We start from the raw sequence: 57,671 nt of genomic DNA, 5'->3' as shown, positions 1-57,671 counted from the left end.
TTTGGAGGCGTGAAACTGATCGTGCCGCCTCACTGGGATATTCGCACCGAGGTGTCCAACATTGCCGCAGGGTTAGAAGACAAGCGCTTCTTCCGTGATGGGGGAGTCGACACCAGCAAGGTCGTAGTGCTCAAAGGGACGATCCTCTTTGGTGGCTTGGAAATCAAATCCTATTAACGACATTCAAACCAACTGTAAATAACTACCACCTTGCTTTTTAATGCGTTTTCAAACCCGTCCACAGGAAAATGGATCATCCCCGGCGCCGGAGTCATCTGGAGCTTGGGGTGTTTCCTTTTGTTGAAGTACTACGGTGTCGAGGCTGAGATCGCTGGGGTTGATTCCATTGTTTTTGCGTTGGTTTTTTTAGGTGGTGTGTTTGTCGTTGATCGGGTTTTTGGACTGTTTACCCCAAAAGGGAAAAATGGCTGGCTATTGTTTGCCGTACCTTTTTTTCTGAGTTTGATCGGCACATTGGCCCATGGCTACGGGATGGCTTGGTTATATCGCTCTGCGGATCATTATCTGGAGTTTTTGTCTTTCGGCTTTTACCTGCGTTGGGCGATCTTGGCACTTGCGGAGCTCTTGGTAGCTCTGTTGGCTTTGGTCGTGTCCAAGCTGGAGCGACAAGAGGAAATCCAACAGCGAGAAGCGCAGATGCTTCAGTTGTCTAAAGACGCCGAGCTGGCCCAGCTGCGGCAGCAGCTGCAGCCGCACTTTCTTTTTAACAGTCTCAATTCCATCAATGCACTGGTCGGCTCTCAACCGCAGAAAGCACGTGAGATGGTGTTGCAGCTATCGGAGTTCTTGAGAGGAACCATCCGCAAGGATTCTCAAAGTTGGATTTCGCTTAAGGAGGAGCTAAACTATCTGAAATTGTACCTTGAGATCGAGCGGGTAAGGTTCGGACATCGGCTAGTAGTAGATTTTGAAGTCGAGCCAAGCCTGGAAGATTCCAAGATTCCACAGTTGCTGATTCAGCCTTTGGTAGAAAATGCCATCAAGCACGGACTGTATGGGGTGACGGGAGCGGTGAAAATTGACCTGAAATGCAGAAAAGAAGGTAATTATTTAATTTTGGAAGTCAGCAATCCTTTTGATCCGGAGTCCGCGGCACCGGAAGGAACTGGTTTCGGTTTGAGTTCGGTGGGACGACGATTGTATTTGTTGTTTGGACGAAAAGATCTACTGAATACGGAGTCGATGTCCGGTGTTTTCCGGGTCGAGTTAAAAATACCGCAGTACCAATGATTAAAACACTGATAATAGACGACGAGCCGCTGGCAGCGGGAATAGTTCAGGAATATCTGCGGGACTTTCCGCAGTTTGAAGTAATGGAACTCTGTGCCGACGGATTCCAAGGCATGAAAGCCATTCAACAACACAAGCCGGACTTAATCTTCCTGGATGTGCAGATGCCCAAGATTACCGGGTTTGAGATGCTGGAGCTCCTGGATGAACCGCCTGCGGTGATTTTTACGACGGCATTTGACCAATATGCGCTGAAGGCTTTTGACGCCAAGGCGCTGGATTATCTTTTGAAACCCTTTTCGCAGGCTCGCTTTCGGCAGGCGATCGAGCGGTTTTTGGAAAATCAGGAAACGGGCAACCGGGAGGAATCCGCCGATCAGGAGCTCAACCAATTGGCCGAGAAAAGCAATCGGTTGGTAGTACGCGTCAAAAATGACATCAAAATCATTCCTGTTCAAGATGTTAATTTCTTCGAGGCAGAGGATGACTACGTGGCTATCCATACTTCAGTGGGTAAATACCTTAAAAAAATGACGATGAAATCGCTGGAGGAAAGTCTGGATGCCGGTAAGTTCGCGCGAGTGCATCGATCTTTTATCATCAATCTGAATGGTATCACCGGGATCGAGCCTTATGAGCGAGAAACCTATTTACTTAGATTGCGGGGCGGAGAGCAGATTCCCGTGAGCAAGACTGGGTACGCGAGACTAAGGCAGGTGCTGGGCTTGTGAGTAGGCCCAACCCTTCATGGGTGTTGAACCCTTGGAGAGTTTCTTAAAACTAAAAAAGTCCCGCAGCTGCGGGACTTTCGATTTTAGTATTCGTCCTCGTTGAAGAAGAAATCATCCTTAGTAGGATAATCAGGCCAGATCTCCTCGATGGTCTCATAGGGCTCGCCGTCATCTTCAAGCTCTTGGAGGTTTTCAACTACTTCCAATGGAGCGCCGGAGCGGATAGCATAGTCAATAAGCTCATCCTTGGTCGCTGGCCAGGGGGCATCCTCCAAATAGGAAGCTAATTCAAGTGTCCAGTACATAGTATTTATTTTAAAAGGTGTTCCGGAATTTTTAAAGGTGCAAGATTAGTGAATTTTCAGATAAGTAGGTTGTACTCAAACGCGAGGAGAAAGTTGTTTTAAAATATAGTTTTTTACGTCTACTTTTCTTTTTAGGCCTGATAGCTTTTTTCGCATCATCATCTCGAAATCGGGCGTCTGCACACGAAAGTTTTCCGAGTTGTTTTGCATGGTGTCCAGTTCGCTTTGATCGCGGTGGAGTAAGTCCTTGAGAATGCCGGACTTAATCTGGTTTTGCTCCGGTAAAGGCATGGTGTCAAATCCGGAATGTTTGCCATGGGCTAGTTTTTCCAGAAAAGCTTTCTCGAAAATGATATCCATGAAAAACTGGTAAGACCTGGAGGGTAGAGTGGCTTCTTTCGGTTTGTGTGCCGGAAGTTTTTTCCACTCTTCCTGAATCGCCTTTGCTCTGGTAGTGACACCATAGCCGGTAGGCAGGTGCGCCATTTTCTTCAACTCGTCGACCATCGTCTCGATTTTCCGCATGACTTCACGCGGATGCATGCTTGGACCAGGGTTGAGTGTGCGCTTGTACCGGGAAAAAATCCGGTTGTTCAGTTTGGAAAACTCATCCCAAAGCGGCTGACGTTTTTCCGCAGGCACCTTGCCGGCTTCTTTCCATTCTTTTTGAATACGCTTGCTGATCTCAAAAGCCATCTTGGCATCGGGGAGGTCGTGGGCATCTCTTGCCTGGAGGACAAGCGCTTCATAGACTTTGATGTTTTCCTCTGCCTGAAGGGCCATTCCTTCGTAGAAATGCCGTCGGTTTTCGAAGAAGGTCTGGATCGAGTCGTTGAATTCGGCTTCGAGTTCCTCGTGGATCTCTTTTTCCACCGGACCGGTTTTGATCCAGCGCATCTTCAGTTCTTTGAAAAACTCTGCTGTCGGTTTCCAGTCGGTGTCGTCCCTCATTGCCTCTGCTTCCAGAATCAGGGCTTTTTTTACCTCCAGATTTTTGGATCGATTGACCTGAATGATTTCATTCAAAAAGGTCTCTTGTTCATTCAGTGTATTAATCAGCGGGAGGAAGTCTCCCAAGGCGTCTGTTTCGTAGAGAGAATCGCGCAAATGAATCAGTTTCATGAGAAACGATCCCTTGTTTTGATTTTCTTCAATATCTGATTTGAGTTTGGCAACTTTGTCCTTGATTTGCTCAAAACGGGCTTCAAAATAGCTGATCGTGGAGGCTTCATCTTCCTTTACTTCGCCGATTTCACGGTCATCTCGACCAAGAAATCCCTTCAAATAGACTTTGCTGTCCCTGATATATCCATAAGGATGCTCCATTTCAATGCAATAGGTTATAGGTGGTTGTTTTCAATTTTTCGCAAAATAATCATTTAGCCCTCACTTATCCTAAGAATGGTATATTTTTGCCATCTTACTCTATTCAGTTTCTAAACGGTTAAAATATAAGTATGAGTGCAGAAAAAATTATCTTTTCCATGGCCGGAGTGTCCAAAGTCTACCCTCCCCAGAAAAAAGTTCTCAAGGATATTTATCTCTCATTTTTTTACGGCGCCAAGATCGGCGTACTGGGTCTTAACGGTTCCGGAAAGTCCTCTTTGCTGAAAATCATCGCAGGATTGGACAAAGAATTTTTGGGAGAAGTCGTCTGGTCTCCGGGCTATACAGTCGGAATGCTGGAGCAGGAACCGAAGTTGGATCCGACCAAGACGGTGAAAGAAGTCGTCGAAGAAGCCGTGGCGGATACGGTGAATCTTCTCAAGGAATTTGACGCAATCAACGAGCAATTCATGGATCCTGAAGTAATGGAAGATCCAAACGCAATGGACAAGCTCATCATGCGACAGGGAGAAGTGCAAGAAAAACTCGATGCGCTGAACGCCTGGGAACTCGACGTGATGCTGGACAAAGCCATGGACGCACTACGCCTGCCACCGGCGGATGCCAATGTCGCCCACCTCTCCGGAGGGGAAAAAAGGCGCGTTGCACTGTGTCGATTGCTCCTGCAGGAACCGGATGTCCTGCTGCTCGATGAACCTACCAACCACCTCGACGCCGAGTCTGTACTTTGGCTCGAGCAACACTTGCAAAATTACAAGGGCACCGTCATCGCCGTGACGCACGATAGATACTTCCTGGACAATGTCGCCGGATGGATTCTCGAGCTGGATCGTGGCGAAGGGATTCCTTGGAAAGGGAACTACTCCTCTTGGTTGGATCAAAAGCAAAACCGCCTGAAGCAAGAAGAAAAGACCGAATCCAAGCGTCAGAAGACCTTGGAGCGCGAGCTCGAATGGATTCGAATGTCTCCCAAAGCCCGCCAGTCCAAGGGCAAGGCGCGTCTGAGCGCCTATGATAAGCTGGTCGGCGAGGAAGCAAAAGAGAAGGAGGCGAAGCTAGAACTCTTTATCCCTCCTGGACCGCGTTTGGGTGCCAAAGTCATCGAGGTAAATGGGGTTTCCAAGGCTTATGGGGACAAGCTACTGTTTGAAAACCTCAGCTTCTCGCTTCCGCAGGGCGGTATTGTGGGAATTATTGGGCCAAACGGTGCCGGTAAATCCACACTCTTCAAACTGATCACCGGCCAGGAAAAGCCGGACTCTGGTAATTTCGAAGTGGGCGAGACCGTACAGCTATCCTACGTGGATCAGGAGCACGGCGGACTCGATCCCAACAAATCGGTCTATCAGATCATCTCCGATGGCAACGAGCTGATGAAGCTGGGCAATAAGGAAGTGAACGCAAGAGCGTACGTCTCAAAGTTCAACTTTGCGGGTGCAGATCAGGAAAAGAAAGTCGGCGTACTATCCGGCGGAGAGCGCAATCGAGTTCACTTGGCCATGATGCTCAAGGAAGGCGGCAATTTGCTCCTCCTCGATGAGCCGACCAACGACCTCGATATCAATACGCTTCGAGCATTGGAAGAAGCGCTGGAAAACTTTGGCGGTTGCGCTGTGGTGATTTCTCACGACAGATGGTTCTTGGACAGAATCTGTACGCATATACTCGCTTTTGAAGGCGATTCGCAAGTGGTCTGGTTTGAGGGCAACTTCTCCGACTACGAGGAAAACAAAAAGAAACGACTGGGCGATGTGACTCCGAAGCGGATTCGGTATAAGAATCTAAAATAGAGGGACGGTCCTGAACTTGAAATCAGAAACCTCCGGAGTCGACAGACTTCGGAGGTTTTTTGTTTTTTTTGGTATAAAAGCAGAAGTGGAGAAAAGGAATCCTCCCCATCCCAAAAAATCTTTGGATGGCTGTTGCCTCTATTTCCAAACAGGCGTCACCGCTATCCTACCGAGCTCATCTTCCTGATTCCTAGTTAATAAGACTCCGTTCCCTACGACTGTTTCGGAGAGAGCTGCCTGTAGTCCCCGGATCGCCAGTGGGGAAGGATTATAGAATTTTGTAGCAGCACTTAGCAAGGCGAGGCGGACGTTTATTTATAAGTATTTTTCAAAAAGTCTGACACCTTCATTTCAAAGCGGTAATAGAATGGGAAAATTGTATTGATAAAACCTATCAAACCGGATACAAAAATGTTGGGACAACATGCGTCTACCCTGATTTCGTCTTTATGTACTGTGATCTGCGCTCCAACGGTCGCAGACTTTCGCACGATGATGCTTCTTTGGGGCTTCGATTCAAAAGGGTAGATGCTGCAATCCGAGAATTGACCTTTTAGCGCAGCAAGGACTTCATCGAATGTGGGTGATTGAACTGCCTGGACGATCATAGTTTTTTCCGTTTCCTGAAAATTTAAGATACGAGTCAATGAGGAAACACCCAAGTTGCTGTTTCTTTGGTCGATGCTATTTCTTTTTCAACTCCAACACCGTAATCTCCGGCCAGATACCCACGCGTCCCGGAAAGGCCAGGAATCCAAAGCCCCGGTTTACATGCAGGTACCGTCCTAGTTCCTCGTATAGCCCGGCCCACTTGGGGTACCGAAGGGAGACGGGACTCCATTTGATCAAACCGGGGATTTCGATCCCAAACTGCATTCCATGGGTATGTCCGCTTAGTGTAAGGTGAATAAATTGGGAAAAGGACTTCACCTCTTCGTCAAAGTGTGAGGGATCGTGGCTCAACAGGATCTTAAAACTATGTCCACTCAGGTTTGCCGCCGCCTTGGCCAAGTCCCCGTATTGTGCAAATCCTTTTCCCCAGTTCTCAACGCCGATCAGGTCTATGCTTGCTTCCTCTCCTTCGACTCCGCTTAGGGCAGGCTTTTGGAGTTGGACGTTTTCATTGCGAAGAAGCTTGAAACCCAGTTCTTCCTGGATTTCGAGTAGGCGATTTAGGTTTGCCGCTTTGGCTGCTTGGTTCGGCCAAGCCATGTAGTCTCCGTAGTCATGATTGCCTAAGATGGAATATTTGCCCATGGGAGCTTTAAGCTTTTTGAACGTATCGATCCAAGGTTCCATCTCCCGGGATTGGTTGTTGACCAAATCTCCCGTAAAGAGGATGATATCTGATGCTTGCTGATTGATTAGTTCCACGCCGTATTCCACCTTTTTTTTGTCGTCAAAACTTCCTGAGTGGATGTCTGAGATCTGGGTGATGGTAAAGCCATCAAATTCTTTCGGAAGATCGTCAAATTCGAGGATGTGTTTGACTACCCGGTAGCGGTATTTGCCGATCAGGACTCCATGAAAAATTCCCAAAAAGGGGATGGCAGCGAGTGCGAGCGCTGTTTGGCTGACAAATTTTCTCCGCTCAGGCAAAAAATCTCCCTCTCGGGTTCCTGCTAGAGATTGAAATATTCCAACAAGAAAGCGGAGTATGTCTTCCCCGAAAAGGAATCCCAGAATGATAAGCTTAGGAATCATGGACAGCACAAGCAGGGAGACCATTCTGCCAAAGTTTGGGCTAATTTCTCCCCGGCTAAAAGTCAGAAAACCGAAAGCAACAAACAGGTAGACGATGATCGAAAAGGTCCAAAACACGAGTTTTATCCATATTTGGGAAGGAAAGAGTGTTTTGAACGCTTGGTAGGAATACCAGTCAATCAGAGTAATAAACAGCAGGAAGAAGAGAATTCGGAAAAGGATAATTACCACTGGAGGAGGGCAAATAGGGAATTGGAGAAGTGAATGCGCTTTGGACTCGTATTTAATTTACCTGAACGGGCAAGATAACAGCAAGTTGGGAATTCAACGAGCTAAAATAGGTATTCTAAAAAAGGTAGAGCTTTGAGGTCTTGGATTCTCGAAAGTCAGGTTTTATGGAATTTAAAACCCAGCGTCGATTAGTTCCTTATTACAGGCCGCCCCAGCCATGGTACCTGAGGACACGGCAAATGCCACCGAGCGGAACATATTCGTAGAGTCTCCGCAGGCAAATACTCCCGCTATCGGAGTTTTCTGCATCAAGTCAACTTCCAAGTAGCCGTTTTTGCCAAGCGTGCAACCTAGAGCGGTGGGGATATCAGAGCTTTGGACAAAATCGGGTTTTGCATACAGTGCTTCTAAGGAGACTTTTGAGCCGTCTTCCATCACGAGGCGACTGATTTTCCCATCGGTATGTTCAATTCCTGTGATTTTGGTTTCAATGATATTTACTCCTTTTGTAATCAGTTTCTGCGCTTGTTCGGCTGTCAGCGTTGATTTTCCATTGGTGAAAAGTGTCAGCTCTTTTGTCCAATTGGTGATCATTTTGGCATACTCAAAGGCGAAGTCCCCGTTTGCCAGAATCCCCGTTTTTTCATTTCTGACTTCGTAGCCGTGGCAATACGGGCAGTGGATTACCGATATGCCCCAGCATGCGGCAAAGCCTGGAATATCCGGCATGATGTCAGTTAGCCCGGTGGCGAAAATCAGCTTTTTACCTTCGAAAACTTGACCTGTATCAGTGGTGATTTCAAATCCGAGCTCAACCTTTTTTCCCGCTACTACGGTACCTGACTGGAAAGTCACCATATCGTATTGTGCCACTTGTTCGCGGGCGATGGACAATATCTCGGCGGGTGTTTTTCCGTCTTGGGTCAAAAAGTTGTGCGAATGGGGCGTTTGTCGGTTGCAGGGTTTTCCGGCGTCGATGATCAGCACCTTTCGCAGCGAACGTCCCAAAGTCATGGCTGCCGAAAGTCCAGCGAAGCTGCCTCCGATTATAATCGCGTCAAATTTGTACTGATTCATCATTGAGTTAATTAGGATAGCAAAGCTACAAAAGATAATAATACATGCAATAATGTTGCATATGTGTTTTCAGTTGATCTGGATATCTCTTGCAAAAAGCGGATGAATAAATTTATTAGGGCGATTGCCTTAATTTTGAAAATATTAGGGGCATATTGCCTATGTTTGAAAAATTACGATTCTTTGGTGGCGTATAGGTCGGATAAAGTAAGCATCGCATTTTTCCAGCTATTCCACCGAGTGCGTCAATAATCTCTATCCCGTTATCAATGAAAGCATCTCTGATTTTTGTCCTGGCGACAGTTGGATTTATTAATACAGCTTGCCAAAATTCAACTCCTCTCCAAAGCGCCAAACCAAATATCGTCATCATCTATGCCGATGACATGGGCTATGGAGATCTGGCTATTCAAAACCCGGAATCGAAAATCCCGACTCCTTTTCTCGACCAAATGGCCAGAGAGGGAATGCGCTTTACGGATGCGCACAGCTCCTCGGGCATTTGTTCGCCGAGTCGCTATGCGCTGCTGACCGGAACCTATCATTGGAGAAGACAACATGATATTGTGAATTCTTTTGGGAAACCTTTTTTTGCCGAAGGCGACATCTCCATTGGCGATGTACTCCGAACCAGTGGCTATCAGACTGCTGCCATCGGAAAATGGCATTTGGGGTGGGATTGGGAGCTGAAGGGTGCGCCAACGGGTGAAGTAACGAGCGGTACCAAGACCGTAAAAGTGGTCGGCCCAAATGACATCGATTGGAGCCAGCCGATCAAAGGCGGGCCGACAGCTCGAGGATTCGACACCTATTTTGGAGACGGGACGATCAATTTTCCGCCCTATGTCTGGGTAGAAAATGACCGGGTCACAGAAGTGCCTACTGAGTTGATGACCTATGACAACATCGGTTTTGAGACTAAAGAGGGTGAGTGGGAATTCAGACCCGGGCCAAAAGTGAAAGGCTGGAATCCGTATGAGGTGCTGCCAACGCTGACCAAAAAGGCGGTATCCTATATCAAGGATCAAACTGCTGATCAACCCTTTTTCCTCTATTTCGCTTTGCCCTCACCGCATGCACCGATTATTCCAAGTGAGGAATTTGACGGAAAGTCGCAGGCAGGGGCATACGGAGACTTCATGGTGCAGACCGATTGGGTTGCCGGGCAGGTACTTCAGGCTTTGAAAGATCAAGGCTTGGAAGAAAACACCATCGTGATTTTCACTGCTGACAACGGGACAGAAGCCTACGCCTGGCCAAGAGCGCTGAAATATGGGCACTTCAGCATGGGCGATTTCCGAGGACTCAAAAGAGATGTGTGGGAAGGTGGCCACCATATTCCGTTTATTGTCAAGTGGCCGGGACAGATCCCTGCGGGTTCAGTTTCAGATCAATTGCTTTCGCAAATAGATATCATGGCTACGGTGGCGGCTTTGTCTGGATCTGAAATGCCGGAAAAAGCAGCGCCAGACAGCTATGATTTTAGCCAAGTGTGGCTCGGACAGCCGTCCGATAAACCCGTACGCGAGGCTTTGGTGCATAATACCAACGCAAAAATCTGGGGAATTAGAAAGGGCGATTGGTTGTACATTAATGACTCCACAGGAGGACTTCGCAAGATTCCTGCAGACTTCAACGAGTTGAGAGGCTACACTGATTTTGACACGCCGGGGTTACTGTTCAATATAAAGGAGGATTCTGGACAGAGACAGAACCTCTATACTTCTGATTCTGAAAAAGTAAGTGAATTGGCGGAGCTGCTGGAAAAATACAGAAGCGGGATGTCTACGGCGAAATAGTATTTCCGAATTTCCTAAAAAACCTCAATTGGGCGACCGATTGAGGTTTTTTAGGTTTTGGTGTTGTAATTGACCTATACCAAGTATACGCGTGGCGGACTTCATAAACCACTTCCAGGCTGGCACGACGGGAATTTCCTCGATTGGATCTTCTTGATCCCGAGTAACCAAAACTTCAGAATACTATCCGGCTTCCTTCATAGCAGTTTGGATTCCTCGGATTTCTCGAGGAGGCGTATCAGGGTTGGGTGAAAAGTTCCAAAACAGCCTTTTGGCGGATTGCATCGGGGTATTCCGGGGTTTTGACTGGATAAAGGTATAGAAATTCAACCCTGCCTATTGGGAAACTTTTGACTTCTTTCCGCGCAGACTCCAGTAAGGAGCCGGCAACAAAAACTGGCATTTCTGGAATCTCCTCCTAGAAATGCCGAAGCAGCTGGATCAAATTGTGCAATTCTTGGATTTCGCCCAGAAAAAAAGTACTGGAAAGATCGGCGGTTAAAAGATTCTTGCTAGCCATGATTGCTTCAAGGATAACGTTGACATCATCGAAGTCTTCGAAAAAGAATCGGTCATTCTTTTTCTCCAATTTTAATAAAATCGTATTGGGGGAAGGTTTTGGCAAATTGATTCACCAAGTAGTCTTGCCTACCTGTCTGGCTTCTCTGATGATGATTGGCCTCTTTCCCGAGTTTGATTCCGGGATTCTAGGTTTTTGAATAGCTGTCGATTAAAGCTCAATTTGGACGGTGTTTGTCACAGAGTGAGGGCTTTTTTCTCTATTCTTGTAACAAAGCCAGGGCAAATCCAATTTTCTCCCATTTCTCCTGCCAAATCATCTTCCATTTTTTCAGAGACTCAGAGCGCTTTCTTTTGGCTTTTCCTTTTCTTTGCAGTGGAATTTTTTCCAAACCTATTGATCTATGAGACAGCTACTACTTAGACCCGGAGCTGAAGAACTGAATTACGAAATTCGTGGCATTGTAAAAAAAGCCCGGCAGATTGAAGCTCTGGGTTACTCCATGACTTGGGAAAACATCGGTGATCCAATCCAGAAGAGCAATCATGTGCCCGAGTGGATGAAGGCAATCATCGCTGACTTGCTCAAAGACGACAAAACTTACGGGTATGCAGATTCGAAAGGCATGCTTGAAACACGAAAATTTCTCGCTGAGCTAAACAACCAAAAAGAAGGGTCGCAGATTAGCGCTGAGGATATCCTGTTCTTCAATGGTCTGGGCGATGCGATTGCCAAGTTGTATCAGTTTCTGATTCCGACAGCCAGAATCATTGGGCCATCGCCTGCCTACTCAACTCACAGTTCAGCCGAAGCTGCTCACGCCAATACTGCCCCGATTACCTACAAGCTGGATCCGGATAACCAATGGCTACCCGACATGGAGGATCTCTACATGAAGGTGAAATACAATCCGTCGATTGTAGGGATCCTGATCATTAATCCGGATAATCCTACCGGGATGGTTTACCCTCGGGAGGTTTTGGAAGGCTTCGTCAAGATCGCCGAAGAATTTAACCTTCTGCTGATTGCCGATGAGATCTATCAGAACATCACCTACAACGGGATCAAAGCCGTAGCGCTGTCCGAGGTTATCGGCAACCGACCTGCGATTTCGCTGAAGGGGATCTCCAAGGAATTTCCCTGGCCAGGCTCGCGATGCGGATGGATGGAGTTTTATAACCGGGATGCATCCAAGGAATTTGCCAAGCTTTGTCAGACGCTGGAAAATGCGAAGATGATCGAGGTGTGCTCAACGATACTTCCGCAGCTGGCGATCCCGAGAATTATGAAGCATCCCGAATATCAGGCCTACCGCGAGTTGGCGAATGCTCAAATCGGCAAAAGGTCAGATTGGATGCGTGAAATTCTTGGCGATATCCCCGGGATCAAATTCAATCCGACACAAGGTGCGTTTTACAATACCATCGTCTTTGATGAAAGCTTGCTTTCTGCTGAGCAAACCCTTCCGATCTCGGATCCAAAACTTCAGTCTTTATTGGATGTATGGTTGGCTGAGTTCGATATGCCCTTAGACAAGCGCTTTGTGTACTACTTGCTTGCGGCTGAGAGGATTTGTGTCGTTCCGATTTCATCTTTCTGCTCAGATTTGAGAGGATTCCGAGTGACACTTTTGGAGGAGAACGAAGCAGTATTTAAAGACACCTTTAGGCGATTGGGCAAAGCAATTGGCAGCTATCTGAATTCAGTGTCCCAACTGACGGAAACCAGTTCCAAGTGATTTTTTGGCCTTGTGTTCCTAGGGCGCAAGAAGAGCCTGAGCAATCCTCGTAAAGGTTGAATTTCTCAATTACAAAAAGAAAAGGCTGTCCGCGTAATTTGGATGGCCTTTTCGTTGGAATGAGATAATGGCAATACTTTCTGTATGCGTCTGGTCTTTTGACCATCCATCCCGGATGCAAAGGAGGGAGTGGACTCACGTCGTTGATTTTGATGAGGTCATTTTCCGTGGAAAGAGTCAATGATTGCCTAGAGTTATGGAAGTGTCTTGGCTCCGATGATCTTGCTTGCGACTCCCGGCTGCAGGCGTACCCAAGCCATTTGAGCGACGGTGACGTCATGTACTGCGCTGATTTTTTCCATCACTTCCACCGGATTGTAGGCCTGCACTTTGTCAATCGGAAGGAAATCAAAAGTAGTCCGCCTGGAACCTTCCGCAGGATGGGTTTGATAAACATTGCTGTCGCTATCGACAAGATTTCTGCCAATGATAGAAGTGACCGAGATTAAATATTCTGCCATTCTGCGACCGATCAAATTCTACTGATTATCATGAGTCCTGACCTTAATTTTTGGGTTAGGTGTTGTTTTTTCATCCTCCTCCGAAAGTGCCTTATCCAACAAAGTCAGGTCCGGCTGCCCCGCATTGATCCATGCGGTGTACCAGAAGTCAGCGATCATCTTGATTGATTTTCGCATCTGCCTTTCTATTTGATGGTCAAGCGCAATGGAAAAGGCTTCAGTGAATTCTCTGGAATAAACTCTGCCAGTCAGTCCATTTCTTTCTTCGTAACTATATTTCTGATCCTCGGGAAACCCTCCCGTCAAACGCTTTTCTATCGTAAGCACGCTATCCATTTGGGAGTGAGCATTTGTGACCGCATTCCAAATTGCCATTTGCGGCTTTTCCACGTACTCTGCCTTTCCCACCCAAAGCGAAAAGTCTTTTGCGAGAAGTTCTGGTACCCGACTTTCCCAAAACCCATGGATTCCTTCCTGACCCGTCAGCTGTCCATTATAATTTTTGGTGGTGTGAAGCGGGACATTGAGATCCCCAAGGTAATGGCCGAGATCTGCGGAAAGTCTGAGAATTGCATTGGCATTTTTTTGTTCGAAGGCTTTGGTCAGGCTGAGCATTGTCTGGTAAGCGGACCAAGGTCCGATTCCATTTTTTCTCAGTGAATCTTCTGAAAATTTCTCGATGGCTTCCGGCCAGTATTTTGGCAAAACATAAAGCGCACTGTCGCCATAATTGTCCAAATCGATAAAATGCTTTTCGGCTTCACCTTCGACCGCATACCTTCGTTTGTCTGGGTTAACTGCTTTCTCTGTAATGAACTCAATATTAGACTTGTAAAAGCCGACCATCTCTGGGGGCAAAGAAAATACCGCATGCCGATTGATCAGCGAGTGTGCATAGAATCCCCAAAAAATGGGACTCTGAGCTAAAAAAAGAAAGCCAAAAGTGACGATAGTAAAAAACTTCATTCTTGAAAATACTCAAAACAACACCCTTAATATCGTAGAAAAAGGCTATATTTGCACTCTGGTTTATCTAATAATCCAAATTTTATGATTTGGAAAAAGTTAAGACAGGGAGGAATGTTTTAAATTCCTTTGGCATAATTAATTATTTACAATAACTTTGCACTCCAATTCGGAATAGGGGAACGTAAAGAATTTATTTAAAAACAGATATGGCAAATCACAAATCAGCTCTTAAGAGAATTCGTGCCAACGAATCGAAGCGTTTGAGAAACAGATATCAAGCTAAAACCACGAGAACTTTCATCAAAAAATTGAAAGCTGCAACGGACAAAGTAGAAGCGATGGAGCTTTACAAGAAGGTTGTTTCTATGCTGGATAAATTGGCGAAGAAGAATGTAATTCACAAGAACAACGCAAGTAACAAGAAATCTAGATTGGCCAAGTTCGTAAGCGCAATGGCTTAATCTTTACAAGACTTTCTATCTAAGAACCCTGCCCAAAAGCAGGGTTTTTTTATTACTCATTTCTAAGTAGTTTTAGTTACACTTTTTTAAGAACTGCTTATGAGTCAGACTAATTCGATCAAGATATCCGAGCTGGCGGAGGAAGACCGTCCTCGGGAGAAATTGTTACTCAAAGGTAAATCTTCGCTTTCCGACGCTGAGTTGATCGCAATTTTGATTGGCTCGGGTACGCCGACGGTCAGCGCCGTTGATCTGTCGAGGATGATCTTGCGGGATGCCAGTCATGATTTGGCCGTATTGGCTAGAATGTCTGTGAGGGATCTGATGAAATTCAAGGGCATCGGCGAGGCAAAGGCCATTTCCATTGTGGCTGCAATGGAGCTTGGGCGTCGTAGAAAAGAGCAAGAGCCTCAGACCCGAAGCAAAATCACCTGTTCCAAGGATATTTATGACATCATGAGGCCGGACCTCTATGACGAGATCGTGGAGCATTTTTACTTGATTCTATTATCCCGATCCAATTATGTCATCAAAAAGCAACTCCTCAGCCTGGGCGGTACCGCGGGTACAGTCGTCGACGCCAAGATCGTTTTTAAGATTGCTTTGGAGAATATGGCGCAGTCGGTGATCCTCGTCCACAATCATCCAAGTGGCAACACCGGCCCGTCTGAGCAGGACAAGAAATTGACGGCTAGATTGGTCAAAATCGGGCGCGAACTGGATTTGCCAATCCTAGATCATGTGATTTTTGCGGATCGTGGCTACTTTAGCTTCGCCGATGAAGGCATACTCTAAATTCATGAAATGCCCATGAAAGAAGGTTTCCATTCATGGGAGTGATGAACAAGGGTATTCCAGCTGCCTGACGTCAGTCAGTTGTAGCCGTTATAAAACAAATTATTGTCGCATGAAAGCAAGTCAGGTAATTTTAGTCGCCATCGGGGTTGTGGTGTTGGCCGCTGTGGGATACATGTTTACAGCTGCCGAAAGTCCAGAAGCCTATCTCGATAAAATAGAAAAAGAGCGTGATCGCCAGTTCAAGTACATCCGATACAACATCGAATCACCATTGACCGAGGAGCAGAAGCGGAATTTTAAAACCCTGGATTTTTACGAAATCGACCCGACCTATAAAGTTAAAGCTAGATTGATTCCCATCGAAGACAAAAAAGTGAGAGAAGTGCCACTGACAGATGGTTCGGTGCAGCGGTACATTGAACATTCCTATGCGGAATTTGAGTTGGGAGGAAAAACGAACAAGTTGCTCCTGCTGCAATCCAAAGAGGAGACAGACATGCGTAATTTTTTCTTGGCTTTTGCCGACGAGACCAGCGCACGGGAAACCTATGGCGGCGGCCGCTACATCAATGTTCGTCAGGATGGAAAAAACAGTATTACGATCGACTTTAACCTAGCTTACAACCCATACTGCGCCTACAATCCCGACTATGCCTGTCCGATTCCTCCTAAAGAAAACTTGATGGACATTGCCATCCTGGCTGGAGAGAAAAATTATTCCAAATAGGCCACCCCTCCTTCAATTCTTCTAAATTTGCACATTATTTTCGAAGGGTGCCTGTGCACCTTTTTTGTTAACCATCGGATGATCCCGAAAAGAAAAGTTTATGAAAATCTCGATTAATCGACTTAAGCAATATATAGAATTAGTAGAAAGTCCAGAGGAGATCGGTGCCTTGCTGACCCGCTCTGGATTGGAAGTTGAAGGTATCGATGATTTTGTTTCTGTTCCAGGTGGTCTCGACGGGGTGGTAATCGGGGAGGTTCTTTCTTGTGAAAAACATCCTGATGCCGATAAGTTGAGTTTGACAACCGTGGATACCGGATCTGCTATCGTACAGATTGTTTGCGGTGCTCCGAATGTCGCAAAAGGCCAAAAAGTCGTGGTCGCCACAGTGGGAGCCAAGCTGTATCCATCAGAAGGTGAGCCTTTCGAGATCAAAAAAGCCAAGATCCGTGGACAAGTCTCCGAAGGGATGATCTGTGCCGAGGATGAAATAGGATTGGGCTCGTCCCATGCAGGGATCATGGTCTTGACAGTCGATCTGCCAAACGGAACTCCTGCATCGGAATATTTTGAAGTAGAAACCGATGCCATTCTTGAGATTGGTTTGACTCCAAACAGGGCTGACGCAGCCTCCCACTTGGGTGTGGCGCGGGATCTCCAGGCACTTTTGGGTAAAAAGATCACGTTGCCTGAAGAATCTCCTTTGGCGGTAGAGCAGCCAGGTCCGGCCATCTCAGTAGAAGTTCAGGATGTGGCGGACTGCCCAAGATATGCGGGAGTTGTGTTGACTGATCTCAAAGTTGCTCCGTCTCCGCAGTGGCTTCAAAATTTTCTCCGCTCGCTGGATCTCGAGCCGATCAACAATGTGGTCGATATCACCAATTTTATCCTTCATGATCTAGGTCAACCGCTTCATGCCTTTGATGCGGACAAGATTTTCGAAGGTAAAATCATCGTCGGCAAGCTGCCAAAAGGAACTCCTTTTGTCACTTTGGACGGAAAGGAAAGAAAGCTCTCCGGCGAGGAGTTGATGATCAATGACTCAAAAGGCGGGATGTGTATCGCGGGGGTTTTCGGAGGAAATCATTCAGGAGTGAGCGATGAGACGACTTCCATCTTCTTGGAGTCGGCGTATTTCTCCCCAGATGTGATCCGAAAAGGATCGCAGGTTCATGGTCTGAAAACAGACGCTTCGTTCCGCTTCGAGCGGGGAACCGATCCCAATATGCCAGTCTATGCTTTGAAAAAAGCGGTCGCTCTGCTTCAGGAGATTGCTGGCGCAAAAGTGAGTTCGGAGATCATCGATCTCTATCCGGTGCCGGTTCAGGATTTTGAGATCCAAGTGAGCTACGGGCATATCAACCGATTGATCGGAAAAGTAATCGATCCCACGGAGGTGAAGACTATTTTGGAAAGTTTGGAGATCAAAGTGATCAATGAAACGCCGGAAGGATTCACTGCGATTGCAAAGCCGTATCGCGTCGATGTGACTCGCGAATCGGACATCATCGAGGAGGTTTTAAGAATTCACGGATTTCATCAGGTCGAGCTGTCGGAAAACCTCCGAACGGACTTTCTCGCAGAGCATCCTGTCAAAGATCAAAACAAGTTGCAGTACCGGGTGACGGAAATGTTGGCAGGTCAAGGCTACTTTGAATTGATCACGAATAGCTTGACCAAGCCGGTCTACGCGGAGAAATCAGGCTATTTGGATTCTGCCCTGAATGTGGAAATCTACAACAAGCTGAGCGAGGATTTGGGCGTGATGCGGCAGACCTTGCTCTTCAGCGGATTGGAAGTTTTGGCTCACAATATCAACCGGCGCCAGACCGATCTCAAGTGTTTCGAGTTTGGGACAATCTATCAAAAGGCCGAGGAAGGCTACAAAGAAGGTCGCCGACTGGCAATTTTCCATTCTGGAAATCGTTCTTCTGAGAGCTGGATTGAGAAGGAGAAGCCGTTTGGTTTTTCTGATATCTATGCGACTGTCGAACGCATCCTGGAGCGACTCAATATTGAGCCGAGCCAGGTTTCTATTCTAGAGTCAGCGCCTTTCGCTTATGCATTGGTGTTGAAGTTGGGAGAGAAAGTGCTGGGCTCCATTGGTTTGGTTGACGAGAAGATTCTGAAGCTCGCCGAAGTTCGCCAAGAGGTTTGGTTTGCAGAGTTGGATTGGGATCTGTTGTTCAAGAAAACTTCGAGCTTGAAGAAATATGCTGAAATTTCCAAGTTTCCGGAAGTTCGCAGAGATCTCTCCTTGGTGATTGACAAGGCAGTAACCTATGATCAGGTCAAAGCGGTAGCGCAAAAGGCTGGTGGAAAGCTCGTTCAGAAGATCGGTGTGTTCGATGTGTATCAGGGCGAAAAGATCGAAGCTGGCAAGAAAGCTTATGCCTTGAGCTTCCACCTACAGGATCAGGAAAATACCCTGACCGATAGGGAAATTGAGAAAACTATGAGTAAATTGATTCGGGCCTTCCAGGATCAGGTAGGTGCCATCATTAGAAGCTAAAAATGATTCACGAGGAACTGCAAAAACTGGAGAAGCTGGCCGTACAAGCCGGTAAAAAAATGGAGTCTATTAGTGCTGATAATGAGCAGTTAAAAGCTCGATTGGCACTTCTTGAGCTGGAAATCCAGGAAAGAGAGCAGGAAATCCATCATTTTAAAAATAAGATTAAAATTAGTAACATTGTGGACAACCGACCGGTGAATCCAGAGGATGCCACCGAAATGAGTGACTTAATCAATAATTATATACAAGAAATCGATCATTTGATCACATACCTTTCCGAATAGAAATGGAGACGCTGGCCATCAGAGTGAAAATCGGAGAAAGGGAATACCCTATGCGTGTCAAGCCTGAAGACGAGGGCAAAATCAGACATGCGGGGAAACTGATTAATGAAAAATTGAGGAAATACAAAGCCGAGTTTGGTCTGGATGACGTTCAGGATTTGCTCGCCATGGTCGCCTTTGACTGCATGGTGGAGTCCTTGGAAACCAACGAGGTCAATGCTGAAGACAGCGAACATATCCGCAAGAGCATTTCCCATATTTCAGCCTTGTTGACCAAGGCAGTTTGATTATTGATGTCCACTTATTTCTGGGATTTTTGGAGCTGGAAGGGAGTTTAACTATATAAACACCTATGTCAGACGTACTATTTATCATCCTTGCAGCCCTGGCTGGGCTCGGTGGGGGTGCCGCTTTGGCGGGATTTTTCATCAAAAATAAAAATGCAAAGCTGGAAGAAGAGACCAAACTAAAGGTTAGTTCCATGCTGAGGGAAGCAGAACTCAACGCCGAGTCGATTAAGAAAGACCGAATGCTTGAGGCCAAAGAGAAGTTTTTGAAGTTGAAGTCGGAGTTTGATGAGGAAACTAGCAACAAGAAGAACATCATCATCACCAACGAAAACAAGGTCAAGCAACTGCAGCAACAAGTAGCCAAGGAGCAGGAAGCAGTGAAGCGCAAAGAAGCCGAGCTGGACAGCAAAAAGGAGAATTTGAACGCTCAACTGCATTCAGTTCAGGTCAAGAAAGAAGAACTGGAAAGAGTGACCAATCAGCGAATTGCCGATCTGGAGAAAGTAGCCGGATTGACCCGCGAAGAAGCGAGAGATCAAATCGTGACTATGTTAACCGAAGAGGCGCAAACCAAAGCATCTTCCCAGATCAAAGACATCTTAGACGAGGCAAAACTTACCGCTACAAAGCAGGCTAAAAAGATCGTCTTGGATACCATCCAGCGTACTGCTACCGAGCATGCGGTGGAAAACTGCGTGTCGGTATTCAACATCGAAAGCGACGACATCAAAGGTAAGATCATCGGTCGTGAAGGTCGGAATATCCGCGCCCTCGAAGCGGCGACCGGTGTGGAAATTGTCGTGGATGACACGCCTGAAGCGATCATCATTTCCGGATTTGATCCGGTGAGAAGAGAGATTGCCAGACTTTCGCTTCACAGATTGGTGCAGGATGGACGTATCCACCCTGCCCGAATTGAGGAAGTAGTAGCCAAAACAGAAAAAAACATCGAAGAGGAAATCGTCGAGATCGGCGAAAGAACCTGTATCGACCTGGGAATCCATGGGCTTCATCCCGAGTTGATCCGGATGGTCGGTCGTATGAGATTCCGATCTTCTTATGGACAAAATCTCCTCCAGCACTCCAGAGAAGTCGCCAAGCTTGCGGCTACGATGGCTGCTGAAATGGGCTTGAATGCCAAGCTTGCCAAGCGTGCAGGTTTGCTTCACGACATCGGGAAAGTATGGCCTGAGGAACAGGAATTGCCCCATGCGATCCTCGGTATGGAGCTCGCGAAGCGATACAAAGAAAATCCTGAAATCTGCAATGCCATCGGTGCCCACCACGATGAGATCGAGATGACTTCAATGATTTCTCCGATTGTCCAGGCTTCGGATGCGATCTCTGGCTCTAGGCCAGGTGCCCGTCGCGAGATCATGGACAGCTACGTCAAGCGATTGAAGGAGCTGGAAGAGTTGGCGCTTGGATTTGACGGTGTTAACAAATGCTTTGCAATGCAGGCGGGCCGTGAGCTACGAATCTTGGTGGACGCGGACAATGTCGACGATCAAAGAGCGGGACAACTTTCTTTCGATATTTCTCAGAAAATTGAAAAAGAAATGCAATATCCGGGACAGATCAAAGTAACAGTGATTCGCGAAATGCGCTCGGTAAGCTACGCGAGATAATATCGATATTTGTCTAGGATAGAAATGGCAACTACTTTAGGTGGTTGCCATTTTGTTTTCACTCCCACTTGATCTATCGCGGACTATTTTCAGGCTTTTTGGAAAGCCTTTACCTGATTTTTGACAGAAAGAAAATCAGCTCGGCTGAGCGGGTATTTTTGGAAACCTACTTTCCCTATTTCAGGAGATTGCCGGCTCCGCACAAACGCGAATTTGTGCATAAACTTGAGCAGGTTTTGACCCTGAAGAAATTTGTCGGCAGGGGAGAGCTCAGACAGGTGACCGACGAAATGAAATTACTCATTGGCGCGACGCTGGTGATGGTCACTTTTGGGTGGAAGAATTTTCGACTCAGCTATTTCCATACCTTTTTGATCTACCCCGATGACTACTATAGCACGATCAATCAGACCTACCATCGCGGCGAAGTCAATCCGAGGCATGGCTTGATCGTGCTTTCTTGGAAAAGCTTCGTCTGCGGCTTGACAAGGGAAGACGATGGGATCAACTTGGGAATCCACGAAATGGCACATGCGCTGAAGTTGGTCCATTTCATCTTGGAAAGTGGTGAAAGGGGATTCGATCCCGAGTCTTGGCGATTATATTGTGAAGTTCGCGCTGGGGAAATGGCTAAACTATCCGCCGCTGAAAATTCATTTTTCCGGAGCAGAGCTGCGGCGGATGAACACGAGTTCTTTGCGGTGATGTTGGAAAATTTCTTCGAGAGGCCTCATGAGTTTTTTCTCCATCATGAGGAACTGTATCTGATCGCTTTCAAGCTGATGAGACAGGATCCCAGGGTTTGGCTCGTTCATAGAGTGCTCAGAGGTTGACGGTCGATTTTCGAATAAGCAGAGGATGCATTCGCTTACTTCGAAGAATCCCGGATGATCAGCTCCGGCTTAATGATGGTTTTTTTGGAGATTAGTTCTGCGCCCTTGTTGTTGAGTATTTCAAAAAACATCTCCGCAGTGATCTTTCCCATGGATATACTGCGTTGATCTACGGTGGTGATGGTAGGGTCGGAAAAGGAAGTGAAGGGCTCGTTGCCGAATCCGACAAGTTTCACCTGACCTGGTACAGCGATGCCGTTCTCTTTGAGGACTTGCAAAGCACCCATTGCGGCATAGTCAGAAGATGAGAAGATTCCGTCGAAATGGACTTTGTTTTGGAGTGTTTCTTCGGTCAGTCTTCTGCCATCCTCCAGTTGCATATTACTATATAGGATCAAAGCAGGATCGACTTCCAACCCATTTGCTTTGAGCGCATCTTCGTAGCCTCGTTTTCTTTCTCTGTAGATGTTGATCCGTTGTGCGCTGGTGAAGTGGACAATCCTTCTACAGCCGTTTTTGATCAAATGATCCACCGCTTGATAGGCGCCTAAATGGTCATCCAAAATTACGTGACTCACGTCCAGCACATCGGCCGTCCGGTCAAATAGTACCAAAGGGATACCTTTGTCGAGGACTTTGTGAAAGTGATCAAAATTCTCTGTCATCTTGCCAAGGGAGGCGATAATTCCATCCACTCGTGCATTGATCAATGCCTCGGTGTTGAGCACTTCCTTCGCATACTCGTCATAGGATTGAGAAATAATAATCTTGTAGTTGAGGATGTTTGCATGATCCTCGATGCCCCTGATGACTGAGGAAAAGAAGTTTCTGTTGGCCGTGGGGACGATTACTCCGATCAGTCTGCTCTTGCCACTTCGCAAAGCGGAGGCAATGTGATTGGGTTGGTAATTGATCTGCTTGGCAACTTTCAGCACCTTTTTTTTCGTCTCGTCCGAGATTCTCGGATTGTCGTTCAAAGCCCTTGAGACCGTGCTTGCCGTGATGTTTAGCTTTGCTGCGATGTCATGGATGGTGGCTTTGTTGCTTTTCATTTCAGATGGGGTGGGTCTATTGTTGGTGCAAAGAACGTGTTGGCTTATTCCCCGGCGGGTTTTCCGATGGTGGCGAGGATTCCCCCGTCCACATAGAGGATTTGGCCGTTGACAAAGTCGCTGGCAGCACTGGCAAGAAATACTACGGCGCCTCCGAGATCCTCGGGATTTCCCCATCGGGCAGCAGGAGTTCGATTGATTATAAACTCATTGAATGGATGTCCATCTACCCTGATTGGAGCCGTCTGCTCTGTAGCAAAGTATCCCGGGCCGATTCCATTGACCTGAATATTGTACTTCGCCCATTCGGTGGCAAGATTTCGGGTCAGCATTTTCAGCCCGCCCTTGGCGGCGGCATAGGCGCTGACGGTATTTCGTCCCAGCTCACTCATCATAGAGCAGATGTTGATGATTTTACCGCCAGTTTTGCGATTTATCATGGATTGTGCAACCCGCTGTGACATGATAAAAGGTGAGACCAGGTCCACGTCGAGTACTTTGCGGAAGTCCGCAGGATCCATCTCGATGGCCGGAGTCCGCTGGATCATTCCGGCGTTGTTGACCAGGATGTCTATGGGGCCAAGTTCCTGCTCGATTTGGCCGATGGCTGTGTTCACGGTGACTACATCGGTAACATTGAACAAGTATGGATGCGCGTCGATTCCGGCTTTGGTATACTCAGCCAGGGCAGCCTCCATCTTGGAAGGGGTGTGGCCAACGACCACCAATGTTGCTCCTTGGCTTGCCAGTGCCTTGGCCATAGCCATTCCCAGTCCATGGGTAGCGCCGGTCACCAAGGCGACCTTGCCGTTTAAGTCAAAATTAGGTTTCATCATTAGCGTAGTTCGGTGACTTTGACTGCATCCATATCACTATAATCCAGGTTTTCTCCCGCCATTCCCCAGATGAACGTATAGTTGGAAGTCCCCGATCCGCTATGAATTGACCAAGGAGGGGAGATGACTGCCTGATGGTTTTTCATCCAGACCACTCGGGTTTCATCCGGCTGTCCCATGAAGTGGGCGACGGCGTTTTGTTCGTTGAGGTCAAAATAGAAATAGGCTTCCATCCTGCGGTCATGCGTGTGGCTAGGCATGGTGTTCCAGACCGATCCCGGTTTGAGCTCGGTCATTCCCATCTGCAGCTGGCAGGTTTCCAGTACCGAGTTGACCAAAAGCTTATAGATGGTCCGGTGGTTGGAGTTTTCCAGACTTCCCAGCGTAACCACTTCCGCTTCACGGGTGGAGATTTTTTTGGTGGGATAGGCTTGGTGTGCCGGAGCAGAATTGAAATACAAATAAGTGGGCCCCGTTTGGCTAGGGTGAAAGACTACATCCTGGACACCCTTTCCTATATATAATGCTTCTTTGTGCCCCAGTTCGTATTGAACTCCGTCAGCGGTGATCTGTGTGGGGGCACCCACGTTGACGATTCCAATCTCCCTGCGCTCGAGGAAGAACTCTGCTTTATTCTGTTCGATAGCGCGTAAGACGACTGGCTGGTCTACCGGATGGATTCCTCCTACGATCAGGCGGTCTTCCATCGAGTACACCCCGGTCAGTTGATTGGGTTGGAAAATATCCTCGATCAGAAATTTCTCTCGGATTTCGCTGGTGGAATATTTTTTAAAATCTCCAGGATGGGAGGAATAACGTGTAGAAACAGGGTTTTTCATTTCAAGTTCGATGTAATCGTTTGCGCAATATAGTATTTTATTGGAAAATGCATCCACTAGGATCTTTTCATTTTCTATCACCAACTCATTTTTATATTGTATAAAAGCCCGAATTCAATAGTTTTAGGAGATTTTAGAAAGTATTGCCTCTCTAGTGTTTTTTTATTGATCAATAATATTTAATATGCAATCGATTGCTCAAACGCTTTGATTTTTGGAGTCAATGATCAATCGGAGGCAATTTGTTGATGGATTTAACTTCTTAAAATACAGCAATTTAATGAGATTTTTGCCCAAGATTTCCCCAGCCCTTATCAGAGCCTTTAGCGCTTGTTCGCTGATTGTTGCGCTGCCTTTTGCCTGTGCGCCTGCCAAGGAGACAAAAAATCCAGAACAGCTTCAAATTACCCTCGAAAATACCCTTGCCCAGTCTCGTTCACAAGTTTTGGTACATCTTTCACCGGCGGAGTTGGCAGCTCATATTGCGGCAGACCAACTTGCAAAGCTGATGGTGATGGATGGAGAAAAGGAGATTCCTTCTCAATGGAATGCCAAAGGGCCGGATCAAGGCCTGGTGTTTGTTCTTCCGGAGATCGGTGCGGGTGAAGAAATTGCATTGGAGCTAAAACCCGCGGATGGAGACAAAGCAGAATACCCAAAGCTTACCCAAGCCGAAATTTCTCATAAAGTTGATGGTCACTTCGAAGACCGGGAATATATTGGTGGTCGTTTTATCAACGTGGATTCTTTGCACGTTCCGGCAGAGCATACCGACCATTCCTGGTTTATCCGATACGAAGGGCCCGGCTGGGAGTCCGACTTGGTGGGCTATCGTTTCTACTTGGATTGGAGAAATGGCATCGACGTTTTTGGCAAAAAAGTGCATACCCTGGTGCTTCAGGATGTTGGGCAGGATGGATTCGATTCCTATCATGAGCCCGCGGATTGGGGCATGGACGTGCTGAAAGTGGGCAAAACCCTCGGGCTGGGAAGTATCGCAACTTGGGAGAATGGCGCCGCTCGGCGTGTGGATGTTACCGATCACCTCTTTGCGGAGATCACTTCCAATGGGCCGGTTTATTCCTCTGTTTTCACCAAATATTCCGGTTGGGATTTGCCCTCCGGTAAGACCGACATCCTGTCGTCGATCTCTATCCATTGCGGTACTCGCATGTCACGAATGGATCTGGTATCGAGCAATGCGATCGACAATTTTGCCACCGGCCTGATCAAAGATCCCAAAGCGGAATTGATCCAAAGCGGCAAAGACCAGGCTTTCGCCTACCTCGCTACTTATGGCAAGCAAAGTCTCAACGATGACAATCTCGGAATCGCGGTCATCTATCCCACAGCCCAACTTCGAGAAGTCACGGAGGACGAACTTTCCCATGTGCTCGTGTTTGACGGCGGATCCAAGAAACTAAGCTACTATTTCCTCGCAGCCTGGGAACTGGAGCCGGGAGGGATCACCACCAAGGAGGAATTTGTAAAATCTCTCGACCAGGCGATACTTGAACTTTCCAATCCATTGAAAGTCACCATCAAATAGAAAATCTCACAAAACAATATACCCAACAGTAAAACCCATGTTGAAGCTCCTTAAACCCAGTTTAGCCGCCGTAGCGCTAGGCGTATGCCTGGCAGGATGTGCCGGCAAGTCCACCGAGCAGTCGGAATCCGCCGAAGCCGCTGTCGAAACCAAGCCCTACTCCATCTGGATGGCCGACTCTGAGATCGTCCGCAATCCAGAGGGTTGGACGATTGATTTCAACCCAAAGCCGAAATGGGAATACACCCACGGGCTTATCATGAGCTCCATGCAGGCAGTGAGCAAGCAATATGGCGAGCCCCGTTTCTTCGACTATACCAAGAAGTTTGCGGACTTCATGGTCGACTCGGCGGGAAATATCCTGACCTATAAAAAGACCGACTACAACATCGACCGGGTGAATGGAGGGAAGTTCCTGATTAATCTTTACCAAGAGACGGGCGAGGAAAAATATAAGTTGGCCGTGGACATGCTTCGTGACCAGATGCGCGAGCATCCGCGTAATTCAGAGGGTGGATTTTGGCACAAAAAGGTCTATCCGCATCAGATGTGGCTCGATGGCCTCTACATGGGTTCGCCGTTTTTGGCGCAATACGGAGCCGCTTTCGACGAGCCTGCACTCTTTGACGACGTGGCCAACCAAATCCTGACCATGGACAAGTATGGCTATAGCGAGGAAACAGGCCTTTATCACCATGCCTATGATGAAAGCAAATCCCAAAAATGGGCCGATCCAGTCACTGGACTTTCAACCAATTATTGGGGCAGAAGCATAGGTTGGTACGCGATGGCGCTGGTAGACGTGCTGGATTTCCTTCCGGCAGATCATCCAAAGCGGGGCGAAATCATCGCAATCGCCCAAAAACTGGCCAAAGGAATCGCCCGCTATCAGACTCCTGAGGGCGTGTGGTACCAAGTCGTCGACCAAGGAACGCGAGAGGGCAATTACCTGGAAGCTTCGGCTTCATCAATGTTTGCCTACTTCCTCCTGAAAGGATCCGCCAAAGGTTATTTGGATCAGGAGGACTTGCAAAATGGAAAAAAGGCCTACGAAGGCATGCTCAAGGAATTTATCGTGGAGAACGCTGACGGAAGCATCACCATCACGAAAGTCTGTGGGGTAGCGGGCTTGGGCGGCACTCCGTATCGCGACGGCAGCTATGAGTATTATGTCGGAGAGGTGATCCGCGAAAATGACCCCAAGGGCGTCGGCCCCTTCATCCTTGCTTCCCTTCAATACGAGGCAATCAACAAGTAAACCATGAAACGATTTGCGTTTGTACTGACTTTGTGCCTGCTTTCTATGCTGGCGCAAAGTCAGGATTTTGATTTTACGGTGGCCGCTGATGGTTCGGGAGATTTCGTGACCATTCAGGAAGCCTTTGACGCGGTGCCGGACTTTCGAAAAAACGAAACCCGCATCCATCTCAAGCCTGGAGTCTACAAGGAGAAATTGGTCTTGGCCAATTCCAAGACCAACGTCGTGCTGATCGGGGAAGATCCGAAGACCACTGTTGTGACTTTCGATGACTTTGCCCAAAAGAAAAACAAATTTGGCGAGGAGATGGGTACCACCGGCTCCAGCAGCTTCTTCGTCTTCGGAGATGGTTTTTTTGCAAAAAATATCACCTTCGAAAACTCCGCCGGTCCAGTTGGGCAGGCAGTTACCGTTCGCGTGACGGGCGACAAAGTCATCTTCGAAAACTGCCGATTCCTGGGCTTTCAGGATACACTTTACCCCCAGGGAGACCGAAGTCGACAATACTATAAAGACTGCTACATCGAGGGTACGGTGGACTTCATCTTCGGTTGGTCGACGGCTGTCTTCGAAAACTGCGAGATCTTCTCCAAAGCTCCCAGCGGCTACGTGACCGCCGCGTCCACCAACGAAGGCACTCCTTTCGGCTTCGTCTTTTTGGACTGCAAGCTAACTAGCGATGCACCCGAAGCCTCCGTGTACCTCGGTCGGCCTTGGCGGGATTTTGCACAGACTGTCTTCATCCGAACTGAGATGGGCAAGCACATCAAGCCCGAAGGCTGGCACAACTGGAGCAAGCCGAACGCAGAAAAAACAGCCTTCTATGCCGAGTTTGGGTCCAAAGGACCGGGCTCTTCTCCGGCCACTCGGGTAGCTTGGTCGCATCAGCTATCCTCCGAGGAAGCAGGAAAATACACTATTCAAAATGTTTTGGCCGGTGCGGATCAGTGGGATCCTCTGGCTACTATCGAAAAATACAAAAAGTAAAAAGTGAAGTTCATTACCATCCGATACGCAGCATTGATTGGTTTGGCGGCGGCTTTTTCGCCTCAAACTTTTGCGCAGCAAAACCAAACCGTCTCCCAAGTCTGGGTAGCCGACCAAGGCGACGGCACCTATATCAATCCGATTTTGCATGCGGACTACTCCGATCCGGATGTGGTCAGAGTCGGCGCTGATTATTACATGACGGCTTCCAGCTTCAATGCGGTGCCGGGTCTTCCAATCTTGCATTCGAGGGATCTCGTCAACTGGACGCTGGTAAACTATGCGCTGCCGAGGCAGGTTCCAGTGGATCATTTCTCCAAGCCCCAGCATGGAAACGGCGTTTGGGCTCCATCTATCCGCTTTCACGAGGGACATTACTACATCTATTGGGGTGATCCGGATTTTGGGATTTACATGGTGAAGACCAAAAATCCGCTTGGCGACTGGGACGAACCCGTGCTCGTGGAGGCCGGAAAGGGCCTGATTGATCCCTGTCCGCTTTGGGATGAAGATGGCAAAGCCTATCTCTCCCATGCCTTTGCAGGCAGTCGCGCCGGGATCAAAAGCGTGCTTGTGGTGAAGCCGATGAACTGGGAAGGCACTAAGACGACTGGTGCCGGAAAGATGGTTTTCGATGGTCACGATGCCCATCCGACAGTGGAGGGGACGAAATTTTACAAGCGCAATGGCTACTATTACATCTTTGCGCCAGCGGGCGGAGTTGCTACTGGCTGGCAGCTGATCTTACGTTCGAAAAGCCCTTTTGGCCCTTACGAGGAGCATATCTCTTTAGCCCAAGGTGATACGCCGATCAACGGCCCGCACCAGGGCGCCTGGATCGATACCGATCAGGGCGAGGATTGGTTTGTGCATTTTCAGGATGTGGAGGCCTATGGGCGGATTACGCATTTGCAGCCGATGGCCTGGAAAAACGACTGGCCGACCATGGGCGAGGATCCTGATGGAGATGGGACGGGTCAGCCGGTTTTGAAATACAAAAAACCGAAAGTGGCTGCGAAAACAGAAATAGCCACTCCAGCTGATACGGATGAATTTGACGGAGATGACATCGGTCTGCAATGGCAGTGGCAGGCTAATCCTGAGGCGACTTGGGCATTTGCCAATCCAGCGGAGGGAAAGCTGAGGCTCTTCACGGCAAAGCTTCCTGACGGTGCCAAAAATCTCTGGGATGCGCCAAATCTCCTGCTTCAGAAGTTTCCTGCGGAGGAATTCGTCACGAGCACTTTGTTGAAGTTTACTCCAAATCCAAAGCTAAAAGGCGAGCAAGTCGGCTTGGTCGTGATGGGCATGAGTTATGCTTATCTGGCCTTGGAGAGTGGGGAGGATGGGATTTATCTCAACTACGTCTCTTGTCTGGATGCTGAGCACGGCAAGGCAGAATCCAAAAAGCAGATCACGAAATTGGACGGAGATGAAATCCAGCTTCGGGTGGAGGTGGAAAAGGGTGGTATCTGCTCGTTTTCCTATTCCGAGGATGGAAAGAAATTTACCAAGATTGAAGAGACCTTCACTGCCGTCCCGGGCAAGTGGATCGGTGCCAAAGTCGGCCTTTTCGCCACGCGTACGACCCAGACCAACGACAGTGGCTTCGCTGATGTGGATTGGTTTAGGGTGGGGAAGAAGTAGGAGGTTTGGCAGTCGGGAGGTGTCACCCTGAGCACGTGAGCGAGGAGAGTCTAATTCGAAGGGTAGTGTCTCGTAGTCTCAAGTGATATGGCTTCGACTCCGCTCAGCCTGACAGTACAGACGAAGGAAAGTAGATAGTTAATACCGAACATCGAATGATGAACGCCGAATAAAGAAGGTTGTGGCCGATACGACTTCGTTCTTACGCCTTCGGTCTTCTGTCCAAGACATTTAAGTGACTAAACTGATTTAGTCAGCAATTGAAATATTACTAGAGATTACAAACCAAGCGTACCCAAAATATGAGACTACAAAATTTGAAGATGGTTTTTGCGCTGCTACTGGCAGTGATGACCGCGCCGGCTTTTGCCCAATTGACTTTGGAGCAGGTCTACGAAGGAATCGAATTTGATATGCCCAAGGTCAAGGAGACCAGCTTTCCGGCTTTCTCCAAAAGCATCGCCGAATACGGTGCAGTGGGCGACGGATTGACAAAAAACAGCGCGGCTTTTAAGGCCGCCATCGAAGAAGTAAACCAAAAAGGCGGTGGCCAGGTGATTGTGCCGCGCGGCATCTGGCTGACTGGACCGATCACCCTGCTCAGCAACGTGAATCTGCACCTGGAGGACGGTTCCCTGATCATCTTTTCCCGTGACAAAGACGACTATCCGCTAGTCGAGACCAGCTTTGAAGGGCTGAATACGATTCGTTGCCAGTCTCCGATCAATGCCTATCAGGTGGAAAACATTGCCATCACCGGCAAGGGCACCATCGACGGCAGCGGCGATGCTTGGAGAGCGGTGAAGAAAGGCAAGATGACCGAGGAGCAATGGAAGAAACTCGTTAAGTCCGGCGGGATCGTCGAGGGCTCGAATTGGTACCCTTCTCAGTCTTTTCTCGACGGCTACAAAGCCAGCTCCTCCTTCAATGTGCCTGACACCAAAGACCGTGCGGACTTGGAGAAGATGAAGGATTTCCTCCGTCCTGTGATGGTGAGCATCCGCAAGAGCAAAAGAATCCTGCTCGATGGCCCGACTTTCCAAAATTCACCGGCGTGGAATATCCATCCGCTGATGAGCGAAGATGTGATCATCCGCAATCTGAATGTGAGAAACCCTTGGTATTCCCAAAATGGCGATGGCCTCGATCTCGAATCTTGCAAGAACGCCTTGATATACAATAATACCTTTGACGTGGGTGACGATGCGATCTGCATCAAGTCCGGGAAGGATAAGGACGGGCGTGACCGCGCCATCCCCACCGAAAATGTGGTGATCAAAAACAATGTCGTATATCATGGTCACGGTGGAGTGACGGTCGGGAGCGAGATGTCCAGCGGCGTGCGCAACATGCACGTGTCGGCTTGTACGTTCATTGGAACCGATATCGGATTGCGTTTCAAAAGCACCCGAGGCCGCGGCGGCATCGTCGAAAACATCTGGATCTCCGACATCGATATGATCAACATCCCGACCGAGGCGATTGGATTTAACATGTTCTACACGGGCAACAGTCCCGTGATCGAAGAAGATCAAAGCGCCGACGACGAAGCCAGACAGGAAAATCTAGTCCCTGTGACGGAGGAAACGCCGATCTTCAGAAACATCTGGATGAAAAATATCACGGTGACTGCTTCAGAGATTTCCGCTTCCTTCATGGGCTTGCCCGAGATGAAGTTGGAGAATGTGGTGCTGGAAAACTCCGTCCTGCAGGCCAAGAAAGGAATTACCGTCATCGATGCAGACGGATTGCAGCTCATCAATGTGAAGGTGATGTCTGAAGACACGCCGCTCACCCTCTACAACAGCCAGAATGTGACGGTCGAGAAATTCACTTTCGGAGAAAATGAAAACCCCGCCGTGAAGGTTCTAGGCAAGTCGTCCAATGTGCAGTTGGATAAGAAAGACTATGCCGATCCTGCTAAGGTTTCGATTGGCAAAGGTTTGGATAAGGAAGTAAAACTGAAGTAATATGAAGGTCTTTTTGCTGAGTTTGATGGCTTCGGCGATGCTGCTTTTCTGGAAGACTACCGGAGAGGAAATCACCGTTTTCCTGGTGGGTGACTCCACCATGGCGGACAAGCCGTATGCAGGCAGCAATCCCGAAAAAGGCTGGGGGCAGGTTTTTTCGCTCTATTTCAAAGAAGGAATCCGCTTTGAAAACCATGCGATGAACGGACGAAGCACCAAGAGCTTCCGGGCCGAAGGACGTTGGGACACGGTGATGGAGCGGCTCAAGGCGGGCGATTATGTCATCATCGAGTTTGGGCACAACGACCAAAAGATCAATTCAGAGGACCGTTATGCTTTTGCGGACTCGACGTATCGCGATAACCTGATTCGTTTCGTGGAGGAGGTTCGGGCCAAGGGAGGAAAGCCGGTCTTAACTACGCCGATTTCCCGCAGGAGCTTTGATGAAAATGGGATTTTGACTGACACTCACGGACGCTATTCTGTGGTGGTGCGCGAAGTCGCGGCACAGTTGGATGTGCCACTTTTTGATCTCCACACCAAGACCGTGGAGGTCATCGAGCAGCTTGGAGTGGAAAAGTCCAAGGAGCTTTTCCTGCACTACAAGCCGGGGGATTATGACAAATTTCCAAAGGGAGTCGAAGACAACACGCACCTGAGTCCAACTGGCGCCTTCAAGGTCGCCGACTTGGCCATTGTGGAGCTACGCCGCGAACTACCTGAGCTGGTTACTTTTCTCAAACCCTAAGTAACGAGGATATGAATACAACCCGAACTACACTCCTGACCTTTGCCGCCTTGCTGCTGCTTTCGGCTGGGCTGATGTCTTTTGCTTTTACCCAAAAAGTCACCAAGATCTACCTCATCGGCGACTCCACGATGGCGGACTACTCCACGTACGAGGGAGAGGACTATATGAACAAGCGCTACCCGCTGATGGGCTGGGGGCAGGTTTTTCAGGAGCTTTTCGACGAAAAAGCCATCGCCTCGCTTGGGCATCTGATCTCGACCGATTCGGTGCTGGTGGATGATCGGGCTAGGGGAGGGCGCAGCACGCGCACCTTTTTTGAGGAGGGGCGCTGGTCGGCCGTGTATCGGGATCTGCATCCTGGCGACTTGGTGTTGATGCAGTTTGGGCACAATGATGCTGCGAAAGAAAAGACGGAGCGCTATGTGGCCACCGAAGGATATAGGGAATACATCCGGCTTTTTGTGACGCAGACGCGCGAAAAAGGCGGCATTCCCATCGTTCTCACTCCGGTCAACCGAAACTATCCCTGGAAAGAGGGCAAGCTCGAAAATGTCCACGGCGAGTACTATCAAGCTGCTGTGGAAGTTGCGGGAGAGCTCGGCGTTCACTTGATCGATCTGACTCAGCGTTCGATGGATGCCTTTACCGAAAAGGGCGAAGCGTATGTCACGGCCCATTATTTTATGAATTTCGAGCCGGGAGTCTATCCCAACTATCCCGAAGGGAGCAAAGACAACACGCATTTTCAGCCTGAGGGAGCCAAAGCGGTGGCCGAATTGGTGCTGGAAGGGATGGTTGAGTTGAAACGTTGACCAAGTTTTCCGGTAATCCTGCTGTTTTGAGTGCTTAGGGATGATACTTGGTCGGAAGTCCGAAGACCGAAGACGGGAGAGTTTGTCGAAGCTAAAATCCAGCTCGCTTGCAAACTTTCTATAAATTGATGGCGATGAAAATTACCCTGAAAAACCTCCTGACTTTTGCCGCCTTGCTGCTGCTTTTGGCTGGTTTGATGTCTTTTGCTTTTACCCAAAAAGTTACCAAGATCTACCTGATCGGCGACTCCACGATGATGGATTACGATAAGTATCGAGAGGACTATCTGACCTCCATGTATCCGCTATCGGGTTGGGGACAATATTTTCAGGAATTGTTTGATGCGGAGACGATCGCGTCCTTGGGAGCTTTGATCAAATCCGATTCGGTGCTGGTGGACAACCGCGCCATCGGCGGTCGTAGCACCCGCTCCTTTTTCGAAGAAGGAAGATGGGCCAAAGTGTACCAGGACCTACAGCCTGGAGATCTGGTGATGATCCAGTTTGGGCACAACGACGCCACGCTGGAGCGGCCTTTGCGCTATGTCACGCCTGAAGCCTATAAGGAATTCATCCGCCTCTATGTCACCCAAACTCGGGAAAAGGGTGCCATTCCGATTGTGATTACGCCTGTTTCAAGAAATGAACCCTGGAAGGATGGAAAGCTGGGAAATCTCCACGGGGACTATTACACGGCAGCGGTCGAAGTGTCGAAGGAGTTGGAGGTGCGAATGATCGACCTGACTATGCGCTCCATGGCGTTTTTTGAGGAAAAAGGCGAGGAGTATGTCACCCAAAACTACTTCATGAACATGGAGCCCGGTCAGTATCCCAACTATCCCGACGGAAAGACGGACAATACACACTTTGTGACCGAGGGAGCAAAAGAAGTCGCGAAACTCGTGCTGGAAGGAATGAGGGAATTGGAATGAAAAAAAGACGGAAGACAGGAGACCGAAGACGGAAGAAATGCTAAATCGGATGAGGAAACTGGGTGGGGCCGACTCCCCCTTTTTCAAAGGGGGCAGGGGGATTTGTTCCAAAAATTAATCTGATCCTTTTAATCGCAGTGTTAATTTCTTTTTGATGAACAATATATGAAACCCATTTTCCTCCATTTGTTCTTATTGACTCTGTTGACATTTTCAGCGGGGTTTTCTTTTGCGCAGCAAAACCCCATCGAGGCACTGGATGCGGAGAAACTGAAAGGGAAAGTCGAGCATGATCTGGTCGTCGCCCAAGACGGAAGCGGGCATTTTCGGACGATCTCGGAAGCTGTAAAAGCCATCCGAGTTTACCTTCCCAAGCCGATTACTGTCTATATCAAGGCTGGGATTTATGAGGAGAAAGTTCGGATAGACGGCACCCTGACCCATGTGACCTTCGAGGGGGAAAGTCCGGAGACGACCGTCATTTCCTATGGCGACTTTGCTGCCAAAGACAACATGGGCACCTTCGAAACCTATACCCTGCAAGTGCTGGGCAGCGACTTGATTTTCAAAAATCTCACTATCCAAAACACCGCAGGCCCGGTCGGGCAGGCCGTTGCACTACATGCCGAAGGGGACCGATTGGTCTTCGAAAACTGCCGCTTTTTGGGAAATCAGGACACGATGTTTGCCTCGGGCGAGGGGTCTAGGCAGCTTTATAAAAACTGCTATATCGAGGGTACGACCGATTTTATCTTCGGTTCGGCGACTGCCTTTTTCGAAAACTGCACCATCCACTCCAAGGCCGATTCTTACATCACCGCGGCGTCCACGCCTGCTTGGGTACAGCATGGTTATGTCTTCATGAATTGCAAACTGACCGCAGCAGAAGGTGTAAGCAAAGTCTATCTCGGTCGACCATGGAGGGATTACGCCAAGACTGTTTTTGTCAATACCGAAATGGGGGCGCACATCCTTCCGGCAGGTTGGCAGGATTGGGGGCGCGAGTCAGCGAGAGCCACGGTTTTTTACGCAGAGATGAACTGTCGCGGTGCGGGTGCAAATACCGAACGTCGAGCAGATTGGACACATGTGCTTGACCCAAAAGAGCTGGAAAAATACCAAAAGCCAGCGGTTCTTTCCGGATTTGGCCGGGATGCTGACTTCTACGGAAACCGCTGGTTTGGCTACGAAAAAGACTCCTCATTCAATCTGGAAGCGTCTTTTCTAAAGGATCAAAAGAATTTTCCCCAGATCAAGGCGGTGCAGTTGAGCGCGGGGCCGGAGTTGGAAGTTTTTGAAAATCAGGTGTACCGGAAACTTGGCTCGAGAGAATTGAAGTTGGATGTCTTCAAACCCAAAGACCCAAAAGAGCCTTTGCCCGGAATTCTCCTGGTGCATGGCGGAGGTTGGAGATCCGGCGACAAGATCGTCCAGCGGTCCTTGGCGATCCGCTTGGCTGAGCTGGGATTTGTCGCGGTGCCGGTGGAGTATCGCCTTTCCCCCGAAGCGCACTATCCCGCAGCCGTGCAGGACGTGAAGGAGGCGATCCGCTGGATCAAAACCCATGCGGCAGAGTTTGGATTGGATAGCAGTCGGGTGGCGATTTCCGGCAGTTCGGCCGGAGCCCAACTGGCGACTTTGGTAGGCATGTCGGACTTGCCCGTACATGAGGGAAGAACGGAGCTGAAGGCCAGTTCCGACGTGCAGGCGATTGTCAACATGGACGGGGTTTTGGCCTTTCACCATCCCGAATCAGCAGAGGGAAAAGTTGCCGCGGATTGGCTCGGCGGATATTACGAACAAATACCCGAAATCTGGGACGAGGCTTCACCAGCATACCTTGCTTCGCCCAGACTGGTGCCGATGTTTTTCATCAACAGTCAGTATCCGAGATTTCATGCCGGGCGGGAAATACTGGAGGCCAAACTTCAGGCTGCCGATATCCCATTTCGAGTTCACACTTTCCCGAAAACTCCTCATCCGTTTTGGTTGTATGATCCTTGGTTTGAAAAGACTATCGAGCTGCTTACCGGGTTTTTGAATGACATTTTTTGAATTTTTTTTTAATGTCAATGTGTAATCGATTGTGCTATATTTTTTTGATGAGCGGTTAAAAAGTTCTATTTGTCATCTGTTTTGAGATTATTACCCCTTATCTGAAATACCTTAAATTCTGTCAGAATTCATTTTTCTTAAAAAATGACGATTTTTTTTGAGAAGTTGAACGATCCTTTGTATAATGCAATCGATTGCCTAAACTACAATTTGATTTTTTGGTTTGGCGATGATTAAACTTTAAACCCAAAAAGCAATGTCTGTACACCAAACCTATCTCCAGAGGTACGTCGATCCTCCCCCGGATCTCATAACTCGCTGTCCGATGCGGACAATTCCAGATTGAACATCGATTAATAACTATAACCCTTAAAAATTTGCAATGAATTTTACCAAACTCATTTTGGGGCTCCTGCTCGTAATGGGAATTTCGGTAGGTTGGGCAGAAGCTCAGCAGCTGAAAGTAACCGGAGTAGTGACCAGTGAAGAGGGCGAAGTATTGCCAGGTGCATACGTTTTGCTCAAAGGAACCACGATCGGCACTGTGACCGACCTCGATGGTGGCTATACGCTCACGATCAGTGATGCGAATGGTACTTTGGTCTATTCCATGATCGGAATGGTGACTCAGGAAATCCCTGTTGCGGGACTGACAAAAATCGACGTCGAGCTGAAGCTGGACATCTCTCAGCTGGAGACAGTTGAGGTTGTTGATTTCGGATACGGCACGGTGAAACGGACGGATTTGACAGGTTCGGTAGCGTCCATGTCGGGACGTGAACTTGCCAAGATCCCGGTAGCCAGTGCTGCTGCGGCGATCACAGGTAGACTTCCCGGTGTCAATGTCATGACTACTGACGGTTCGCCTGATGCTGAAGTCGTGATCCGGGTACGGGGTGGTGGATCCATCACCCAAGACAATGCGCCTTTATATGTAGTGGATGGATTTATTGTCAGCAGTATCCGTGATATTCCGCCAACTGATATCGAAAGCATTTCGGTATTGAAAGATGCTGCCGCCACGGCCATCTACGGTGCGCAAGCTTCTAACGGCGTAATCGTCGTGACTACCAAAACGCCGGTAGCAGGACGTGCTACCGTTTCTTACAACAATTTCTTCCAGTTCAAAAGCCTTCCCAAAAACAGAAAGTACGAGGTCTTGGACTCCTATGAGTATGTGATGGCCAACTATGAGTATGCCAAACTGCGCTCTGAATCGGATGTAAGAAATTTCGAACGGTATTTTGGCGTGTACGACGACTTAGAACTCTATCAGCAAAAGCCGACCACTGACTGGCAAGAAGAGCTTTTCGGAGATCCGAAGTTTTCTCAATATCATAACCTATCGGTATCTGGTGGAACGGACAAAACGAAAATCATGCTCTCCCTGACCAATAACTCGGACGAGGGTTTGATGCTGAATTCAGCTTACACCCGTAACGTGATCAACTTCAAATTGAACCAGCAGCTGTCCAAGTCACTGAGTTTTGATGCCGGTGCGAGAATCACCAAAACTGTCGTGGACGGTGCGGGTACCTCGGGCAATGCGCAGATCAATATCAAAGATGCGGTTCAAACGCGTCCGACCAACGGAATTGCGGATGAATTGGATATCGATCTCACGCAGGTGAATTCGGAAGACGATTTCCAATCTTTCCTCCTGAGTTTGGTCAGCCCGGTAGAGCTTGCTGAGCAGGATTGGAGAAAAAGAACAGACAACGACTACGTGTTCAATGTCGGTCTGACCTGGAAAATCAGAAAAGGTGTGGACTTTAAGTCGACGTTCAATACTTCTCAGACGTTTCGCGAGGAATTGAGATATTACGGCCCATTGACTGGCGAATCCTTCAACAACGGTGGAAGCTTGCCTGTCGGAGTGAAAACAAACAGAAACTCGGATAATTTCCGCTGGTTGAACAGCGTAACCTGGAACGTGGACGGATTGGGCAAAGATCATAGCCTCGACTTCCTTGTCGGCCAGGAAGTGTATTCTTCCGGAGGAAATTACCAGATGGTTCGTTCCGAGGATTTCCGTCTTTCCATCACTCCTGAGGAGCTTTTTGCAAACATGACTTTTGGTCGTGTGGATCGCTTCGAAACCTTTGAAGAAACCGATGTCAATCGTTTTTCATTGTTTGGCAGAGCCAATTATCAGTTTAAAAATCGCTACCTGATCACAGCGACAGTTAGATCCGATGCGTCTTCAAAATTTTCCGAAGAAAATCGTGTGGGTGTTTTCCCGGCAGTTGCTGTGGGATGGAAGATCTCTGAAGAGAATTTCCTACAAAGCTCCAGTTTCATTGACGAGTTGAAACTTCGAGCCAGTATCGGTGAGACGGGCAATGACCGAGTCGATGCCTCTGCGACCCAATTTCTTTTCCAAGGCTCTACAAACAGAGGCCCGGGCTTTGGCAATGTGGACAACGTGTATTACACTCCGAGCAGCTCGGTGCTTTACAATCCTAACCTGGTGTGGGAAACGACTGTGAACCGAAACATCGGTTTGGACTTCACGCTTTGGAAAGCCAAACTCTCCGGTAGCTTCGATGCCTATTACAATACGACTCGTGATCTATTGCTCCAGTCAGCAATCCCTGCCAACACCGGCTTTAGCACGCAGTGGGATAATATCGGTAGCACTTCCAACCGTGGGGTGGAATTGGGCTTGACGGGTTACCTGATCGATAAAGGAGATTTCTCGGTGTCAATCAATTTCAACACCGGTATCAATGTTGCCAAGATCGAAGAGCTCGACGGAACGAACGACCGTTTTTTCCAGTCCAACTGGGCGAGCACGGATTTGAATAATATCAATGACTACTACCTGCAAGTAGGAGGCAAGTTGGGTGATATCTATGGCTACGTGTCGGACGGATTTTATACCACAGATGACTTTCAGTCCTACAATGCAATCACCGGTACTTATGAGTTGAAGGAGGGTGTGCCAAATTCCGGTGCATCTGTCGGTAACACCAACATCCGTCCGGGCTACTGGAAACTGAAAGATCTGAACGGAGACGGCGTCATCAATGCTGACGATCGAAAAGTGATCGGCAATGCCCTTCCTAAAAATCAAGGTGGCTTTGGCGTAAATGCCCAATTCAAAGGATTTGACGCACAAGTGTTCTTCAATTACCAGTTTGGTAACGACGTGTACAACACCGGTAAAATCCAATACAACCAGTTTAGAAGGGTGACTTATGGCAACTTGCTGACCACGATGAGTTCTGACAATCGCTTCACCTACATCGATGTGGACGGAAGCTATACCGGCACTCCAGGTGAAGTGGTGACGGACTTGCAGCAATTGGACGAGATGAACGAGGGCAAAACCCAATGGTCTCACAACAGCTTTGGCATTGCCGGTGCGGTGATTTCCGACTGGGCCGTCGAGGACGGATCTTTCATCCGACTCAATGTGCTCACGCTTGGTTATTCTTTTCCGAAGGATCTTATCTCCAAAATCGGACTTTCGCAGCTGAGAATCTACGGTACCGGCAACAACCTGGCAATCTGGACGGACTATTCCGGCTATGACCCTGAGGTGAGTACTTCCAGAAGCAGCTCGTATGCTTCCCTGACTCCCGGAGTGGATTACTCTTCTTTCCCAAGAAGCCGCTCTTATACTGTAGGATTAAATGTCACATTCTAAGGAACTACAAAATGAAATCAACCTCATATAAATCAATTCTATTTGCGGCTGCCTCCATGTTAGCGATGTCCTGTAGTGACTTCCTGGAGCCAGAATCGCTTTCCACATTTGATGCGAATTACATCTATTCCAATGTGGACGATGCCCGCAAAGGCGTCAATGCAGTTTACAGTCACTTCGGACAGGATGCTTTCCGAAGCCGACTTTCCAACAACTTTGCCGGAAATACCGACATCGAGCACCAAAGCGGATGGACCAGTACTGGGGATCGCTACCAGATCTGGGATCTTGAGGCGCTGGAAAGCAACCGGGATCTGGAGATCGTCTGGACCTATGCCTATCGGGCAATCCGGGACGCGAACATCTCTATCGAAGGACTGAAAGCCAGCGGAAAGCTGGAGTCCGAAGACCCGGTGGAGGCACGCACCATGAACCATCTGCTGGGCGAGGCGGTGACCCTGAAAGCTTACTGGTTTAGCATCCTGACTTTCTACTGGGGAGATGTTCCCTTTGTAGACTTTGCTCCGGTGGCTGGGGGAGATTTTCTCCTTCCAAAGGCTGACCGCAATCTCATCCTCACTGAGGTGATCAATGACATGATCGAGGTGGAGGAGAAGATGATGTGGGCTGACGAGACTCCATTCGGGATCGAGCAAGTGACTCGTGAGTATACCCTCGGTATGATCGCACGCCTTTCTTTGCAGCGCGGGGGATACTATCTCAAAGAAGACTTGACCATGCAGCGTTCACCGGACTACCTGGAGTACTATCAGATTGCCAGAGATTATACTGCCAAACTGATCGCCTTGAAGGACCGCGAGCTGCCTAGAGATTACCGTCAGGTGTTTCTCAACCAATCCAAATTCATCTCTCCGGTCAATGCGGATGTTTTGTTTGAGGTGCCTTTTGCTTTGGGTAATGGAGACGTAGCCTGGAATATTGGGATCACAGTCGAAGGTGGCCCTACTGCGGCGCATACCTTTGGGTCTGGCAATAACTACATGGCTATCCCGCCGACCTATTATTTTTCCTTCGATACGCTTGACGTACGTCGGGACGTGACCTGTGCGCTCTACAAAGTCAACAGCAGCTTTCAGGAGGAATTTGTAAACAACCGAACCAACATCGCTCAGGGCAAGTGGAGCCGTCACTTCCTGGAAAACCCTCCGGGGGCATCCTCTGCAAAAGGAACCGGTATCAACTGGCCAATGCTGCGCTATTCGGATGTGTTGCTCATGTTTGCTGAAGCCGAAAATGAACTCAATGGCCCGAGTGCAGCCGCACAGGAGCAGTTGAAGCGTGTGAGAAGAAGAGCCTTTGACGAGTCTGTTTGGGGCGAAAGAGTAGATACGTATGTTTCTACTGTCTCTGCCGACAAGGAAAGCTTCTTTGAAGCAATAGTGGACGAAAGAGCTTGGGAGTTTGGTGGTGAGATGATCCGTAAGTACGAGCTGATCCGTTGGGGCAACTATGCTGAAAAGATGGAAGAAACTGTGGAAGGGCTGAAGCAAATGGCAGACGATGCCTACAATGGTACCGGCAATCTGCCAGACTACATGTACTGGAAGCTGGATGCGAAAGGTGACTTCACCATTCTCAATCCAAATACCAAAGTAGTCGCTCCACCGGATGATAGCTGGACGCAGGTTCCGTTCCTGCTGAGCATGCACGATGAAGTCAAGACCTATGCTGACTGGATCACCAAGGACTGGAACAACTATTACAATGGACCAAAGCCAGGTATCGCAAGGTATATTTTCCCGATTCCTGCCAGCGCTGTTGCCAACAGCCAAGGAACGTTGGACAATTCCGGGTACGGATTTTAATTCCTAAAGCCAAAAAAAATCAAGAAGATGAAAATATCAAAATTGAATATTCCTACCCTTCTGTTTTGGGCGACAGTGGGGATAATCGGACTCACAGCCTGCAAGGAGGAAGAAACTATCTATGAGCAAACCCGGCTTTTCAGACCGGTGCTCAATGAGGAGCTGACCTCCGAAGCGAACACGATCATCGTGAACATGGGCAGTCTCAAAGAGGCAGTTTCTTATACTGTTGAGGTCAGTCGTGACACATTTAACACAGTTGATTACTTGATCGAAACTGACACGAGCTACGTCGTGGTGGACAAAGCCCTCGTAGGAGAAGACCTCTTCTGGAACACCCTGTATCAGGTGCGTGCCACTGCCCGTGCCACCGATCCGGTGTACGACAGCAAGGTGGCTGATCTGGGAAATGTACGTACGCAGCGCTTTCCCAGTATCATCAACGAGCCGTCCAGCTATGACGTGATCGACATCGCGGCGCGGGTATCTTGGGTCAAAGCAGGCGCGGCCGTTACCGGCACCAAGGTATTTGCCGGAGATGATCTCAAGCTGACCACGCCGCTGCTTCCAGAGCAGCCGGTCACTGCTGAGGAAGAAATAGAAGGTGCGTCGATTGTCAACGGACTGGAGCCTGAGACTGCCTATCAGATTGCGATCTATAGTGGTGAGGTGTTGAGAGGCTGGGTACCTTATACCACGCTGACAGCTGATGTCGACCCAACCGCTCCAGGAGTGATCGATGTGAGAGACAATACAAGTCCTTCTGCCGTAGCAGATGCGGTGGCCGGAGCACCGGATGGCGCGCTTGTTTTAGTAAAAAGAGGCATGACCTATGATTTGCCTTCTGATGCGCTCGACAAGTCAATTACGATCCAGGCCGCTTACGGTTTCGGTGAGCAAAAGGCAAAACTGTACACAGAAGGTAACTGGAACATTGCCGAAGGCGCTCAGATCGACCACATCCGCTTTGTGGATTTGGAGATCAGAGGGGCCGATTATACCGGAGACTACGTGTTCAATCCGAACACGAGCGGAGTTCGGGTGGGTGAGTTATCCTTCGAAAACTGCGAAATCGGAACCTTCCGGGGTATCCTCAGAATCCGAGGCACGGTGGAGATCGACCAATACATTATCCGAAATTCCCTCGTGGACAGCATCGGCGGATATGGCTTGCTGACTACAGATACCGACCCGAAACCAGCGGCTCCTACAGCCAGAGTGAATCGCATTTTGTTCGAAAACTCAACCTTCAACAAAACTCAAGGAGCGATCACTTCCCGTAACAACACTACTTCGATCACCATCGAGTCCTGCACCTTTGGCAACTATGTCAATAGCAGCAACTTTCTCTTCCGCTACCGTGGAGGTGACGGCAACAATAATGTAGCAGAAGGGATCAAGATCCGTAACAGCATCTTTGGTCACGGATGGGATGAGGCAGGCGCTGATGCATTTGCTATAAAAGGAATGGAAGGACTTGGCTCGACTGTGTTTGACATTGTCAACGTATTCAGTACTTCAGATTTTTCCTTTGCTTCAGGTGAGATTCCAGGATTCCCGGTGGGGAATTATACCAAAGGACAAAATGACCTCTGGGTCAATCCGGCGGTGAATAATTTCAACTTCAAAGACAGCGGATTTGCCGGTAAGTACGACACCGGAGATCCTAGATGGAGAGTAAAACTTTAATTTATAGCATTGGTTTATTGATGATAAAGGGTGGGGCAATTGCCTCACCTTTTTCTTGATGGCCTTTTTTAAATTTCATGAAAAATATAGGTTTGTCAATGGTCCTCCTGCTCGGTTTGCTTTCTTGCTCCGAGGGAGATGCAGTTCGAGTGCCCGACAAGGCGATCGACGAAGAAATTGTAATCCCACCCTACACCGGGCCTGTGTATGCATTTCCCGGAGCAGAAGGCTTCGGACGTGAGGCGACCGGTGGCCGCGGGGGTAAAGTAATCTATGTCACCAGCCTGGAAGACGACGGCAGCTCGGGTACACTCCGTCATGCGCTCAGTCAGTCCGGCAGGCGGACGGTAGTCTTTGCCGTAGGCGGAAATATCCGGCTCAAGTCCAAGCTAAACATCACCCAAGGTGACCTGACCATCGCAGGCCAAAGCGCCCCCGGCGGTGGGATTACCATCCGGGATTTTCCCGTGGTGATCAGCGCGAGCAATGTGATCATCCGCTACCTGCGGTTTCGAATGGGTGATATCGGAGCGCAGCAGGCCGATGCTTTGGAAGCCAGATTTCAGAAAAACATCATCGTAGATCACTGCTCGTTGAGCTGGTCTACTGACGAAACGGCGACGTTTTATGCGAATGAAAACTTTACCCTTCAGTGGAGTATCATTTCTGAAAGCTTGAAAGCCTCGGTCCACGAAAAAGGCTCGCATGGCTACGGAGGAATCTGGGGCGGAAAGAATGCTTCTTTTCACCACAACCTATTGGCTCATCATGACAGCCGAAATCCACGACTAGGCGAAGAGGCAGGCAAAGCTTTTGCACTCACCGACAAAGTGGACATGCGAAATAACGTGATCTACAACTGGGCCGGAAACAGCACCTACGGCGGCGAAGCGATGAATGTCAATATCGTCAACAATTACTATAAGCCGGGGCCAGCGACTCCGGGCGGAAGCAAAAGAAATCGGATCATTTCCATTGACAAAAACAAAGTGGCCGGTACCGAGGTGTTTGGGATTTGGGGCAAGTTCTACATCGATGGCAATGCCGTCGAAGGCAATCCGCAAGTCCTCGCAGACAACTGGACTCATGGCGTTTTGAATCAGTTTCATACCAGTTACGGCACAATACCGCCGTCTGAACTGACGGCTTTGCGTCAGACCACAGCCCATTCCATCGACCAAAATGTGACTACACATTCGGCTGCCGAAGCCTTGGATTTGGTGCTGGCACATGCTGGTCACTCACTCGTTCGGGATGCGGTCGACCTGCGTATCTTAGCCAATGTCAAGTCGAATACCTACGATTTCGAAGGCTCCCTCGGCAGTACCAAGGGTATCATCGACTCTCAAGCCGATGTCGGAGGTTGGCCGGACTTGGCGGCTGGCACGCCTCTTTTGGATTCGGATCAGGATGGAATCCCGGATGCCTGGGAGACCGCCAACGAACTTGATCCAAAGAACGCCAGCGACGGTGCGAACCTAAAACCGGGAACTCCTTATACTTACCTAGAAGTGTATCTTAACGGTCTGATCTCTGGGTTTCCATTAAAATAACAATCCTTAATAAATCCGAAATGCTATGAAATTCGAACATTTTGCTCTCAATGTCCCCAACCCCAAAGCTATGTCCCACTGGTATGAGGAGCACCTTGGACTGAGTGTCCGCAAAAAGATGGCGGATGCGCCGCACATGACTTTCCTGGCCGACGACAGCGGCACGGTGATGCTGGAACTCTATTCCAATCCAAAAGGAGAAACGCTGGACTTCGCTAAACTTCACCCGCTGGCGGTTCATCTGGCCTTGGTTTCGGAAGATCCTGTGGCGGACAAAGCTCGACTTTGTGCTGCCGGAGCGGTCGAGATCAGCGATGATTTCCTGCCCGACGGCTCGCACTTGGTGATGCTGCGAGATCCTTGGGGCCTGTGTTTGCAGCTGTGCAAAAGGGCCAATCCCATGTTGGATCCGATGTAGTTGTCAACTGTCGACGGACGACAATTTCGATGCGGTCTAAACGGTTCTTTTGGGGCATCCGCGAGGTAGAGTCCTCCATCGTTCTAGTTTTAAATTAACTGCGAAATGACCTTTCGACTTCGCCTAAGTTGACACCGCGTTGTCAGGTCGAGCGGAGTCGAGACCATGCTTAGACGACAAATTATACTTAACACTATTAAAAAAACTGCATATATGGAATTCTGCCAGTAAGCGAATTTCCTTGGTCAATGTGGCTGGAGGAACGATGCTTCGGCTACGTTCAGCACAGGCGTCCGATGTTGCGTCTCGGTATCGTTGAGAGCTCCTAATACTAGTTTAAGGTGAGCTACTGACAAAATAGCGTATATCCAAATAAAAAATCAGAATAGTCAACCATGAAACTTTTCCCAACCCTTTTACTCTTCTTTCAATTTGCCTTCCTGTGCGGAGCCTTTGCCCAAGATCAGATTCCGCAAAAATTGGCTTTTCCCGGAGCAGAGGGATTTGGGAAATACACGACCGGAGGCAGGGGTGGGAAAGTATTCGTGGTGACGAGTCTGGCAGATGACGGACCGGGAACTCTCAGGAAAGCCATTCAGAAAAAGGAGCCCAGGATCATCGTGTTTGCGGTTTCCGGAACTATTGACTTGGAGTCTTCGCTGGACATCAACTATGGTGATTTGACCATCGCCGGGCAATCTGCGCCGGGCGGAGGGATTACTTTGAAGAATTTTCCCCTCAAAATAAAAGCAAATAATGTCATCATCCGCTACATCCGAAGTCGGATGGGAGACCTGCATCAGGTGCAGGACGATGCGATCAGCGCGATTCGCACCAAGGACGTGATCATAGACCACTGCTCGCTCAGCTGGGCGACAGACGAATGCGGTTCCTTCTACGACAATGAGAATTTCACCCTACAAAACAGCATCCTTTCGGAAAGCCTCAACCGCTCAGTTCACGAGAAAGGCGAACACGGTTATGGTGGAATCTGGGGCGGGATGAAAGCCTCCTTTCTCTACAATCTTCTCTCAGATCACAACAGCCGAAATCCAAGATTTAATGGAGCCAGATACCACAAAATGCCCAAAAAAGAGCTGGGCGATTTTCGCAATAATGTAATCTACAACTGGTCAGGAAATAGCTCCTACGCCGGTGAAGAGGGTAATTACAACATGGTGAACAACTACTATAAACCCGGTCCAGCCACTCCGGAAAAGCACGTTTGGATCCTGGAACCCTATGCACCTTATGGCCGATTCTTTATCAGCGGCAATGTCGTGGAAGGCTTTTCGGAAATGTCTCAAAACAATTCGTTGGGTGTCGTCCATACCAAGGAAGGCTGGAGTTTGCTGGATGAGGAATTGGAAAATGCCGCTGCCAAGACGTTCTCCGCTGACGAGGCGCTGGAGTTTGTTTTGGAAAATGCCGGTGCAAGGCTGTCTCGTGATGCAGTGGATTTGCGGGTAATTGACGAGATCAAAAGCGGCAAAGAAACCTTTGGCCAAAGTGGTATCATCGATACTCAAGAGCAAGTGGGAGGTTGGCCAATATTGGATCAGAAAGAAGCTCCTATAGACTCTGATCAAGACGGCATGCCCGACGACTGGGAAAAAGGCAGGGAGCTCAATCCGCAATCGGCTTTGGATGCCGCTCAGTTTGACTTGGACAGCAACTACACCAACGTCGAGATCTATCTCAATGGCTTGATCGCGGGAAATTAAAAATAGAATTGTGGAATTGACCCGAGGCAAGTATCTTGGGTTGCGTAGCCCAACCCGCCATGTCTGATCTTCTGATTCCATTTTCCGAGCTCAAAAAAAGCCTTCAAAAGGGGCTGGAAAGCGTTGGTTTTTCCGAATCAAAAGCCTCACAATGCGCTGAACTTTTTGCTACGACAGATCTGGATGGCGTCCGTTCGCACGGGATCGAGCGCTTCGATCGGCTTCTTCAATACATCCGAGCAGGAGTTGTTTTACCTGACAAAAGCCCCGTTTTGCTTTCGAAAGCCGGTTTTTTCGAGCGATGGGATGGGCAACTCGGCCCCGGCAATCTCAATGCCCAACAGTCGATGAACCGGGCGATGGAACTTGCCTCCGAAAACGGAATCGGCTGCGTTGCTTTGGCCAATACCAATCACTGGATGCGCGGCGGAAGCTACGGATGGCAGGCGGTAGAGCAGGGAAAGATCGGGATTTGCTTTACCAACACGATGCCCAATATGCCCGCCTGGGATGCCAAGGAGCCGAGACTGGGCAACAATCCGCTGGTCATCGGCATTCCCCGAGAAGGGGGGCATCTGGTTCTCGACATGGCAATGTCACAATTTGCCTATGGCAAGCTGAGCCGTCTGGCAGAGGCAGGAGAGCAAGCCGCTTTTCCCGCAGGGCTTGATGAAAAAGGAAACCTGACCCATGATCCGAAGATCGTCATGCAAAAGCAGTCCGCGCTGCCGGTTGGGCTATGGAAAGGTGCCGGTTTGTCGCTGATGATTGATTTGTTGGCGGCTTTGCTTTCCGGAGGAAACAGTACCAAGGATATCGGAAAGGCAAGCTTGGAAACCGGGCTTTCGCAGGTTTTTATCGCTTTGGATCCGAAGGTGCTGGGCCTGGAGGCTTGGTTTGAGGAAAAGGCGGAGGCGATTGTCGAGGATTATCTGGGGGCTGAAGCTTTTGCGGGCAAGTCCGTTTTTTACCCCGGTCAGCAAACCATGAAGACCAGACAGCGAAATCTGGAGCATGGCATTCCTGTCGCGAAGAAAACTTGGGAGAAACTACTAAACGAATTGAAATGAGCAATAGAAAATCAAGCATGAGAGAAAACCTCACTTACTGGGAGGATTGTCAATCATGCGAGATTCCATGTGGCCGTTAAAAAACAAATTGTAAACACATGAAAGGAATAGGAATCGTAGGCACGGGTGCCATCGCCATCAAGCACGCACAGGCAATCGCCGAGCTGGAAGGCGGGCGTTTGATCGGACTTTTTAACCCCAACCCCAAAAGCGCCGAAGCTGCGCGGGAGAAGTTTTCTGCACCCGTTTTTTCGGACATCGCGGACTTTCTCGCAGTGGAGGGCTTGGACATCGTCTGCATCTGCACACCGAGCGGCATGCACCTGGAGCCGGGTTTGGCTGCCATCGAGGCTGACAAACACCTGATGGTGGAGAAGCCGATCGAGATCAACCCTTCCCGCGCGGATCAATTGATCGATGCTGCGGATAAAAAAGGTGTCAAACTCGCGGTGATCTTCCAAAACCGCTTTTCCCCAGATTATATAAAACTGAAGGAGGCTGTCGATGCGGGTGTTTTTGGACGGCTGATCATGGGCAATGCCTACGTGAATTGGTTTAGAAACGATGCCTATTACTCGAGTAGTGTCTGGAAAGGAACCCTCAAAGCAGACGGAGGCGGAGCCTTGATCAACCAGGGTATTCATACCATCGACCTGCTGCTCAACCTGATGGGCGATGTGAAAAATGTCTATGGCCAGGTGCAGACCACGCTTTATCCCATCGAGGGAGAAGACTTGGGAGCTGCGCTGGTGAACTTTAAAAATGGCGCTTTGGGAAACATCACCTCAGCGACGGCGCTTTACCCCGGCTACCCGGAGCGGATCGAGATCTTTGGCACAGAAGGAAGTGCGATCCTCGAAGGCGGGAAGCTAACGGCTTGGAATGTGAAAGGTCAGCCTCCCTTGGAACCGAATACTGAAGCGGCCGGCGGCAGCGGCTCATCCGATCCAAATGCCATCGGGATTCAACTTCACTTGGATCAATGGAAATTGTTTTTGGAAACTATGGATACCGATCAGGCTGTGGTGGTGGACGGAAGGACGGCCCGAAAGTCCGTGGAGCTGATCTGCGCGATCTACGAATCCTCCAAGCTCGGCAAGGTCCTAAGCCTCTGAGATGGACCGGGTCGAGACGCATCCCTTTGAGCCATTTTGTCCGGCAGGATCCGAGACGCTGATCCTGGGGAGTTTTCCCTGTTTCAACGGCCTGGACTATGGGCCTTGGTTTTATTGCGGAAGTGGCAAGAATGAGTTTTGGAGGCTTTTGTCCGACACATTCGGCATGTCGGTGGATACCTTGGAGCAGAAGAGGGAGCTTTGCCTGCAAAATGGACTGGCACTTTCTGACGTGGCTTACCGGATCATCCGAACGAAGGACAACTGCAGCGATGCCAATCTGAAGATCGTCGAGCACAACAAAAACGGGATCCTGAAATGTCTCACACCGAAGATTTTTAGGGTACTTTTCACCAGCAGATTTGTCGAAAAAGAATTTAACAAGATATTTCCCGATTTTAGACTCCCCACCGCAGTTTTGCTTTCACCCTCTCCGGCCGCAAATACCTACATCGCGGGTTTGGCTGATTACAAGATGAAGCAAGCAAGTGGAGAAATCCGATCAATCTATGAATATCGTCTGTCAGACTATCGCGCGAAATTTGGTTCCGAAACCCACCCAATTAATCCATCGCGAGAGGCGATGGGACAGGAGAAAAGTTTGACTTGAGCGATTTTAAATCGATTCCGTAATTTCTCCGCGCCTTAAAAATTGAAAGAGTGATATTGTTACCCCAAGTCTGCAAAACGAAACCCATGAATAAATACCTGCTCCTCTTCTCTTTGATTTTGACCTCCTGCCTGCTCAACTCCTGTTCGGATCAGCTCGGTGTCAAAGTCATCAAACTCGGCCACGCACAGGTCGTAAACCATCCGGTGCATGAGGCGATGCTCTATATGGGCAAGAAAATCGAAGAAAAATCCGGTGGCAAAATTAAAGTCTCGGTCTATCCCAACCAACAACTCGGTTCGGAAAGAGAGCTTGTCGAACTCCTTCAAATCGGAAGTTTGGGTATGACCAAAGTATCCGCTGCGGCGCTGGAAGGCTTTGCTCCTACGATGCAAGTGTATGGGATGCCTTACCTTTTCCGAGACGACAAACACCAAAAGGACGTGTTGACCGGGCCGATTGGAAAGCAACTTTTGCTGGACGGGGAGGAGTTTTGGCTTCGTGGATTGTGCTACTATGACGCTGGAAAAAGAAGCTTTTACACCAAAGACAAGCCGGTCAACACACCGGAAGATCTGAAAGGGCTTAAAGTCAGAGTGATGGAAAGCCCGACTGCATCTAACATGGTCAAGGCTATGGGCAGTTCGCCGACTCCAGTTTCCTATGGAGAATTATACACCGCACTTCAGCAGGGCATCGTGGATGCTGCGGAAAACAACGCGCCAAGTCTCTATACCTCCAAGCATTACGAAGTCTGCAAATATTACAGCTTGGACGAACATACCGCGATCCCGGATGTCGTCATCATCAGCACCAAAGTGTGGAACTCACTTTCTCCAGAGGAGCAGGAGTGGGTGCAGTCGGCTGCCGACGAATCTGCTGAATACGAATACGAATTGTGGGCAGAGTCAACAGCTGAGTCGATGCGTGAGCTGGAAGCAGCTGGCGTGACCATCGTTCGGCCTGACAAAGAGCCTTTCCGCAAGGCAGTGGAGGGAGTTTACGAGCAGTTGAAAGTAGCCCAGCCGGAGATTTACGAGATTGTAAAAGCTATCCGAGAAGTCCAATAAACCAGTAACCCAAAAGATATAGTCTGATGTTTTCGATTAAAACTAAGTCCAACCTAGACCTTCTGATCGGCCATATGCTAGTCGTGTTGATGGCCTTGATGGTGCTGAATGTCACCTGGCAGGTGACTTCCCGATATGTTTTTCAAAGTCCGAGTTCCTTCACTGACGAGCTGTCGCGCTACATGCTGATCTGGGTCGGGATGCTGGGGACGGCCTATGTTGCCGGAAAAAATGAACACCTGGCCATCGATATTCTACTGACCAAGCTCAAAGGTAAAGCCCAGCTGAAACTGATGATCTTGATTCATGTTTGCATCTTGGTTTTCGCAGTTACCGCTATGATGATCGGCGGATCTAATTTAGTGTACATCACTTTCATCCTGGGACAAAAGTCCGCGACCTTGCAGATACCCTTAGCCTACATCTACGGCATGGTCCCATTTAGTGGAATCTTGGTAGCCTACTACCAGGTCTATTCTATTGTTCAATTATCCCAAACCCTCAAAACCGCTGAATAATGGAAGTGTTAAGTGTATTAATTCTAGTTATTTCATTTTTGTTTTTTCTGGGGATTGGGGTTCCGGTGGCTTGGAGTTTGGGCTTGTCGAGCATGCTGACCTTGATGGTGACGGTGGCGACGATGCCGGCGATCACGACGGTGGCGCAACGGATGGCTACCGGTTTGGACAGCTTTTCGCTCTTGGCCATACCGTTCTTTATCGTGGCGGGAGAATTGATGAATCGCGGAGGAATAGCCAACCGACTGATTGAGTTTGCCAAAGCCTTGACAGGTCGCCTTCCTGGCGGGCTGCTTCATGTGAATATTATTGCAGCCATGCTAATGGGCGCGATTGCCGGTTCCGCAGTAGCTGCGGCATCGTCCATGGGTGGTATCTTGGGAAAAAGAATGGAGAAAGAAGGTTATCCCAAAGCGCTTGGTGCGGCGGTGAATATCACCTCATCCACCACGGGATTGATCATTCCTCCTTCCAATGTTTTGATCGTGTACTCTTTAGCATCGGGAGGGGTATCTGTAGCAGCGCTATTTGTTGCGGGCTATCTTCCCGGACTTTTGGTTGGAGGGTTGTTGATGATTACTTCGGCGATCCTGATCAAGGTGAATAAGCTGCCGGCGGGCGAGCCTTCTTCCATGAGCTTGGTATTAAAAACTTTCTATAATGCCGTTCCCAGCCTGTTTTTACTCGTTGTCGTGATCGGAGGGATCGTCGGAGGTGTATTTACAGCGACCGAAGCTTCTGCGATTGCGGTGGTTTATAGTTTGATCCTGTCACTCATCTACCGGGAAATCGGTTGGAAACAATTGCCGCAAATCCTCCTTAAATCAGGTGAAACCACTGCGGTCGTGATGCTCTTGATCGCGACCTCGATGGCGATGTCTTGGGTGATGTCCAGTGAGAATATTCCTCAGAATATCTCTGCGGCCCTACTCTCCCTGAGTGACAACATAATCGTCATCCTGATCCTGATCAACTTGCTCTTGCTCTTTGTCGGGATCTTCATGGACATGACTCCGGCTGTTTTGATCTTTACTCCGATCTTTTTGCCTGTAGTCACAGCATTGGGTGTCGATCCGGTACACTTCGGAATCATGATGGTGCTCAACCTTTGCATTGGACTTTGTACACCCCCTGTAGGATCGGTGCTTTTCATCGGTGTCGGAATCGCCAAGATCTCGATTCAGCAGGTGATCAAACCGCTCTTGCCGTTGTTCTTTGCCATGATTGTCGGCTTAGTGCTGATCATGCTGTTTCCAGAGATTTCACTTTGGCTACCGAGGATGTTTGGATTGTAAAAAAGACGCTAGAATTTTCACCCTCCAAGGGCTTAAAGTCCCTTGGAGGGTTTTTATTTTATTCTCGGCTCGTGCATCCTAAAACTATCGAGCATGCCTACGGCATTTTTGAAACCCTCTCAACTTTTGGGTTCCAGCCATTATGGTTCGAGTCCGCTCACCAACCCTGGCTATTCAATGATTCATGCATACGGCATTTAGCGAGGACAGATAGCGGTTAGTCATTCAATTTTTCCTCTTTTGTAAATAGAGATTTTTAAAACTCAGGTATGAGGATTTGAAACTTAACTCTGAAAGCCACACTTCCTGTTTTTCCTGCATTTCCAGAAGCTGACCAAGCCGATAACGAGAAATCCGAGCGGGAGGCCTCGGATTTCATAATTATAGGGGCGTCGATTATGCTACCCTCGTAGTTCCAGTGCTCAGTCTGATACTCCGATTGGAGTCTCGGAGTAAAGAATATGTTGCATTTGCCAGACTAAGGCTTTCAAAACCCTCAAAGGTCTGCGACCTGCCAACTGAGACTGCTCACTGAATAGGTTCCCGAGCTTGTCGAGGGACTACTTCCTCTCCACTTCCCGCAGGTTCTCCAGCTTCTTGTTTCTCAGGAATCCGTTGATGTCTTCGAAGTGCTCTTTGACGCGTTTGTTTCCAAATTCAAAAACTTTGGTTGCCAGCCCGTCCAAGAAGTCCCGGTCGTGGGAAACCAAGACGATGGTGCCATCAAATGCCTTGAGCGCGTCCTTGATGATGTCCTTGGTCTTCATGTCCAAGTGGTTGGTCGGTTCATCGAGAATCAGCAAGTTCACCGGCTCGAGCAGAAGTTTGATCATCGCCAGTCTGGTTTTTTCCCCTCCGGATAGCACCTTGACCTTTTTGTTGATGTCATCGCCTTTGAACATAAAGGCGCCGAGGATATCCTTGATCTTGGTGCGGACTTCGCCCACGGCGATGTTGTCGATGGTTTCAAAGATGGTCAGCGTCTCGTCCAGAAGCGAAGCTTGGTTCTGCGCAAAGTAGCCGATCATGGCATTGTGACCGAGTTCGCACTTGCCTTGGAAGTCGATCTCGCCCATGATCGCTTTGATCATCGTGGACTTTCCTTCCCCATTTTTTCCGACGAAAGCGACTTTTTGTCCTTGCTCGATCGTCATGGAAGCGTCCCGGAACACGACATGGTCGCCGTAGCTTTTGCTCATCTCTTCCACAATGACCGGATATTTTCCTGATCGGGGAGAGGGAGGAAAGCGAAGCTTCAACGCTGAGCTATCCACCTCATCCACCTCGATGATTTCCATCTTCTCCAGCATCTTCACACGGGATTGTACCTGAAGCGTCTTGGAATAAGTGCCCTTGAAGCGATCGATGAATTCCTGGATGTCAGCCATGGCTCGCTTCTGCTCCTCGTGCTGCTTTTGTTGCTGCTCGCGTCGCTCTTTGCGCAGCTCCAGATAGTGGCTGTATTTGGCTTTGTAGTCGTAGATTCGACCCATGGTCACCTCGATGGTGCGAGTCGTGATGTTGTCTACAAAGGCCCGGTCGTGAGAGATGACCACGACAGCTTTGGCTTTGTTGATCAAAAAATCCTCCAACCACTGGATGGACTCGATGTCGAGGTGATTGGTCGGTTCATCGAGGAGGATCAGATCCGGCTTTTGCAACAGGATCTTGGCCAGCTCGATACGCATTCTCCAGCCTCCGGAAAACTCGGAAGTGTTGCGCAGAAAGTCTTCACGTACGAATCCCAGTCCCAAAAGGACTTTTTCTACCTCTGCTTCGTAGTTGACTTCTTCGATTGCATAAAAAAGTTCGCTCAACTCAGAAACCTGCTCGATCAGCTTGTAATATTCCTCAGATTCGTAGTCGGTACGGACGGTCAATTCTTCGTTGATCCGTTCGATTTCGGTTTTCATATTGAGGTAAGATGCGAAAGCCTTCGACGTTTCCTCCATTACGGTACAGTCATCGGAGGTCAGCAAGTGCTGGGGCAGGTAGGCGACCACATAGCCTTTTGGAGCAGACACAGCGCCCGAGCTCGGCTTGTTTTGCCCGGCAATGATCTTGAGCAGGGTGGACTTTCCTGCTCCGTTTTTACCCATCAGGGCGATCTTGTCGGTTTCGTTGATGTTGAAGGTGATGTTGCTGAAGAGCGGGCTGCCGCCGTGGATCACGGAGACGTTATCGACTGAAATCATGAATCTTGGAATTGAAGCGGCAAAGGTAAGGAATTGGAGTTGTAAGGTGGTAAAGTTTTGAAAGTTGAAACGTGCGAGTAGGCGTCATTGGTAGGGTTCCACACGGCTGAGGGTTCTTTGGCAGGCCAATACCCTGAAGCAATCTTTCCCAAGAGGCATCTTTCCGTTAGCATTTCTCTTTGGAAAGATTGCTTCACTCCTGCGTCGTTCGCAAGGACGAAACCAAATTGTAAAGCGAAGAGACTTCCGAAATTCGGTCGGCGGTGGACCGTTGTCTGTTGACTGCAAAAAGTCTAACTTCGCCCCTATGCTTGTTATTGTCACCGGCGTGTCTGGGACTGGGAAATCCACTCTCGGCGCGCGTATTGCCGAACGGCTTCGGCTTCCTTTTTTTGATGCGGATCAGTTCCACCCCGAGGCAAACGTCGCCAAGATGAGTGCAGGCCATCCCCTGACGGACGAGGACCGGATTCCCTGGCTTCAGGCCATGGCGGATCAGTTGCTCGCTTCGGAGAAAACCAGCGGTGCGGTCCTGACCTGTTCGGCTTTGAAAAACTCCTACCGGGAGATGCTGGCCGTGTCGCCAAGCATCCGCTGGATTCACCTTACGGGCGATCGGGATTTGATCTGGGAGCGGATGTCGGCGCGACAAAATCACTTCATGAAGGCTGGGATGCTCGATTCGCAGATCGCCCTTTGGGAAAAGCCACTGACAGGCTATTTATTGGACATTGCCGGGACGCCCGAGCAGTTGCTCGACGAGTCCCTCAACTACTTAAAATCTCAACCTATAAAATCGAGCAAGACAGAGTGAGAAACTTTCTCTCCTGCTGGATTGACCACATTTAAACAAAAAAAGCAGATGAAAATGAAAATGGGTGTGATCGGAATGGGTGTCATGGGTAAAAGCCTGGCGCTCAATTTGGCCGAAAAAGACGTTTCCGTATCACTTTACAACCGATTTGTAGCAGGCAAGGAAGAGGGAATCGCCCAGAAAGTGGTCGATGAAAATCCTGAATTTTCGAATATGCTGGCCTTCGAGGATCTTCAGAAATTTGTCGATTCACTCGAAAAGCCCCGCCGTATCCTGATGATGATTCCCGCCGGAGTGGCTATTGACGCGCAGCTGGATAGCTTGCTTCCGATTCTGGCAAAGGACGATTTGGTAATCGACGGAGGAAATTCTTTTTACCTCGATTCGAATCGGAGAGTCGCAAGACTTCATGAGTTAGGCATGCACTTCCTTCCGATGGGCGTGTCCGGAGGAGAAGAGGGTGCGCGAAAAGGTCCGTCCATTATGCCAGGTGGGAATGCTGAAGGCTATGCAATGGTGGAGGACTTTTTGGGCAGGATCTCTGCCAAAGACAAAGACGGCAAACCTTGCGTGACCTACGTTGGTCCAGGTGGCTCAGGCCATTTCGTCAAGATGGTGCACAATTCCATCGAATATGGAGAGATGCAGGTTTTGGCCGAGTTGACGCACTTGCTTCGATTTGGTTTCGGTTGTACGCCGGAGCAGGTGTCGGGGATTTTTTCGGATTGGGGAAAAGGAGAATTGAAGTCCTTCTTGCTTGAGATCACTGCCGATTTGCTCCTTTTCAAAGAAAACGGAGAATTGCTTTTGGATAAAATCCTGGATCAGGCCGGTCAAAAAGGCACCGGAGCTTGGTCCTTGACCACGGCTTTGGAATATGGAATTCCCTACAGCCCCTTGGCCGAGTCAGTCAATGCCCGCGGAGTCTCGGGTGAAAAAGCCATGCGTGTAGCTTTCTCCAAAACCTTCCAACATGAGTTCCAACAAGTCGAAGGCAGCTTAGAAGAGTGGCTTCCCAAGATCAAAGCCGCTTATTCTTTGGCTCGAATCATCAACCATGAAGTTGGTTTCCGTCTGATGAAGACCGTGTCCGACACCAAAGATTGGAAGCTCAACTTCAACGAAATCTCCCGAATCTGGACCAATGGCTGCATCATCCGCAGTGGCTTGATGGAAAATATCTCCGCCAATTATTCTGATTCCGTGTCCTTCTTTGAAATGGCCGGAGTAAAGGACCAGGTGGTTTCTGGCAGAAAAGCCTTGGCAGAATTGGTAGGCTTGGGTTTGACCCATGGATTTGCTTTGCCGGTGATGAGCGCAGGGATCAATTATCTCCTGGGAAGAATCACCGCTGAATCTTCTGCATCCGTGATACAGGCGCAGCGAGATTATTTCGGCGCACATACGTACCAGCGGAAAAACGATCCAAGCGGTAAGTTTTATCACACCAACTGGATTTAAGAGTTGCGATTTTCGATTTACGAAGGGCTGGAGCGATCCAGCCTTTTTTGTTTATAATTCCTTTTTTTTCTCGCAGAGCCGGAAAGCCACAAAGTTCAGCCTTTGCTTCTCTGAGCCTTTGCGAGCCCCCATATGGACAAATTGAATAGAATTTACAGTTCCAAGATAGAGCGGGCTGTGAGCGATGTTAGGATTCCTGCTTTGAGGATGATTGTGGAAGAAGGGCTGGGTGGCAAACTTCACATCAGTGTAGAGTTGTAGTTGTCCGCTTTTTGTTTGAATGAAATAATTGGGCTGGGAGCGATCCAGCCTTTTTTTGTTTTCGATTCTTTTTTCTCGCAGAGCCGGAAAGCCGCAAAGTTCAGCCTTTGCGTCTCCTATGTTAGCTTCAGATTAAAAAATCACCTTTCGAGCGATTAATTTTATTGAAAAGTGGTAAGGGATGAGAGCCAAT

At 48.8% G+C, this 57,671-nt stretch carries 48 protein-coding genes (1 of these 48 running past the window's edge); 37 read left to right on the top strand and 11 right to left on the bottom strand.

Annotated features, from left to right (window positions below):
• The 3 genes in view from ABD031_RS09775 to ABD031_RS09765 are tightly spaced (at most 33 nt apart) and all read left to right on the top strand, a layout consistent with a single transcriptional unit that may run on beyond the window.
• Positions 1-177 carry the end of a LiaF transmembrane domain-containing protein gene (locus ABD031_RS09775; protein WP_343850844.1) on the top strand. It extends 669 nt beyond the left edge of the window, so only the last 177 of its 846 coding nucleotides appear in the window; the start codon falls outside the window, past its left edge; its stop codon occupies positions 175-177.
• A gap of 33 nt (positions 178-210) precedes the next feature.
• Positions 211-1,251: a sensor histidine kinase gene (locus tag ABD031_RS09770; RefSeq protein ID WP_343850842.1), complete on the top strand. Its 1,041-nt coding sequence runs from the start codon at positions 211-213 to the stop codon at positions 1,249-1,251.
• The gene (locus tag ABD031_RS09765) at positions 1,248-1,982 is read left to right on the top strand and encodes a LytR/AlgR family response regulator transcription factor (protein ID WP_343850840.1); all 735 of its coding nucleotides are present in this window, start codon (positions 1,248-1,250) and stop codon (positions 1,980-1,982) included. Before ABD031_RS09770 ends, ABD031_RS09765 begins: the two co-directional genes overlap by 4 nt.
• 83 nt (positions 1,983-2,065) lie before the next feature.
• Here the strand turns inward: ABD031_RS09765 and ABD031_RS09760 are convergent, their stop codons facing one another.
• Both ABD031_RS09760 and ABD031_RS09755 read right to left on the bottom strand, forming a co-directional pair.
• The gene (locus tag ABD031_RS09760; protein WP_026952747.1) at positions 2,066-2,287 is read right to left on the bottom strand and encodes a DUF2795 domain-containing protein; all 222 of its coding nucleotides are present in this window, start codon (positions 2,285-2,287) and stop codon (positions 2,066-2,068) included.
• Positions 2,288-2,362: 75 nt separating this feature from the next.
• Positions 2,363-3,613 carry a DUF349 domain-containing protein gene (locus tag ABD031_RS09755; protein WP_343850825.1) on the bottom strand — a complete coding sequence of 417 codons (1,251 nt, stop codon included), beginning with the start codon at positions 3,611-3,613 and terminating at the stop codon, positions 2,363-2,365.
• A gap of 131 nt (positions 3,614-3,744) precedes the next feature.
• Between ABD031_RS09755 and ettA the strand changes: the two genes are divergently transcribed.
• Positions 3,745-5,424 carry an energy-dependent translational throttle protein EttA gene (gene ettA, locus ABD031_RS09750; protein ID WP_343850823.1) on the top strand — a complete coding sequence of 560 codons (1,680 nt, stop codon included), beginning with the start codon at positions 3,745-3,747 and terminating at the stop codon, positions 5,422-5,424.
• Positions 5,425-5,735: 311 nt separating this feature from the next.
• Here ettA and ABD031_RS09745 read toward each other — a convergent pair whose 3' ends face one another.
• The 3 genes from ABD031_RS09745 to ABD031_RS09735 form a co-directional block, all read right to left on the bottom strand.
• On the bottom strand, positions 5,736-6,032 hold the full coding sequence (locus tag ABD031_RS09745) for a hypothetical protein (RefSeq protein ID WP_343850821.1): 297 nt from the start codon (positions 6,030-6,032) through the stop codon (positions 5,736-5,738).
• 76 nt (positions 6,033-6,108) lie between these two features.
• Positions 6,109-7,245, bottom strand: coding sequence for a metallophosphoesterase (locus tag ABD031_RS09740; RefSeq protein ID WP_343850819.1), 1,137 nt, complete (start codon positions 7,243-7,245; stop codon positions 6,109-6,111).
• A gap of 285 nt (positions 7,246-7,530) precedes the next feature.
• Positions 7,531-8,436: an NAD(P)/FAD-dependent oxidoreductase gene (locus ABD031_RS09735; RefSeq protein WP_343850817.1), complete on the bottom strand. Its 906-nt coding sequence runs from the start codon at positions 8,434-8,436 to the stop codon at positions 7,531-7,533.
• A 269-nt stretch (positions 8,437-8,705) separates the two neighbouring features.
• Here ABD031_RS09735 and ABD031_RS09730 point away from each other — a divergent pair, with 269 nt between their 5' ends.
• Both ABD031_RS09730 and ABD031_RS09725 read left to right on the top strand, forming a co-directional pair.
• On the top strand, positions 8,706-10,235 hold the full coding sequence (locus ABD031_RS09730; protein ID WP_343850815.1) for a sulfatase family protein: 1,530 nt from the start codon (positions 8,706-8,708) through the stop codon (positions 10,233-10,235).
• A 923-nt stretch (positions 10,236-11,158) separates the two neighbouring features.
• Complete coding sequence (locus ABD031_RS09725; protein WP_343850813.1) at positions 11,159-12,493, top strand: pyridoxal phosphate-dependent aminotransferase; 1,335 nt, start codon at positions 11,159-11,161, stop codon at positions 12,491-12,493.
• Positions 12,494-12,747: 254 nt separating this feature from the next.
• Here the strand turns inward: ABD031_RS09725 and ABD031_RS09720 are convergent, their stop codons facing one another.
• Positions 12,748-13,014, bottom strand: a complete 267-nt coding sequence (locus tag ABD031_RS09720; RefSeq protein WP_343850811.1) for a hypothetical protein — start codon at positions 13,012-13,014, stop codon at positions 12,748-12,750.
• 18 nt (positions 13,015-13,032) lie between these two features.
• Entirely contained in the window at positions 13,033-13,980 is a 948-nt protein-coding gene (locus ABD031_RS09715) for a zinc dependent phospholipase C family protein (protein WP_343850809.1), read from the bottom strand.
• A 209-nt stretch (positions 13,981-14,189) separates the two neighbouring features.
• Here ABD031_RS09715 and rpsT point away from each other — a divergent pair, with 209 nt between their 5' ends.
• The 8 genes from rpsT to ABD031_RS09675 all read left to right on the top strand — a co-directional run bounded on the left by rpsT (position 14,190) and on the right by ABD031_RS09675 (position 21,519).
• Entirely contained in the window at positions 14,190-14,444 is a 255-nt protein-coding gene (rpsT, locus tag ABD031_RS09710) for a 30S ribosomal protein S20 (protein WP_343850807.1), read from the top strand.
• A 99-nt stretch (positions 14,445-14,543) separates the two neighbouring features.
• On the top strand, positions 14,544-15,239 hold the full coding sequence (radC, locus tag ABD031_RS09705; RefSeq protein WP_343850805.1) for a RadC family protein: 696 nt from the start codon (positions 14,544-14,546) through the stop codon (positions 15,237-15,239).
• A 112-nt stretch (positions 15,240-15,351) separates the two neighbouring features.
• Positions 15,352-15,969, top strand: a complete 618-nt coding sequence (locus tag ABD031_RS09700; RefSeq protein WP_343850803.1) for a DUF1684 domain-containing protein — start codon at positions 15,352-15,354, stop codon at positions 15,967-15,969.
• A 100-nt stretch (positions 15,970-16,069) separates the two neighbouring features.
• The gene (pheT, locus tag ABD031_RS09695) at positions 16,070-18,481 is read left to right on the top strand and encodes a phenylalanine--tRNA ligase subunit beta (RefSeq protein WP_343850801.1); all 2,412 of its coding nucleotides are present in this window, start codon (positions 16,070-16,072) and stop codon (positions 18,479-18,481) included.
• Positions 18,482-18,483: 2 nt separating this feature from the next.
• Complete coding sequence (locus ABD031_RS09690) at positions 18,484-18,768, top strand: hypothetical protein (RefSeq protein ID WP_343850799.1); 285 nt, start codon at positions 18,484-18,486, stop codon at positions 18,766-18,768.
• A 2-nt stretch (positions 18,769-18,770) separates the two neighbouring features.
• Entirely contained in the window at positions 18,771-19,055 is a 285-nt protein-coding gene (locus ABD031_RS09685) for a cell division protein ZapA (protein ID WP_343850797.1), read from the top strand.
• Between the two features lie 65 nt (positions 19,056-19,120).
• Positions 19,121-20,686 carry a ribonuclease Y gene (rny, locus tag ABD031_RS09680; protein WP_343850795.1) on the top strand — a complete coding sequence of 522 codons (1,566 nt, stop codon included), beginning with the start codon at positions 19,121-19,123 and terminating at the stop codon, positions 20,684-20,686.
• 98 nt (positions 20,687-20,784) lie between these two features.
• Positions 20,785-21,519, top strand: a complete 735-nt coding sequence (locus ABD031_RS09675; RefSeq protein WP_343850793.1) for a zinc-dependent peptidase — start codon at positions 20,785-20,787, stop codon at positions 21,517-21,519.
• 35 nt (positions 21,520-21,554) lie between these two features.
• On the opposite strand, the gene ABD031_RS09670 is transcribed toward ABD031_RS09675, so the two are convergent.
• From ABD031_RS09670 to kduI, 3 genes are read right to left on the bottom strand one after another with little or no spacing between them, the layout of a single operon-like run.
• Positions 21,555-22,571, bottom strand: coding sequence for a LacI family DNA-binding transcriptional regulator (locus ABD031_RS09670; protein WP_343850791.1), 1,017 nt, complete (start codon positions 22,569-22,571; stop codon positions 21,555-21,557).
• 44 nt (positions 22,572-22,615) lie between these two features.
• Positions 22,616-23,404, bottom strand: coding sequence for a gluconate 5-dehydrogenase (locus tag ABD031_RS09665; protein ID WP_343850789.1), 789 nt, complete (start codon positions 23,402-23,404; stop codon positions 22,616-22,618).
• Positions 23,405-23,406: 2 nt separating this feature from the next.
• Positions 23,407-24,246, bottom strand: coding sequence for a 5-dehydro-4-deoxy-D-glucuronate isomerase (kduI, locus tag ABD031_RS09660; protein WP_343850787.1), 840 nt, complete (start codon positions 24,244-24,246; stop codon positions 23,407-23,409).
• A 280-nt stretch (positions 24,247-24,526) separates the two neighbouring features.
• On the opposite strand from kduI, the gene ABD031_RS09655 reads away from it, so the two are divergent.
• The 21 genes from ABD031_RS09655 (at position 24,527) to ABD031_RS09555 (ending at position 52,747) form a co-directional block, all read left to right on the top strand.
• On the top strand, positions 24,527-25,795 hold the full coding sequence (locus tag ABD031_RS09655; protein WP_343850785.1) for a DUF4861 domain-containing protein: 1,269 nt from the start codon (positions 24,527-24,529) through the stop codon (positions 25,793-25,795).
• 37 nt (positions 25,796-25,832) lie between these two features.
• On the top strand, positions 25,833-27,053 hold the full coding sequence (locus ABD031_RS09650) for a glycoside hydrolase family 88/105 protein (RefSeq protein ID WP_343850783.1): 1,221 nt from the start codon (positions 25,833-25,835) through the stop codon (positions 27,051-27,053).
• A 3-nt stretch (positions 27,054-27,056) separates the two neighbouring features.
• Positions 27,057-28,040, top strand: coding sequence for a pectinesterase family protein (locus ABD031_RS09645; protein WP_343850781.1), 984 nt, complete (start codon positions 27,057-27,059; stop codon positions 28,038-28,040).
• A 33-nt stretch (positions 28,041-28,073) separates the two neighbouring features.
• Positions 28,074-29,687: a glycoside hydrolase family 43 protein gene (locus ABD031_RS09640; protein WP_343851014.1), complete on the top strand. Its 1,614-nt coding sequence runs from the start codon at positions 28,074-28,076 to the stop codon at positions 29,685-29,687.
• A gap of 302 nt (positions 29,688-29,989) precedes the next feature.
• Entirely contained in the window at positions 29,990-31,657 is a 1,668-nt protein-coding gene (locus ABD031_RS09635) for a glycoside hydrolase family 28 protein (protein WP_425542731.1), read from the top strand.
• Position 31,658: 1 nt separating this feature from the next.
• Positions 31,659-32,405, top strand: a complete 747-nt coding sequence (locus tag ABD031_RS09630) for a rhamnogalacturonan acetylesterase (RefSeq protein ID WP_343850779.1) — start codon at positions 31,659-31,661, stop codon at positions 32,403-32,405.
• A gap of 11 nt (positions 32,406-32,416) precedes the next feature.
• On the top strand, positions 32,417-33,220 hold the full coding sequence (locus tag ABD031_RS09625) for a rhamnogalacturonan acetylesterase (protein WP_343850777.1): 804 nt from the start codon (positions 32,417-32,419) through the stop codon (positions 33,218-33,220).
• 134 nt (positions 33,221-33,354) lie between these two features.
• A complete protein-coding gene (locus tag ABD031_RS09620; protein WP_343850775.1) occupies positions 33,355-34,152 on the top strand; it encodes a rhamnogalacturonan acetylesterase in 798 nt (265 codons plus the stop codon).
• Between the two features lie 165 nt (positions 34,153-34,317).
• Positions 34,318-36,207 (top strand): pectinesterase family protein, encoded by a 1,890-nt coding sequence (locus ABD031_RS09615; RefSeq protein WP_343850773.1) that lies wholly within the window; start codon positions 34,318-34,320, stop codon positions 36,205-36,207.
• 382 nt (positions 36,208-36,589) lie between these two features.
• Entirely contained in the window at positions 36,590-39,859 is a 3,270-nt protein-coding gene (locus tag ABD031_RS09610) for a SusC/RagA family TonB-linked outer membrane protein (RefSeq protein ID WP_343850771.1), read from the top strand.
• 11 nt (positions 39,860-39,870) lie between these two features.
• Entirely contained in the window at positions 39,871-41,685 is a 1,815-nt protein-coding gene (locus ABD031_RS09605) for a RagB/SusD family nutrient uptake outer membrane protein (RefSeq protein WP_343850769.1), read from the top strand.
• Positions 41,686-41,712: 27 nt separating this feature from the next.
• Positions 41,713-43,374, top strand: a complete 1,662-nt coding sequence (locus ABD031_RS09600; protein ID WP_343850767.1) for a DUF4957 domain-containing protein — start codon at positions 41,713-41,715, stop codon at positions 43,372-43,374.
• 77 nt (positions 43,375-43,451) lie between these two features.
• Positions 43,452-44,927, top strand: coding sequence for a pectate lyase family protein (locus tag ABD031_RS09595; RefSeq protein WP_343850765.1), 1,476 nt, complete (start codon positions 43,452-43,454; stop codon positions 44,925-44,927).
• Positions 44,928-44,952: 25 nt separating this feature from the next.
• Positions 44,953-45,345, top strand: a complete 393-nt coding sequence (locus ABD031_RS09590; RefSeq protein ID WP_343850763.1) for a VOC family protein — start codon at positions 44,953-44,955, stop codon at positions 45,343-45,345.
• A gap of 395 nt (positions 45,346-45,740) precedes the next feature.
• Positions 45,741-47,069 (top strand): pectate lyase family protein, encoded by a 1,329-nt coding sequence (locus ABD031_RS09585; protein ID WP_343850761.1) that lies wholly within the window; start codon positions 45,741-45,743, stop codon positions 47,067-47,069.
• Positions 47,070-47,128: 59 nt separating this feature from the next.
• Entirely contained in the window at positions 47,129-48,139 is a 1,011-nt protein-coding gene (gene yiaK, locus ABD031_RS09580; protein ID WP_343850759.1) for a 3-dehydro-L-gulonate 2-dehydrogenase, read from the top strand.
• A gap of 98 nt (positions 48,140-48,237) precedes the next feature.
• A complete protein-coding gene (locus tag ABD031_RS09575) occupies positions 48,238-49,254 on the top strand; it encodes a Gfo/Idh/MocA family protein (RefSeq protein WP_343850757.1) in 1,017 nt (338 codons plus the stop codon).
• A 1-nt stretch (position 49,255) separates the two neighbouring features.
• The gene (locus ABD031_RS09570; RefSeq protein WP_343850755.1) at positions 49,256-49,864 is read left to right on the top strand and encodes a uracil-DNA glycosylase family protein; all 609 of its coding nucleotides are present in this window, start codon (positions 49,256-49,258) and stop codon (positions 49,862-49,864) included.
• An 86-nt stretch (positions 49,865-49,950) separates the two neighbouring features.
• Positions 49,951-50,934 carry a TRAP transporter substrate-binding protein gene (locus ABD031_RS09565; protein WP_343850753.1) on the top strand — a complete coding sequence of 328 codons (984 nt, stop codon included), beginning with the start codon at positions 49,951-49,953 and terminating at the stop codon, positions 50,932-50,934.
• A 26-nt stretch (positions 50,935-50,960) separates the two neighbouring features.
• Positions 50,961-51,452 (top strand): TRAP transporter small permease, encoded by a 492-nt coding sequence (locus ABD031_RS09560; protein WP_343850751.1) that lies wholly within the window; start codon positions 50,961-50,963, stop codon positions 51,450-51,452.
• Positions 51,452-52,747 carry a TRAP transporter large permease gene (locus ABD031_RS09555; protein WP_343850749.1) on the top strand — a complete coding sequence of 432 codons (1,296 nt, stop codon included), beginning with the start codon at positions 51,452-51,454 and terminating at the stop codon, positions 52,745-52,747. Before ABD031_RS09560 ends, ABD031_RS09555 begins: the two co-directional genes overlap by 1 nt.
• 560 nt (positions 52,748-53,307) lie before the next feature.
• Here ABD031_RS09555 and ABD031_RS09550 read toward each other — a convergent pair.
• Positions 53,308-54,942: an ABC-F family ATP-binding cassette domain-containing protein gene (locus ABD031_RS09550; RefSeq protein ID WP_343850747.1), complete on the bottom strand. Its 1,635-nt coding sequence runs from the start codon at positions 54,940-54,942 to the stop codon at positions 53,308-53,310.
• 307 nt (positions 54,943-55,249) lie between these two features.
• Between ABD031_RS09550 and ABD031_RS09545 the strand changes: the two genes are divergently transcribed.
• Positions 55,250-55,756 (top strand): gluconokinase, encoded by a 507-nt coding sequence (locus tag ABD031_RS09545; protein WP_343850745.1) that lies wholly within the window; start codon positions 55,250-55,252, stop codon positions 55,754-55,756.
• A 48-nt stretch (positions 55,757-55,804) separates the two neighbouring features.
• A complete protein-coding gene (gene gndA, locus ABD031_RS09540; RefSeq protein ID WP_343850743.1) occupies positions 55,805-57,217 on the top strand; it encodes an NADP-dependent phosphogluconate dehydrogenase in 1,413 nt (470 codons plus the stop codon).
• Positions 57,218-57,671: the final 454 nt, after the last annotated feature.

The sequence above is a fragment of the Algoriphagus jejuensis genome (assembly GCF_039523455.1).
GTDB classification, from domain to species: domain Bacteria; phylum Bacteroidota; class Bacteroidia; order Cytophagales; family Cyclobacteriaceae; genus Algoriphagus; species Algoriphagus jejuensis.
This window is presented reverse-complemented; position numbering and strand designations above follow the sequence as displayed.

Excerpts from the sequence above, each read along its gene's own strand:
- ABD031_RS09655 (WP_343850785.1), top strand. The coding sequence starts at position 24,527 with ATGAGATTTTTGCCCAAGATTTCCCCAGCCCTTATCAGAGCCTTTAGC.
- ettA (WP_343850823.1), top strand. The coding sequence starts at position 3,745 with ATGAGTGCAGAAAAAATTATCTTTTCCATGGCCGGAGTGTCCAAAGTC.
- ABD031_RS09670 (WP_343850791.1), bottom strand. The coding sequence starts at position 22,571 with ATGAAAAGCAACAAAGCCACCATCCATGACATCGCAGCAAAGCTAAAC.
- pheT (WP_343850801.1), top strand. The coding sequence starts at position 16,070 with ATGAAAATCTCGATTAATCGACTTAAGCAATATATAGAATTAGTAGAA.
- ABD031_RS09745 (WP_343850821.1), bottom strand. The coding sequence starts at position 6,032 with ATGATCGTCCAGGCAGTTCAATCACCCACATTCGATGAAGTCCTTGCT.
- ABD031_RS09715 (WP_343850809.1), bottom strand. The coding sequence starts at position 13,980 with ATGAAGTTTTTTACTATCGTCACTTTTGGCTTTCTTTTTTTAGCTCAG.
- ABD031_RS09610 (WP_343850771.1), top strand. The coding sequence starts at position 36,590 with ATGAATTTTACCAAACTCATTTTGGGGCTCCTGCTCGTAATGGGAATT.
- rpsT (WP_343850807.1), top strand. The coding sequence starts at position 14,190 with ATGGCAAATCACAAATCAGCTCTTAAGAGAATTCGTGCCAACGAATCG.
- ABD031_RS09755 (WP_343850825.1), bottom strand. The coding sequence starts at position 3,613 with ATGGAGCATCCTTATGGATATATCAGGGACAGCAAAGTCTATTTGAAG.
- ABD031_RS09600 (WP_343850767.1), top strand. The coding sequence starts at position 41,713 with ATGAAAATATCAAAATTGAATATTCCTACCCTTCTGTTTTGGGCGACA.
- ABD031_RS09545 (WP_343850745.1), top strand. The coding sequence starts at position 55,250 with ATGCTTGTTATTGTCACCGGCGTGTCTGGGACTGGGAAATCCACTCTC.
- ABD031_RS09590 (WP_343850763.1), top strand. The coding sequence starts at position 44,953 with ATGAAATTCGAACATTTTGCTCTCAATGTCCCCAACCCCAAAGCTATG.
- ABD031_RS09560 (WP_343850751.1), top strand. The coding sequence starts at position 50,961 with ATGTTTTCGATTAAAACTAAGTCCAACCTAGACCTTCTGATCGGCCAT.
- kduI (WP_343850787.1), bottom strand. The coding sequence starts at position 24,246 with ATGAAAAACCCTGTTTCTACACGTTATTCCTCCCATCCTGGAGATTTT.
- ABD031_RS09735 (WP_343850817.1), bottom strand. The coding sequence starts at position 8,436 with ATGAATCAGTACAAATTTGACGCGATTATAATCGGAGGCAGCTTCGCT.
- ABD031_RS09760 (WP_026952747.1), bottom strand. The coding sequence starts at position 2,287 with ATGTACTGGACACTTGAATTAGCTTCCTATTTGGAGGATGCCCCCTGG.
- ABD031_RS09730 (WP_343850815.1), top strand. The coding sequence starts at position 8,706 with ATGAAAGCATCTCTGATTTTTGTCCTGGCGACAGTTGGATTTATTAAT.
- ABD031_RS09620 (WP_343850775.1), top strand. The coding sequence starts at position 33,355 with ATGAAAATTACCCTGAAAAACCTCCTGACTTTTGCCGCCTTGCTGCTG.
- ABD031_RS09720 (WP_343850811.1), bottom strand. The coding sequence starts at position 13,014 with ATGGCAGAATATTTAATCTCGGTCACTTCTATCATTGGCAGAAATCTT.
- ABD031_RS09635 (WP_425542731.1), top strand. The coding sequence starts at position 29,990 with ATGAGACTACAAAATTTGAAGATGGTTTTTGCGCTGCTACTGGCAGTG.
- ABD031_RS09555 (WP_343850749.1), top strand. The coding sequence starts at position 51,452 with ATGGAAGTGTTAAGTGTATTAATTCTAGTTATTTCATTTTTGTTTTTT.
- ABD031_RS09605 (WP_343850769.1), top strand. The coding sequence starts at position 39,871 with ATGAAATCAACCTCATATAAATCAATTCTATTTGCGGCTGCCTCCATG.
- ABD031_RS09565 (WP_343850753.1), top strand. The coding sequence starts at position 49,951 with ATGAATAAATACCTGCTCCTCTTCTCTTTGATTTTGACCTCCTGCCTG.
- ABD031_RS09625 (WP_343850777.1), top strand. The coding sequence starts at position 32,417 with ATGAATACAACCCGAACTACACTCCTGACCTTTGCCGCCTTGCTGCTG.
- gndA (WP_343850743.1), top strand. The coding sequence starts at position 55,805 with ATGAAAATGAAAATGGGTGTGATCGGAATGGGTGTCATGGGTAAAAGC.
- ABD031_RS09615 (WP_343850773.1), top strand. The coding sequence starts at position 34,318 with ATGAAACCCATTTTCCTCCATTTGTTCTTATTGACTCTGTTGACATTT.
- ABD031_RS09765 (WP_343850840.1), top strand. The coding sequence starts at position 1,248 with ATGATTAAAACACTGATAATAGACGACGAGCCGCTGGCAGCGGGAATA.
- ABD031_RS09665 (WP_343850789.1), bottom strand. The coding sequence starts at position 23,404 with ATGAAACCTAATTTTGACTTAAACGGCAAGGTCGCCTTGGTGACCGGC.
- ABD031_RS09700 (WP_343850803.1), top strand. The coding sequence starts at position 15,352 with ATGAAAGCAAGTCAGGTAATTTTAGTCGCCATCGGGGTTGTGGTGTTG.
- ABD031_RS09685 (WP_343850797.1), top strand. The coding sequence starts at position 18,771 with ATGGAGACGCTGGCCATCAGAGTGAAAATCGGAGAAAGGGAATACCCT.
- ABD031_RS09650 (WP_343850783.1), top strand. The coding sequence starts at position 25,833 with ATGTTGAAGCTCCTTAAACCCAGTTTAGCCGCCGTAGCGCTAGGCGTA.
- ABD031_RS09585 (WP_343850761.1), top strand. The coding sequence starts at position 45,741 with ATGAAACTTTTCCCAACCCTTTTACTCTTCTTTCAATTTGCCTTCCTG.
- ABD031_RS09550 (WP_343850747.1), bottom strand. The coding sequence starts at position 54,942 with ATGATTTCAGTCGATAACGTCTCCGTGATCCACGGCGGCAGCCCGCTC.
- ABD031_RS09595 (WP_343850765.1), top strand. The coding sequence starts at position 43,452 with ATGAAAAATATAGGTTTGTCAATGGTCCTCCTGCTCGGTTTGCTTTCT.
- ABD031_RS09570 (WP_343850755.1), top strand. The coding sequence starts at position 49,256 with ATGGACCGGGTCGAGACGCATCCCTTTGAGCCATTTTGTCCGGCAGGA.
- ABD031_RS09575 (WP_343850757.1), top strand. The coding sequence starts at position 48,238 with ATGAAAGGAATAGGAATCGTAGGCACGGGTGCCATCGCCATCAAGCAC.
- ABD031_RS09690 (WP_343850799.1), top strand. The coding sequence starts at position 18,484 with ATGATTCACGAGGAACTGCAAAAACTGGAGAAGCTGGCCGTACAAGCC.
- radC (WP_343850805.1), top strand. The coding sequence starts at position 14,544 with ATGAGTCAGACTAATTCGATCAAGATATCCGAGCTGGCGGAGGAAGAC.
- ABD031_RS09645 (WP_343850781.1), top strand. The coding sequence starts at position 27,057 with ATGAAACGATTTGCGTTTGTACTGACTTTGTGCCTGCTTTCTATGCTG.
- ABD031_RS09725 (WP_343850813.1), top strand. The coding sequence starts at position 11,159 with ATGAGACAGCTACTACTTAGACCCGGAGCTGAAGAACTGAATTACGAA.
- ABD031_RS09630 (WP_343850779.1), top strand. The coding sequence starts at position 31,659 with ATGAAGGTCTTTTTGCTGAGTTTGATGGCTTCGGCGATGCTGCTTTTC.
- yiaK (WP_343850759.1), top strand. The coding sequence starts at position 47,129 with ATGTCTGATCTTCTGATTCCATTTTCCGAGCTCAAAAAAAGCCTTCAA.
- rny (WP_343850795.1), top strand. The coding sequence starts at position 19,121 with ATGTCAGACGTACTATTTATCATCCTTGCAGCCCTGGCTGGGCTCGGT.